50 protein-coding genes, 1 other RNA gene and 1 pseudogene (1 of these 52 only partly in view) are annotated in these 56,589 nt (G+C 63.5%); 6 read left to right on the top strand and 46 right to left on the bottom strand.

Translation table 11 applies throughout. The features are described from left to right. The 4 genes from ACCD03_RS15090 to rplM all read right to left on the bottom strand — a co-directional run. Window positions 1-190: the beginning of a bactofilin family protein gene (locus ACCD03_RS15090; protein ID WP_024976637.1), read on the bottom strand. Its footprint begins 215 nt before the window's first position; 190 of the gene's 405 nt are visible here — the first part of the coding sequence; it begins with the start codon at window positions 188-190; its stop codon lies off the left edge, out of view. A 43-nt stretch (window positions 191-233) separates the two neighbouring features. Further along, window positions 234-989 (bottom strand): DUF6776 family protein, encoded by a 756-nt coding sequence (locus ACCD03_RS15085; RefSeq protein ID WP_325654778.1) that lies wholly within the window; start codon window positions 987-989, stop codon window positions 234-236. A 231-nt stretch (window positions 990-1,220) separates the two neighbouring features. Beyond that, window positions 1,221-1,613, bottom strand: coding sequence for a 30S ribosomal protein S9 (rpsI, locus tag ACCD03_RS15080; RefSeq protein WP_004633190.1), 393 nt, complete (start codon window positions 1,611-1,613; stop codon window positions 1,221-1,223). Between the two features lie 12 nt (window positions 1,614-1,625). After that, window positions 1,626-2,054: a 50S ribosomal protein L13 gene (gene rplM / locus ACCD03_RS15075; protein ID WP_009239122.1), complete on the bottom strand. Its 429-nt coding sequence runs from the start codon at window positions 2,052-2,054 to the stop codon at window positions 1,626-1,628. 702 nt (window positions 2,055-2,756) lie between these two features. Here rplM and ACCD03_RS15070 point away from each other — a divergent pair. Then, window positions 2,757-3,203, top strand: a complete 447-nt coding sequence (locus ACCD03_RS15070) for an OsmC family protein (RefSeq protein WP_004633197.1) — start codon at window positions 2,757-2,759, stop codon at window positions 3,201-3,203. A 1-nt stretch (window position 3,204) separates the two neighbouring features. Here ACCD03_RS15070 and rnpB read toward each other — a convergent pair. The 4 genes from rnpB to ACCD03_RS15050 all read right to left on the bottom strand — a co-directional run bounded on the left by rnpB (window position 3,205) and on the right by ACCD03_RS15050 (window position 6,731). After that, window positions 3,205-3,546: RNase P RNA component class A (gene rnpB / locus ACCD03_RS15065), an RNA gene on the bottom strand. A gap of 13 nt (window positions 3,547-3,559) precedes the next feature. Then, window positions 3,560-4,357 carry a DUF3025 domain-containing protein gene (locus ACCD03_RS15060; protein WP_413412182.1) on the bottom strand — a complete coding sequence of 266 codons (798 nt, stop codon included), beginning with the start codon at window positions 4,355-4,357 and terminating at the stop codon, window positions 3,560-3,562. 7 nt (window positions 4,358-4,364) lie between these two features. Continuing rightward, window positions 4,365-5,399 carry a dihydroorotase gene (gene pyrC / locus ACCD03_RS15055; RefSeq protein WP_413412169.1) on the bottom strand — a complete coding sequence of 345 codons (1,035 nt, stop codon included), beginning with the start codon at window positions 5,397-5,399 and terminating at the stop codon, window positions 4,365-4,367. A 33-nt stretch (window positions 5,400-5,432) separates the two neighbouring features. After that, entirely contained in the window at window positions 5,433-6,731 is a 1,299-nt protein-coding gene (locus ACCD03_RS15050; RefSeq protein ID WP_413412168.1) for a glycerate kinase, read from the bottom strand. A 158-nt stretch (window positions 6,732-6,889) separates the two neighbouring features. Between ACCD03_RS15050 and ACCD03_RS15045 the strand changes: the two genes are divergently transcribed. Further along, complete coding sequence (locus tag ACCD03_RS15045) at window positions 6,890-7,720, top strand: class II glutamine amidotransferase (protein ID WP_024976643.1); 831 nt, start codon at window positions 6,890-6,892, stop codon at window positions 7,718-7,720. Window positions 7,721-7,785: 65 nt separating this feature from the next. Here ACCD03_RS15045 and ACCD03_RS15040 read toward each other — a convergent pair whose 3' ends face one another. From ACCD03_RS15040 to ACCD03_RS15010, 7 genes are all read right to left on the bottom strand, one after another. Beyond that, entirely contained in the window at window positions 7,786-8,520 is a 735-nt protein-coding gene (locus ACCD03_RS15040; protein WP_045203760.1) for an amino acid ABC transporter ATP-binding protein, read from the bottom strand. Further along, window positions 8,517-9,200, bottom strand: coding sequence for a glutamate/aspartate ABC transporter permease GltK (gene gltK, locus ACCD03_RS15035; protein ID WP_045203761.1), 684 nt, complete (start codon window positions 9,198-9,200; stop codon window positions 8,517-8,519). Before gltK ends, ACCD03_RS15040 begins: the two co-directional genes overlap by 4 nt. A 17-nt stretch (window positions 9,201-9,217) precedes the next feature. After that, window positions 9,218-9,946, bottom strand: coding sequence for an amino acid ABC transporter permease (locus ACCD03_RS15030; RefSeq protein ID WP_045203762.1), 729 nt, complete (start codon window positions 9,944-9,946; stop codon window positions 9,218-9,220). A gap of 98 nt (window positions 9,947-10,044) precedes the next feature. Next, the gene (locus ACCD03_RS15025) at window positions 10,045-10,953 is read right to left on the bottom strand and encodes a glutamate/aspartate ABC transporter substrate-binding protein (RefSeq protein WP_045203763.1); all 909 of its coding nucleotides are present in this window, start codon (window positions 10,951-10,953) and stop codon (window positions 10,045-10,047) included. A gap of 521 nt (window positions 10,954-11,474) precedes the next feature. Continuing rightward, on the bottom strand, window positions 11,475-12,776 hold the full coding sequence (locus tag ACCD03_RS15020; RefSeq protein ID WP_253536300.1) for a Glu/Leu/Phe/Val family dehydrogenase: 1,302 nt from the start codon (window positions 12,774-12,776) through the stop codon (window positions 11,475-11,477). 151 nt (window positions 12,777-12,927) lie between these two features. After that, window positions 12,928-13,872: a LysR substrate-binding domain-containing protein gene (locus tag ACCD03_RS15015; protein WP_004633215.1), complete on the bottom strand. Its 945-nt coding sequence runs from the start codon at window positions 13,870-13,872 to the stop codon at window positions 12,928-12,930. A gap of 15 nt (window positions 13,873-13,887) precedes the next feature. Further along, on the bottom strand, window positions 13,888-15,726 hold the full coding sequence (locus ACCD03_RS15010) for an ABCB family ABC transporter ATP-binding protein/permease (RefSeq protein ID WP_413412167.1): 1,839 nt from the start codon (window positions 15,724-15,726) through the stop codon (window positions 13,888-13,890). A 90-nt stretch (window positions 15,727-15,816) separates the two neighbouring features. On the opposite strand from ACCD03_RS15010, the gene ACCD03_RS15005 reads away from it, so the two are divergent. Further along, window positions 15,817-16,254: an acyl-CoA thioesterase gene (locus ACCD03_RS15005; RefSeq protein WP_413412166.1), complete on the top strand. Its 438-nt coding sequence runs from the start codon at window positions 15,817-15,819 to the stop codon at window positions 16,252-16,254. Window positions 16,255-16,319: 65 nt separating this feature from the next. Here the strand turns inward: ACCD03_RS15005 and ACCD03_RS15000 are convergent, their stop codons facing one another. From ACCD03_RS15000 to ACCD03_RS14870, 27 genes are all read right to left on the bottom strand, one after another. After that, window positions 16,320-17,084 carry an enoyl-CoA hydratase gene (locus ACCD03_RS15000; protein ID WP_413412165.1) on the bottom strand — a complete coding sequence of 255 codons (765 nt, stop codon included), beginning with the start codon at window positions 17,082-17,084 and terminating at the stop codon, window positions 16,320-16,322. Window positions 17,085-17,110: 26 nt separating this feature from the next. Then, the gene (locus ACCD03_RS14995; protein WP_413412164.1) at window positions 17,111-18,076 is read right to left on the bottom strand and encodes a DegV family protein; all 966 of its coding nucleotides are present in this window, start codon (window positions 18,074-18,076) and stop codon (window positions 17,111-17,113) included. Window positions 18,077-18,302: 226 nt separating this feature from the next. Beyond that, on the bottom strand, window positions 18,303-19,502 hold the full coding sequence (locus ACCD03_RS14990; RefSeq protein ID WP_092973292.1) for an acetyl-CoA C-acyltransferase: 1,200 nt from the start codon (window positions 19,500-19,502) through the stop codon (window positions 18,303-18,305). 42 nt (window positions 19,503-19,544) lie between these two features. Beyond that, window positions 19,545-22,025 carry a 3-hydroxyacyl-CoA dehydrogenase/enoyl-CoA hydratase family protein gene (locus ACCD03_RS14985; protein WP_325654790.1) on the bottom strand — a complete coding sequence of 827 codons (2,481 nt, stop codon included), beginning with the start codon at window positions 22,023-22,025 and terminating at the stop codon, window positions 19,545-19,547. Between the two features lie 75 nt (window positions 22,026-22,100). Further along, the gene (locus ACCD03_RS14980; RefSeq protein WP_045203771.1) at window positions 22,101-23,888 is read right to left on the bottom strand and encodes an acyl-CoA dehydrogenase C-terminal domain-containing protein; all 1,788 of its coding nucleotides are present in this window, start codon (window positions 23,886-23,888) and stop codon (window positions 22,101-22,103) included. Between the two features lie 51 nt (window positions 23,889-23,939). Then, entirely contained in the window at window positions 23,940-24,530 is a 591-nt protein-coding gene (locus tag ACCD03_RS14975; RefSeq protein ID WP_021196492.1) for a TetR/AcrR family transcriptional regulator, read from the bottom strand. A gap of 404 nt (window positions 24,531-24,934) precedes the next feature. Further along, window positions 24,935-26,599, bottom strand: a complete 1,665-nt coding sequence (locus ACCD03_RS14970; RefSeq protein ID WP_325649692.1) for an acyl CoA:acetate/3-ketoacid CoA transferase — start codon at window positions 26,597-26,599, stop codon at window positions 24,935-24,937. A 42-nt stretch (window positions 26,600-26,641) separates the two neighbouring features. Further along, window positions 26,642-27,910: a cardiolipin synthase ClsB gene (clsB, locus tag ACCD03_RS14965; protein ID WP_325649694.1), complete on the bottom strand. Its 1,269-nt coding sequence runs from the start codon at window positions 27,908-27,910 to the stop codon at window positions 26,642-26,644. Further along, complete coding sequence (locus tag ACCD03_RS14960) at window positions 27,907-28,653, bottom strand: endonuclease/exonuclease/phosphatase family protein (protein WP_045203774.1); 747 nt, start codon at window positions 28,651-28,653, stop codon at window positions 27,907-27,909. The genes clsB and ACCD03_RS14960 overlap by 4 nt, the downstream gene beginning before the upstream one ends. Before the next feature lies 1 nt (window position 28,654). Further along, a complete protein-coding gene (gene nudB / locus ACCD03_RS14955) occupies window positions 28,655-29,140 on the bottom strand; it encodes a dihydroneopterin triphosphate diphosphatase (protein WP_316676959.1) in 486 nt (161 codons plus the stop codon). A gap of 116 nt (window positions 29,141-29,256) precedes the next feature. Continuing rightward, a complete protein-coding gene (locus ACCD03_RS14950) occupies window positions 29,257-30,117 on the bottom strand; it encodes a hypothetical protein (RefSeq protein ID WP_413412163.1) in 861 nt (286 codons plus the stop codon). 162 nt (window positions 30,118-30,279) lie between these two features. Further along, window positions 30,280-32,151: an aspartate--tRNA ligase gene (aspS, locus tag ACCD03_RS14945; protein WP_325649700.1), complete on the bottom strand. Its 1,872-nt coding sequence runs from the start codon at window positions 32,149-32,151 to the stop codon at window positions 30,280-30,282. Between the two features lie 53 nt (window positions 32,152-32,204). After that, complete coding sequence (locus tag ACCD03_RS14940; protein WP_037027596.1) at window positions 32,205-32,942, bottom strand: DUF502 domain-containing protein; 738 nt, start codon at window positions 32,940-32,942, stop codon at window positions 32,205-32,207. A 31-nt stretch (window positions 32,943-32,973) separates the two neighbouring features. Further along, window positions 32,974-33,315 carry an FmdB family zinc ribbon protein gene (locus tag ACCD03_RS14935; protein ID WP_325649702.1) on the bottom strand — a complete coding sequence of 114 codons (342 nt, stop codon included), beginning with the start codon at window positions 33,313-33,315 and terminating at the stop codon, window positions 32,974-32,976. 248 nt (window positions 33,316-33,563) lie between these two features. After that, the gene (locus tag ACCD03_RS14930) at window positions 33,564-35,003 is read right to left on the bottom strand and encodes a sodium:solute symporter family protein (RefSeq protein WP_252691768.1); all 1,440 of its coding nucleotides are present in this window, start codon (window positions 35,001-35,003) and stop codon (window positions 33,564-33,566) included. 229 nt (window positions 35,004-35,232) lie between these two features. Continuing rightward, window positions 35,233-35,862 (bottom strand): methyltransferase domain-containing protein, encoded by a 630-nt coding sequence (locus ACCD03_RS14925; protein ID WP_045203780.1) that lies wholly within the window; start codon window positions 35,860-35,862, stop codon window positions 35,233-35,235. Between the two features lie 23 nt (window positions 35,863-35,885). Next, a complete protein-coding gene (ubiB, locus tag ACCD03_RS14920) occupies window positions 35,886-37,463 on the bottom strand; it encodes a ubiquinone biosynthesis regulatory protein kinase UbiB (protein WP_253536283.1) in 1,578 nt (525 codons plus the stop codon). Then, window positions 37,460-38,116, bottom strand: coding sequence for an SCP2 domain-containing protein (locus ACCD03_RS14915; protein WP_325649707.1), 657 nt, complete (start codon window positions 38,114-38,116; stop codon window positions 37,460-37,462). The genes ubiB and ACCD03_RS14915 overlap by 4 nt, the downstream gene beginning before the upstream one ends. Before the next feature lie 147 nt (window positions 38,117-38,263). After that, window positions 38,264-39,292, bottom strand: a complete 1,029-nt coding sequence (locus ACCD03_RS14910; protein ID WP_325649709.1) for a Tim44-like domain-containing protein — start codon at window positions 39,290-39,292, stop codon at window positions 38,264-38,266. Between the two features lie 127 nt (window positions 39,293-39,419). Beyond that, on the bottom strand, window positions 39,420-40,151 hold the full coding sequence (gene ubiE, locus ACCD03_RS14905; protein ID WP_004633265.1) for a bifunctional demethylmenaquinone methyltransferase/2-methoxy-6-polyprenyl-1,4-benzoquinol methylase UbiE: 732 nt from the start codon (window positions 40,149-40,151) through the stop codon (window positions 39,420-39,422). 52 nt (window positions 40,152-40,203) lie between these two features. After that, complete coding sequence (locus ACCD03_RS14900) at window positions 40,204-40,620, bottom strand: gamma-butyrobetaine hydroxylase-like domain-containing protein (protein WP_413412162.1); 417 nt, start codon at window positions 40,618-40,620, stop codon at window positions 40,204-40,206. A 35-nt stretch (window positions 40,621-40,655) separates the two neighbouring features. Beyond that, on the bottom strand, window positions 40,656-42,500 hold the full coding sequence (locus ACCD03_RS14895) for an ABC transporter ATP-binding protein/permease (RefSeq protein WP_413412161.1): 1,845 nt from the start codon (window positions 42,498-42,500) through the stop codon (window positions 40,656-40,658). Between the two features lie 115 nt (window positions 42,501-42,615). Next, window positions 42,616-43,059 (bottom strand): HIT family protein, encoded by a 444-nt coding sequence (locus ACCD03_RS14890; RefSeq protein ID WP_413412160.1) that lies wholly within the window; start codon window positions 43,057-43,059, stop codon window positions 42,616-42,618. Further along, window positions 43,056-47,090, bottom strand: coding sequence for a DUF3683 domain-containing protein (locus ACCD03_RS14885; RefSeq protein WP_413412159.1), 4,035 nt, complete (start codon window positions 47,088-47,090; stop codon window positions 43,056-43,058). Before ACCD03_RS14885 ends, ACCD03_RS14890 begins: the two co-directional genes overlap by 4 nt. A 201-nt stretch (window positions 47,091-47,291) precedes the next feature. Beyond that, a complete protein-coding gene (locus tag ACCD03_RS14880; RefSeq protein ID WP_316676988.1) occupies window positions 47,292-47,873 on the bottom strand; it encodes a YqaA family protein in 582 nt (193 codons plus the stop codon). A gap of 57 nt (window positions 47,874-47,930) precedes the next feature. Continuing rightward, entirely contained in the window at window positions 47,931-49,178 is a 1,248-nt protein-coding gene (locus tag ACCD03_RS14875; RefSeq protein WP_325649718.1) for a nucleoside recognition domain-containing protein, read from the bottom strand. 31 nt (window positions 49,179-49,209) lie between these two features. After that, the gene (locus ACCD03_RS14870; protein ID WP_325649720.1) at window positions 49,210-50,127 is read right to left on the bottom strand and encodes an ion channel; all 918 of its coding nucleotides are present in this window, start codon (window positions 50,125-50,127) and stop codon (window positions 49,210-49,212) included. A gap of 142 nt (window positions 50,128-50,269) precedes the next feature. Between ACCD03_RS14870 and ilvA the strand changes: the two genes are divergently transcribed. The 3 genes from ilvA to ACCD03_RS14855 all read left to right on the top strand — a co-directional run bounded on the left by ilvA (window position 50,270) and on the right by ACCD03_RS14855 (window position 54,173). After that, a complete protein-coding gene (ilvA, locus tag ACCD03_RS14865) occupies window positions 50,270-51,790 on the top strand; it encodes a threonine ammonia-lyase, biosynthetic (RefSeq protein ID WP_325649722.1) in 1,521 nt (506 codons plus the stop codon). Then, the gene (queF, locus tag ACCD03_RS14860; RefSeq protein ID WP_413412158.1) at window positions 51,790-52,626 is read left to right on the top strand and encodes an NADPH-dependent 7-cyano-7-deazaguanine reductase QueF; all 837 of its coding nucleotides are present in this window, start codon (window positions 51,790-51,792) and stop codon (window positions 52,624-52,626) included. Before ilvA ends, queF begins: the two co-directional genes overlap by 1 nt. Window positions 52,627-52,850: 224 nt before the next feature. Beyond that, window positions 52,851-54,173 carry a transporter gene (locus ACCD03_RS14855; protein WP_413412157.1) on the top strand — a complete coding sequence of 441 codons (1,323 nt, stop codon included), beginning with the start codon at window positions 52,851-52,853 and terminating at the stop codon, window positions 54,171-54,173. 1 nt (window position 54,174) lies between these two features. Here the strand turns inward: ACCD03_RS14855 and ACCD03_RS14850 are convergent, their stop codons facing one another. The 4 genes and pseudogenes from ACCD03_RS14850 to ACCD03_RS14835 form a co-directional block, all read right to left on the bottom strand. Continuing rightward, on the bottom strand, window positions 54,175-54,708 hold the full coding sequence (locus ACCD03_RS14850; protein WP_253536260.1) for a hypothetical protein: 534 nt from the start codon (window positions 54,706-54,708) through the stop codon (window positions 54,175-54,177). Window positions 54,709-54,751: 43 nt separating this feature from the next. Then, window positions 54,752-55,435 (bottom strand): C39 family peptidase, encoded by a 684-nt coding sequence (locus ACCD03_RS14845; RefSeq protein WP_325649728.1) that lies wholly within the window; start codon window positions 55,433-55,435, stop codon window positions 54,752-54,754. Window positions 55,436-55,451: 16 nt separating this feature from the next. Continuing rightward, the gene (locus ACCD03_RS14840; protein ID WP_045203795.1) at window positions 55,452-55,886 is read right to left on the bottom strand and encodes a hypothetical protein; all 435 of its coding nucleotides are present in this window, start codon (window positions 55,884-55,886) and stop codon (window positions 55,452-55,454) included. Between the two features lie 124 nt (window positions 55,887-56,010). Next, window positions 56,011-56,589: pseudogene (locus ACCD03_RS14835) on the bottom strand (hypothetical protein); the annotation flags it as partial.

Below are 56,589 nucleotides of genomic sequence, written 5' to 3'. Positions count from 1 at the left end.
GCACCTCGCCCTCGACGCGTGCGCTATCGGTAATCACCAGCATGCTGGGCTTGTCCGGATCGCCGTAGATGTTGCCGCTAATCTCGCCGTCGATCCGCAGACCGCCCGAGAAGCGCAGATTCCCTTCCAGTTTGGTGTGAGCCCCCAGCAGCGTTTCAATCGCCAGCCCTTTCTTTTTGCCAAACAGCATCGTCGACTCCTCTGTGTACGGATCCTCGACAGGACAATGCCCGTCAGATGGAAAAACTCTGGCTCGCTTTGATCTTGCCGTTCTGCAGCACTTTCACCATCACCGATTGCACCGTGGTGCCGGGAGGCACGTCTACCCAGCCCTCAAGGCGCTGGTAGTGCGTGAGCTTGACGCGGGCGCTGGTAACGGGTGATCCGCTGGCCGCCATTCCCGGGAAATCGATCGTAGCAGCTTTGCCACCCTGCACCACGTTCAGCGTGAGCGCCAGTTGCCCCTCGAATTCGGAGACCGGCGCGAACGCCTTTCCGCCGCCTTGCATCAGCAGAACGCGGAACCGCATGCGTGTCGGCTGCGCTTCGTCCGGCGCGATGCGGAAGCTGCGCACATAAATACCGGCGGAATTGGTAGGTGCGGGCAACAGGCTGTCAAAGAAGGCTAGGTCCTCTTTCAACTGCGCGTTTTCGGTTTCCAGCGCCTTGAGTTGCTCAGCCATCTGCGCTTGCGCGCCTTCGGCAATACCCAGCCGGGCATCCACGGTGCCGGCGGATGCAGACAACTTGTCTCGCTCGGCCTGCACGGCGGCCAACTTGGCGGTCAGCTCGCGGTTCATAGCGCGCAAATCGGCGTCGTGCGGCCCCGTCAGGCGGCGCCCTTCTTCGAAGGCCCACAGCGCCGCAGCCGCCGCAAGCCCAAATACCACGGCAATCAACAAAATCGTTACCGGCCAAGGCAGACGCGAACGCACCGTGACGTTCGGGGCGAGCACGGAAGCGCGACGCAACAAGCGACGCGCCTTCATGCGCGCGCCTCCCGACCCACCTTGCGGATCAGAATCGGATTAGGAGAAACAGCGGATTGCATCATACGGGCCGAACGCTAACGAAATGTGAATTGTAGTCTCGCGGACATGTCGGAGCTGTTGCAAAGGGTAAGCAAGGCGCCGGAAAGATCACACTGTTTGGTTCGAACCCTCAAAAACAAAAAACCACACCCGAGGGTGTGGTTCTTTGCTGAAGCAGCAGGAAGCGGATTAACGCTTCGAGAACTGCTTGGCGCGGCGGGCCTTGCGCAGACCGACCTTCTTACGCTCGACTTCACGTGCATCGCGCGTCACCAGACCGGCCTTCGACAGGGCGGGCTTGAGCGTTGCATCGTAATCGATCAGGGCGCGGGTGATGCCGTGACGCACGGCACCGGCTTGGCCGGTTTCACCGCCGCCGACCACGTTCACCTTGATGTCGAACGTAGCTGCGTGGTTGGTCAGTTCCAGCGGCTGACGCACGATCATCAGCGAGGTTTCACGAGCGAAGTACTCGTTGATGGCCTTGCCGTTGACGATGATGTCGCCCTTGCCGGACTTGATGAAGACACGTGCCACAGCGCTCTTGCGGCGGCCGGTGCCATAGTTCCAGTTTCCGATCATGGATTAGGCCCCTTAGATTTCCAGCGCTTTCGGCTGCTGAGCTTCGTGCGGATGCGAGCCTTCGGCGTAAACCTTCAGCTTCTTGATCATCGCGTAGCCCAGCGGACCCTTCGGCAACATGCCCTTCACAGCCTTCTCCAGGGCGCGGCCCGGGAAACGCTGCTGCATCTTGCCAAACGTCGTTTCGTAGATACCGCCCGGGTAACCCGAGTGGCGATAGTACTTCTTGTCGGTCGTCTTGGCGCCCGTCACACGCAGCTTGGCTGCGTTGATGACGATGATGAAATCGCCGGTATCGACGTGCGGAGTGAATTCGGGCTTGTGCTTGCCGCGCAGTCGGTGTGCCACTTCGCTGGCGACACGCCCGAGGACCTTGTCCGTCGCGTCAATCACGTACCAATCGCGCTTCACCTCATGGGGCTTTGCGGAAAAGGTCTTCATGATTTTTCCAAATATTGAGTCAGTGCCCGAGTGGACCCGTATCGCGCTGAGAACTTGCGTTCAAACTGCTCACGAACGGATCGTCTTGCGGACGCCTGCGCAACCCCATGCGAGGTCATCGCCGGCCCGCCTTCCCGCTTGTTGGTGCGGGCTCTCTAAATTTCTCTTTTCCGCGGGCAATCCGGAAAAGATTTCGATTGTACCCCGCACAGACTCCTTGACACAAGGAAAAAGGTGCGCATGGGTCCTGCAGACGAAAAAAAACCCAAGCCATCAAGCTTGGGTTTGAATCCACCAAAGGAGGAGGGTGGAGGAGACACCTGCTGATCGCTGACTTGGTGGGTTGCACCGCATCAGCCGATCCAATGGTGCAAATTATACCCATTTCTGGGGCACGCGCAAGGAAATTTGCACTACGAAATCGCATTTCGTAATGCGGAAAGAAAATCACGGGGCAATAAATGGCGATATCTATTTATAAATCAGAAACTTACACTCCTTCCGCACTCAGCCACCTGCTGTTCACTAGAGACATTCCTCGAATTTCGGCGCAATTTCGGTGCAAAAAGAATGGGTTGCACCTTTTCGCCCGGGTATCACTGTCAAGCCGCGTTCACCCTAGGGCGCCAACGCGCGCGAGGGCTGGTGGCTACAATGTGGCTTTTCGTCGGCGATGGTCGACCCTCTGCACAAGGATTGGACATGGATTGCACAGTGAGCTGGACTGGCCCGGATGGCATGGCCTTTTTGGCGGAAACCGGCAGCGGCCATCTCGTCACGATGGATGGCGCGCCCGACGGCGGCGGCCGCAACCTTGCACCGCGCCCAATGGAAATGGTCTTGCTGGGCACCGGTGGCTGCACCGCTTATGACGTGGTGCTGATCCTCAAGCGAGGCCGCCAGGACGTGCAAGGCTGCAGCGTCAAGCTGCATGCCGACCGCGCCGAGACCGACCCGAAGGTTTTCACGCGCATCCACTTCACCTTCACGGTGACGGGGCGCAACCTGAAGCGGGAAACGGTGGAACGGGCTGTGCAGCTTTCGCACGAGAAGTACTGCTCGGCGTCGATCATGCTGGCCAAGACGGCCGAGATCACGCACTCGCTGGAACTGGTGGATCTGGCCACGCAGCCGACGGCATCGGAATAAGACGCGAAGCGGACCGATAAGCCGGATTCTGTGCGCCGCATGGCCGAAGCCAGCGGCGTGACAACCATTCCTCTAGACCGGCTGTTGCCAGCCGGCTCAAGCTCCCTACCCGCAGACTCAGCGAGCCGCTTCATCGCCTGCTTACTTGGGATTGCTCCGGGTGGAGGTTACCGCGTTTCACCCTTCGCCCTGACCGAAGCCGGGGCGAAGACTCGTCTCTGTGGCCCTATTCCGCACGTCACCGTGGATGGTCATTAGCCATCACCCTGCTCTATGGAGTCCGGACTTTCCTCCCCTTCCACTCGCACGAGGCGGCGGAAGCAGCGGTTGTCTGATCCGCTTCGCGAGGCGCGAGTCTAGCACTGTTCGGGTATAAATCGCCGCCGACCCGGGCGAAAGACGGTCGTATCCAGATAGAAGCCGGCGTCCTCATTGGCATCGCACCAACCGGGGATGCCCATAACGGGCAACGGACGGAAATTGCTGGGCGCCAGATCGACGTGCAAAAGCATCTCTGCCAGCGCGGCATCGAGCGAGGGACGATCCGCTGGTAACGCAGCCACGTGCAGCGGCCAGGCATGCGCAGTGATCGACTTGTACGGTGCAACTAGCTTTTCCAGCAGCGCATGGCCGAACGGCAGAACGGCGCAGGTTGCGCCCCACGCTGCCCTGCCCTCGACGAACAAGCCGTGCCAATCGAACCCGGTCAGGCTTCGCTCCGGCGCCTCTTCGGTGTGCAGGAAGATCAGGGCGTTTTCGTCGAACAGCGTGGCGGCATCGCGGACGGTGCCGCGTGCCGCGCCAATTCCGTCCCGCGTAATCGCCCGCGCCTGGCGCGCATTGAGCGCCGCCTTGGCAAGCGGCCAATGCAGCCAGATCAGTGCGTTGAAGAAATCGTGGAGATTGTCCCGCGTCGGCACCCCGCCGGTGGCGGCGACGTGCGCTTCGTAAGCGGTACCGGCTGGCAGGGCATCTTGCGGGATGAAGCGCAAAACATGATCACCGGAGGTGCGGATTGCTTGCGCGGCCGGATGCGCGTTCAGTGCGTCTCGAAGATCGGCGCCGTCCTCAATCGCGCGCGCAATTGCGGCGCCGACCGCTGCCAGCGGTGCGAACGCCGGATGGCTCCAGTCGATCGCACGCAAACATTCAATCGCCAACTCAGACGGATTTCCAGCGCAGCATCTCGCCGCCGCGCAGTGGCACCAGCGTCTGCTCACCGAACGGGACTTCGGCGGGAAGCTGCCATTGCGAGCGCGTGAGCGTGAGCGTGCCGGCGTTGCGTGGCAGGCCATAGAAGTCCGGCCCGTGCAGGCTCGCAAAGCCTTCGAGCTTGTCGAGCGCGTTGGCGTCTTCAAAGGCCTCGGCATACAGCTCCATGGCGTGCAGCGCGGTGTAGCAGCCGGCGCAACCGCAGGCGTGTTCCTTCACACCCTTGGCGTGCGGCGCACTGTCAGTACCAAGGAAGAACCGCGGGTGGCCCGAGGTGGCGGCGGCCACCAGCGCCAGGCGGTGCGTTTCACGCTTGAGCACCGGCAGACAGTAGTAATGCGGGCGGATGCCGCCGACGAACAGCGCATTGCGGTTGTACAGCAAGTGATGCGCGGTGATGGTCGCGCCAACCGGGCCCTCCGCATCGCGCACGTATTCGGCAGCGTGCTTGGTCGTGATGTGCTCGAACACGACCTTCAGCGCCGGGAAGTCTCGGCGCAGCGGCAGCATCACCGTGTCGATGAAGACGGCCTCACGGTCGAAGATGTCGACGGTCGGGTCGGTCACTTCGCCGTGCACGAGCAGCGGCATGCCGACTTCCTGCATGGCTTCGAGCGTCTTGGCGCAGCGGCGCAGGTCGGTCACGCCAGCATCGCTGTTGGTGGTGGCGCCGGCCGGGTACAGCTTCACGCCGTGGATGAAACTGCTGGCGCGGGCCTCGCGAATGACGTCGGGCGAGGTGTTATCGGTCAGGTACAGCGTCATCAGCGGCTCGAACTGCGTGCCGGCTGGCAACGCGGCGAGAATACGCTCGCGGTAGGCGCGCGCCTGCGCAGTCGTGGTCACCGGTGGCTTGAGGTTGGGCATGATGATCGCCCGGCCGAACTGGCGTGCGGTATCGCCCACCACATCGGCGAGGGCATCGCCATCGCGCAGGTGCAGGTGCCAGTCATCGGGGCGGACGATCGTAAGAGTGTCGGTCATGGTGCGTGCAGAAACGGTCAGCAAAAACGTGAATCAGAGAATCAGGATGACGCGGTAGTCATTGACGTTGGTGCGCGTCGGGCCGGTAACGATCAGGTCATCGGCAGCGGCAAAGAAACCGTAGGCGTCGTGTGCGTCGAGCGCGGCGCGGGCGGCGATGCCCTTGGCGGCGGCGCGGGCGATGGAGTCGGGGTCAAGCAGCGCACCCGCATTGTCCTCCGATCCATCGATCCCGTCTGTATCGGCGGCGAGCGCATAGACATCATCCATGTCTTCGAGCGTGACGCCGAGCGAGAGCAGGAACTCCGCGCAGCGCCCGCCGCGGCCGCCGGTCAGGCCCGGTGGAATCGTCACCGTGCATTCGCCGCCGGAGATCAGTGCCACCGGCGCCACAAACGGCGTGCCGTGCTGTCGCACTTGGCGCGCCAGCGCCCCATATACCTGGGCGACCTCGCGCGCCTCGCCGGTCACCGTGTCGCCGAGGATGGCCGTGTGGATACCGCGCGCCGCAAAGACCTGCGCACCGGCCTGGAGGCTCTGTTGCGCGGTGGCAATGACGTGATTGGTCACGCGTGCAAAGCAGGCGTCGCCGGGCTTGGGCGTTTCGGCAATCTCGCCGCGTGCTCCACATTCCAGGTGTGCGCGCACGGTATCTGGCATCTGGGCGCCCCAGCGTTTCAGGATGCCAAGCGCATCGGCGTAGGTGCTTGTATCTGGCACGGTCGGGCCGCTCGCGATGGCGCTCGGGTCGTCGCCAGCCACGTCGGAAACAATCAGCGTTGTGGCCGGCGCGTGTGATGCGGCGGCAAGGCGCCCGCCTTGAATGCGCGACAGATGCTTGCGCACGATGTTCATGTCGGTAATGGGCGCACCGCAGCGCAGCAGCTCGCGCGTCACGGCTTTCAGATCGGACATCGGGATGCCCTCGGCAGGCAGCGACAGCAGGCTGGAGCCTCCGCCGGAGACGAGCACAATCAGGCGGTCGTTCTCGGTGAGCGCGCAGACGCGATCCAGGATTTCCTGCGCGGCTTGTTCGCCAGCCTCGTCCGGCACCGGGTGCCCTGCTTCAATGACGCGGATGTGCTCGGTCGGCAACCCATGCGCATAGCGCGTAACGACCAGTCCTTCGACCTGCGCGCGGCCGGCATAGGCTTGCTCGACAGCCAGCGCCATCGACGCAGCCGCCTTGCCGGCGCCAACCACCAGTGTTTTGCCGCCAGCATGCGGTGGCGGGAGGAAGTTTGCGACGATCTTGAGCGGATCGGCCGCGCCGACGGCGGCTGCGTAGCTCTCCAGCAAGAGGGCGCGGGCGGCGGTGCGGTCGAGCTTCATGGGAATGGCTTCCGGTTAAGGCAATCTGGAGGCGGTGGCGTGCGGCATGTGCGCAACGCCCGGCCCCCAGGCGCGGCGCCGTGAAGACGAAGGCGCTTGGCACCCCCGGCGGCCGGCAGGATAATGATCATTTTATTGCATCCGACTTTTCCCCCACCATGTGCCAGCTGCTGGGCATGAACTGCGCTGAACCGACCGATGTGACGTTCTCGTTCACGGGGTTCGCTGCGCGCGGTGGCGTGACCGACCACCATGCCGACGGCTTCGGCGTCGCCTTCTTCGAAGACAAGGCCTGCCGCCTGTTCATCGACAACCAGTCTGCCGGCACCTCGCCGGTAGCGGAGCTGGTCAAGCGCTACCCGATCAAGTCCAAGAACGTCATCTCGCACATCCGCAAGGCGACGCAGGGCACGGTGCGGCTGGAAAACTGCCACCCCTTCATGCGTGAGTTGTGGGGCAGGCACTGGATCTTTGCCCACAACGGCGACCTGAAGAACTTCTCGCCGTTCCTCTCGGGCGTCTATCAGCCCGTGGGCGATACCGACAGCGAGCTCGCCTTCTGTTTCATCATGCAGGCGCTGCGCAAGCGCTTTCCGGGTTCGCAGCCGCCGCTCAACGAGCTGTTCTACGCGCTTTCCGACATCACCAAGGAAATCACCCGCTACGGCGTGTTCAATTTCTTGCTGTGCAACGGGCAGGCCCAGTTCGCGCATTGCTCGACGCGGCTGTATTACATCGTGCGGCAGTGGCCGTTCTCGACGGCACATTTGATCGACGCCGACATGACAATCGACTTCGCCAAATACACGACGCCTGCCGACCGCGTGGCTGTCATCGCCACCGCGCCGCTCACCGACAACGAAGTCTGGACGCAATTCGTGCCGGGCGAGCTGCTGATGTTCGAATCGGGCCAGGCCACGATGGCCACCAAGGTGCCGATTCCGGAAGCCGTGCAGATCGCCAACGCAGCCAACACCGCCTGCACCTGACGCCGCATCGCCCATAAAAAAAGCCGCTCTCGAAAGAGCGGCTTTTTGCTGCCGGGAACCGTCGATCAATGCGACAGGATCTTCGACAGGAACTGCTTGGCACGGTCGGAACGAGCGTCGATGTTGCCGAAGAACTCTTCCTTCTCGCAGTCTTCAACGATGCAGCCCTGGTCCATGAAGATCACGCGGTTAGCAACCTTGCGAGCGAAGCCCATTTCGTGGGTCACGCACATCATGGTCATACCTTCCTTGGCCAGTTCCACCATCACGTCGAGCACTTCGTTGACCATTTCCGGGTCCAGCGCGGAGGTCGGCTCGTCGAACAGCATGCAGATCGGGTCCATCGACAGCGCGCGTGCGATTGCCACGCGCTGCTGCTGACCGCCCGACAGTTGGCCCGGGTACTTGGCAGCGTGCGCCTTCAGGCCCACGCGATCCAGATACTTCAGGCCCTTGGCCATGGCTTCCTCTTTCGAGCGGCCCAGCACCTTTTGCTGCGCGATCGTCAGATTCTCGGTAATCGACAAGTGCGGAAACAGCTCGAAGTTCTGGAACACCATGCCCACGCGCGAACGCAGCTTCGGCAGGTTCGTACCCTTGGCGCCCACCGAAGTGCCGTCAACGAAGATCTCGCCCTTCTGGAACGGTTCCAGCGCATTGACGGTCTTGATGAGCGTGGACTTGCCCGAACCCGACGGGCCGCACACCACCACCACTTCGCTCTTCTTCACGCTGGTGGTGCAGTCGGTCAGCACCTGGAAGCTGCCGTACCACTTGGAAACGTTCTTGATCTCGATCATTGGGTCACCTTCTTCTGAAGTCGCTTCACCAGCACGGAGGCGCCGAAGCAGATCACGAAATAGCACAAGCCGGCAAACAGCAGCAGCTCGACGATACGGCCGTCGCGCTCACCGATGTTGTATGCCTGCGTAAAGAAGTCCGACAGCGCGCTCACATACACCAGCGACGTATCCTGGAACAAGACGATGGCCTGGGTGAGCAACAGCGGAATCATGTTGCGGAATGCCTGCGGCAGGACTACCAAGCGCATGGCCTGGCCATACGTCATGCCCATCGCATAGGCCGCGAACATCTGCCCGCGCGACACGCTCTGGATACCGGCGCGGATGATCTCCGAGTAATACGCCGCTTCAAACAGCGCGAAAGCGACCAGCGCAGACATCATGCGCATGTCGGTCGCCGGCGACAGATCGAAGAGCTTCTGCAGCAACTGCGGCACGATCAGGAAAAACCACAACAGCACCATCACCAGCGGGATGGACCGGAAGAGGTTCACGTACGCCTGCCCGAACCACTGCAGCGGTTTGATGCCGGAGAGGCGCATCATCGCGAGCAGCGTGCCCCACACGATGCCGACCAGGATGGCCGTGCCCGTGATCTGGAGCGAGAGGACCATCCCCTCGCCGAGCACGCGCATGTTGTCGACGTTGATGGACGAGAAATCGAATTGATAAGCCATGAAGAGTCCTCGCCCGATTACTTGCCACCGATGAAGCCAGGCAGCCGGGAACGTGCTTCCACCCAGCGCATCAGGCCCATTACGGTCAGGTTGATCAGCATGTACATCAGCGTCACGGCGATGAACGATTCGTACGGCTGCGCGGTGTAGTCAACCAGCTGGCGACCCTGTGCGGCAAGCTCCAGCAAACCGATGGTCGACGCCACGGCCGAGTTCTTGAAGATATTCAGAAACTCCGACGTGAGCGGCGGCACGATGATGCGGAACGACATCGGCAGCATTACGTAGCGATACGTCTGCGCCAGCGTGAAGCCCATGGCCAGGCCGGCGTTGCGCTGCCCGCGCGGCAGCGAATTGATACCTGAGCGCACCTGCTCGCAGACACGCGCTGCGGTAAAGGTACCGAGACACAGCATCGCAGACAGGAACATCGCCGTGTTGGGGTTCATCTGCTTGATGTAGTCGCCACCCGGCACGAGTTCGGGCATGACGAAGTACCAGATGAAGAGCTGCACAATCAGCGGAATGTTGCGGAACAGCTCAACGTACGCTGCGGCCAGGCCCGACAGCCACTTGTTCGGCACCGTACGCAGCACGCCCAGCACGGAGCCGATGACGAGCGCAATGATCCAGGAAGACAAGCCAAGCACGACGGTGGTCTTCAACCCCGCCAGCAGCCAGTCCAGATAGGTCTGATTCTGGGCGGCCTCCGTAAAGAAGACGCCCCAGTTCCAGTGGTAATTCATGATGGTTCCCTCAAAAAGAAACGGAAGGGAGAAGACCTGTTAACCGGCCTTTGCCTTCCGTTTCGTGACGCTTGTATCAGGCCCGTTGAGGGAGCCGATCAGTCAAGAGCCTTGTCGTTCGGGTTCTTGATCAGCGCCTTCATGTCGTCCGACAGGGGGAACTCCATGTTCACGCCCTTGGGCGGAACCGGCTGTTCGAACCATTTCTTGTACTCGGCTGCGATCGAGCCGTCCTTCATCATGCCGGCGATGGTCTTGTCAGCCAGTGCCTTGAACGGCTTGTCGTCCTTGCGAACCATGCAGCCGTAGGCTTCGCGCGATTGCGGCTTGGCCACGACCACCCAGTCAGTCGGGCTCTTGGCCTTGGCGCGCTCGCCGTACAGGAGGGCGTCATCCATCATGAACGCAACAGCGCGACCCGATTCCAGCGTCAGGAACGACTGGCCGTGGTCCTTCGTGCTGATGATGTTCATGCCCATCTGCTTTTCATCGTTCATCTTGCGCAGCAGGCGTTCCGACGTCGTGCCGGCGGTGGTCACGACGTTCTTGCCCTTGAGCTGTGCCCAGTCGGTGATGCCCGAATCCTTCTTCACCATGATGCGCGTGCCGATGATGAAGATGGTGTTCGTGAACGATGCTTGCTTCTGGCGCTCGAGGTTGTTCGTGGTCGAGCCGCACTCCAGATCGATGGTGCCGTTCTGCAGCAGCGTGATGCGGTTTTGCGAAGTGACCGGGATCTCGTTGATCTTCAGATCCTTCAGGCCGAGCTGCTTCTTCACGTCCTCGGCAATCTTGGTGGCGACGTCGTACGAATAGCCGATCGTGCGGACACCGCCGACGTTGTAGCTGAACGGAATCGACGAATCACGCACGCCCAGCGTGATGGTGCCGGTGTCTTTGATCTTCTTGAGCGTACCAGTCAGCTCTTCTGCGTGGGCTGCGCTGCCGAATGTACCAACGGCGACACCAACGGCTGCAACCACGGTTGCCAGCTTGGCGAGGTTCATGAAAGTCTCCTTTTGACCATGAAAGAGAAAGACGGGACTGTACCAAAAAACGTTTGGCGACAGTATTGGTGTTGCCACTAAATCGTTGAATCCAACGGAGTTTTTCCTCTGGCGCGGACCCTGCCGCAACCGCGCTTTCCAGGCAACCGGATACCTTACGCTGTGCTTTTCCGAAAATCTGGAAAAGACGTGCAGCGCCAGACATGGCAACGCTCTGCAACATCGGCACGCATGCCAGATTGCTTGAGCGGATCACCGCCAATTGCTAAGGAAAACAAAGGGAAATAAAGCCCGCCCGATGTGCGCTCTCTGTCGCTTAACGAACCCGACTTGAGGATGGGAAGGACGACGATGATGCCATCGCCCTTCTCATGGTGCGGTACTCCGGAACGTTATGGTTCGTCCCATGAGCACCGGCTTTCTTCAACCGTCGCGCATGGCCGCCTGATCGGCAGCAACGCGATAGACCAGTGCAGCGCCCTGTTGGGGCACCGCGCCGGTATTGATCAGCGCGTTGCCGATCAGGGGTACAGACCGCGCTCTTGGCGGGCCTGCAGAATCCGCGTACAGGCGATGATGAACGCCGCCGTACGCAGAGTAACCTTGTTGTCCTGCGCCACTTGCCAGACGCCACGGAAGGCGTCTTGCATGATCCGTACCAGGCGCTGGTTGATCTCGTCTTCGGTCCAGAAGAAGCTCGAGAAATCCTGCACCCACTCGAAATAGCTGACCGTCACGCCGCCGGCGTTGGCAATCACGTCCGGGCAGACCAGGATGCCGCGATCGCGCAGGATGTCGTCGGCCTCGGGCGTCGTGGGGCCATTTGCACCTTCCACGACAATCTTTGCCTTGATATGGGGCGCGTTCTTCGCAGTGATCTGGCCTTCCAGTGCAGCCGGAATCAGGAATTCGCAGTCCAGCGCCCAGAAATCGTCTTGCGAGACGGTCTCTGCAACAAAGCCGGCCACGCTGCCATTGTGGTCAACGTGCTTGATGAGCGCGTCGACATCCAGGCCGTTGCCGTTGAACACGATGCCCTTGTGGTCTTGCACGGCAATGACCTTGGCACCAGCGTCATGGAACAGCTTGGCGGCCACGCTGCCCACATTGCCGAAGCCCTGCACCACCACACGCGCGCCCTTGACGTCGATGCCGAGGTTGCGTGCGGCTTCGCTGCCGACCACGAACACGCCGCGGCCAGTGGCTTCACGACGGCCCAGGCTGCCGCCCAGTGCGATCGGCTTGCCGGTCACCACGCCAGTGGCGGTGGAGCCTTCGTTCATGGAGTACGTGTCCATCATCCACGCCATGATCTGCGCGTTGGTGTTCACGTCCGGAGCCGGAATGTCCTTGTTCGGGCCGATGATGATGCCGATCTCGCTGGTGTAGCGGCGGGTCAGGCGTTCGAGTTCACCGGAAGACAGCTTGCGCGGGTCGACGCGGATGCCGCCCTTGGCACCACCGTACGGCACGTTCACGGCCGCGTTCTTCACCGACATCCACGCAGACAGCGCCATCACTTCCGACAGCGTCACGTCCTGGTGGAAACGCACGCCGCCCTTGCCCGGGCCGCGCGACGTGTTGTGTTGCACGCGGTAGCCTTCGAAGTGGGCGATTCGGCCATCGTCCATCTGGATCGGCACGTCGACGATCAGCGCGCGCTTGGGGCGCTTGAGCGTTTCAACCCAACGTGCGAGCGAGCCGAGATAGGGGGTGACCCGATCGACCTGCTGCAGATAGATGCCCCATGGGCCAAGATTGTCGGCCGGCAGATAGGACGGGATGGAGTGCTGGAGTGTCGACGGAGATGCGACATTGGACATGGCTGTCTTCCTTTTTTGGACCTTGGTAAGGCCCTTCAAGTCCCACAAAATGCCCGCCAGCTTAGGGACCGGCCAGAACGAAATCCAATGCCGTTTTTACATCGGGTTATGCATTGGGCGCATAACCCTACAATTGAACCCGACAGCCGGTTCAGCCCGCCAGCGCGCTCCATAACGTGTCGATCAGCTCGCGTTTGCGCTTGGACTGGGGGTGCCGGCGGTCGTGTGCGCCGCTTTGCGGGTGCTCGCGATAGAGCCGGATTTCCATCTCGATCGACAACGTACCGCCGCCCTTGCCTTCCGCACGCACCAGGCGTCCCGCTGCCACATCCTCCCGCACCGCACTCTCGGGCAGGAACGCCACGCCATGGCCAGCCAGCGCCATCACCTTGAGCGCTTCGGCCATGTCGGTTTCGTAGCACTTGTCGAGCAGCGGTGCCACGGGCGAGTTTTCCAGCAACACATCCACCATGCGGCCCAGAAAGGCATTGGGCGTATAGCTAAGGTAGGCGATCGGCTTGCGTGCCGTGGGAACGAGCCGATAAATCGGCCGCCCGCTTGCATCGGGCTTGGAAAACGGCGAAAGCCGCTCGGTGCCAAGCACCAGCATGTCGTAACGCGTAGGGTCGAGCTGGATCATCTGCCGTGCGTGGTGATAGACCATCACGAGATCGCAACCGCCCTCCACCAGCGTCATCACCGCATCGTGCACATTGAGCGCGCGCAGCCTGCATTGCAGCTTGCCGATCTTCTCTTCCACCTGCGCGAGCCAGCCGGGGAAGAACGTCAGCGATAGCGTATGCGGCACGGCAAAGTCGATCGTCGACGCACTCGCCGGACGCTGGCCGCGCATCAGCGCGCGCGTCTCACTCACCTGGGCGAGCATCGCCAACGCCTGTTCGTAGAAGACCTCTCCGGCGGGAGTCAGGCGCGTCGGGTAGCTTGATCGGTCGATCAGCTCATTGCCGAGCCACGCCTCGAGAGATTGAATGCGCCGCGAAAACGCCGGCTGCGTCACGTGCCGCAATTCGGCCGAGCGCGAAAAGCTGCGCGTCTCGGCCAGGCTGATGAAGTCCTCCAGCCATTTGAGTTCCATCGCGTTGTCTCTCCCTCAACCTGCTCGGGTGTCTTCTGTTTCTTCGGCCACGCGTTCGGGCTCGCGTGCCTGCATGCGCCACATCTGCGCGTAACGGCCTTCCGCACGCAACAACGATTCATGCGTTCCGCGCTCGATGATGCGGCCGTGTTCCATCACCAGAATCTGGTGCGCACGCACGATGGTCGACAACCGGTGTGCAACGACCAGCGTGGTGTGGTTCTGCGCCAGCCGCATCAACTCTTCTTGAATGGCGTGCTCGGTACGCGAGTCGAGTGCAGACGTTGCTTCATCAAACACGAGAATCGGCGGGCGCTTGAGCAACGTGCGCGCAATCGCCACACGCTGCTTCTCGCCTCCAGAGAGCTTCAGGCCGCGCTCGCCGACTTGCGTCTCGTAGCCATCAGGCAGCGATTCGACAAAGTGGTGGATCTGCGCCGCGCGGGCGGCTTCGATCACCTCGTCGCGCGTGGCTTCGGGGCGGCCGTAGGCGATGTTGTAGTAGATGCTGTCGTTGAAGAGCACCGTGTCTTGCGGAACGATGCCGATGGCCGCACGCACGCTGGATTGCGTGACGTCACGCAGGTCCTGACCGTCGATCTGGATGGCGCCGGACTTCACGTCGTAGAAGCGGAACAGCAAGCGTGCCAGCGTTGACTTGCCCGAGCCGCTTTGCCCCACGACCGCCGTGGTCGTGCCGGCGGGAATCGTGAAGTCCACATCGAACAGGATCTGGCGCTTGGCCTCGTAGCTGAAGTCGACATGCGCGAAGCGGACTTCCCCTGCGTGCACAGCCAGCGGTTTGGCATCGGGCTTATCGGCCACTTCGCGGTTGGTCTGCAACAGGTGGAACATGCGGTCCATGTCGGTCACGGCCTGCTTCAGCTCTCGATAGATCACGCCCAGGAAGTTGAGCGGAATGTAGATCTGCAGCATGAGCGTGTTGACGAGCACCAAGTCGCCCAGCGTCATGTGCCCCGCCGCTACCCCTTGCGTGGCGCGATACAGAATCAGGATGAGCGCGGTGGCCACGATGACCTGCTGACCGAAGTTCAGCACCGACAACGAGTTCTGTGAGCGGATCGCAGCCGCGCGGTAGTGCTTCAGGTTCTCGTCGTAGCGACGTGCTTCGTAATCTTCGTTGCCGAAGTATTTGACCGTCTCGAAGTTGAGCAGTGAATCGATCGCCTTCTGGTTAGCGCGCGAATCCAGCTCGTTCATCTTGCGGCGAAAGTGCGTGCGCCAATTCGTCACCATCACGGTAAAGACGATGTAGCTCACGAGCGCGCAGAACGTGATGAGCGCGAACCACACGTCGTACTTCACAAAGAAATATGTGATGACGAGGCCGACTTCCACCAGCGTCGGCAGGATGCTGTACAGCGAATACGAAATGAGCGACTGGATGCCACGCGTGCCGCGCTCGATATCGCGGCTCATACCGCCCGTCTGGCGCTCAAGGTGAAAGCGCAGTGACAGCGCATGCAAATGCCGGAACACCTGCAGCGCGAGCGTGCGCACCGAACTCTCCGTCACCTTCGCGAACAAGATTTCGCGCAGCTCCGAGAACAGCGACGTCGACAACCGCAGCAGCCCGTAGCCAATGATGACGCCCACCGGCACAACCAGCAGCGCGCGGGGGTCGGACGGCGACACGTTCATCGAATCGATCAGCCGCTTCATGACCACCGGTACACCAAGGTTTGCCACCTTGGCCGCGATCAAGAACGACAGCGCCAGCGCCACGCGCCATTTGTAGGCCAGCAGATATGGCAGGAGGCTCTTGATGGTGCGCCAGTCGCCGCGGGCAGCCCCCGGCGGAGGTGGTTCGGAAGAGGCGGGAAAGCGGCGCATGTGCGGTGCAATAAAATGGCGGATTGTGTATTCTCCCACCGATCACCTGCGCGCGCCCTGGGCCCGCTGGTGGGCCCTCCCTCCGCTTCAATGCTGCCCTGCATCATCATGCCCGATACCCAAGCCACCACTGAAACCGTCACGCTGCCCGCCGACAAGCAGCCCGCCGTGCGCGTGATGCCCATGCCCTCCGACGCCAACGTCCACGGCGATGTGTTTGGGGGCTGGATCATGTCGCAGGTGGACATCGCCGGGTCGATCCCTGCCGTGGTGCGCGCCAACGGCCGCGTGGCCACGATCGCGGTCAACTCGTTCGTCTTCAAGCAGCCCGTGTACGTGGGCGATCTGGTGAGCTTCTACGCCAACGTCGTCAAAACGGGGCGCACGTCGATTACCGTGGACGTGGAGGTCTACGCGCAGCGCATGCACGCCAGCGGCCGCCACGCCACCGTCAAGGTCACGGAAGCCACCCTCACCTACGTGGCCACCGACGAGACCCGCAAGCCGCGCGTGCTGCCGCCGCTCTGAACCGGCAGCGCTCAACAAAAAACCCGGCCTCGCGCCGGGTTTTCTTTTGCGTATGAACGCTTCGCTCAGTTGAACTTGGAGAAATCCGGGCGGCGCTTTTCGAAGAACGCCGTGAACGCCTCGTGCGCTTCCGGCGCGCGCAGCATCTCGCCAAACTGCTTGCCTTCCACCGACATGCGCTCCGCGATCTGCGGCGTGGCGCCTTCCTTCATCAGCCGCTTGGTCGCGCGCAGCGATGCGGGCGGCAGCAGCGTCAGCTTACGCGCCTGCGTATGCACGAAGGCATCCAGCTCGCCGGGCGGCAGCACGCGGTTGACCAAGCCCAGCTCGCGTGCTTCGTTCGCGTCAAACGGCTCGCCGAAGAGCAGCTTGTCCGCTGCGCGGTGATAGCCGGCCAGTTGCGGCAGCAGCAAGCTTGATGCGGCTTCCGGGCAAAGGCCCAACTGCGCGAACGGCATCGACAACTTGGCTGTCTCGGATGCGTAGACGAGGTCGCAATGCAGCAGCATCGTTGTGCCCACACCGACAGCCGCGCCGCTCACCGAGGCGATCAGCGGCTTGGTCGCCCTGCTGATTGCCTTCAGGAACTGGTGCACGGGGGCGCTCTCGTCCTTGGGCGGGTTCTTCATGAAGTCTTCGAGATCGTTGCCCGCCGTGAACACGCTCTCGTGGCCGGCCAGCACGATCACGCGGATGGCAGGATCGGTCTCGGCGGCCACCAGTGCATCGGCCAGCGTTTGATACATCGCGGCCGTGATGGCGTTCTTGCGGTCCAGGCGGTCAAAGGTGAGCGTCAGGACGCCGTCTGCGGTCTCGGTACGAATCGACATGAAAACTCCAGGTGAAACCTGCGCCGCTAAATCGGCACAGGAGATTCAGATAGATAACCGACGGAGAACGCGTTGGCCCCCACGTTCAACGCCACGGTGAGGCTCATCGGCGCGAGCAGCACTTCCACGCCGTGATCCTGTGCGGTTCGCATCAACGCTTGCACCGGCTCCATGCGGCGCACCGTGTCGAGCGAACCGGAATACGTGATCGCCACCACGGGCGTGGCCAGACGCTCCTCGGCGATCATGGTTTCGGTATGCGCCATCAGACGGCGGATGCCTTCATCGGAACCGCGCACCTTGGCGATGGCTTCTGTCTCGCCCCGGTGCATATGGATGAGCGGGCGCACGTTGAACGCCGTGCCCATCATGTAGCGGCCCCAGGTGATGCTCTTCTCGCCCTTCTGCTTGGCGCGCGTGTACATGTACAGCAGCTCATCGGGCACGAGATAGACGTGCGAGGCATCGCGCAGGCGGTTCTCGATCACGTGCACGACGTCACGCACCTCCGCGCCCTCACGCAGCATGCGCGCGGCTTCGTGCACCATCAGCGCCTGGCCGGGGCCAATGGCACCGGTATCCACCACCGTCAACTCGAACAGCCCCGAGCGACCGGCATCCTTGCGTGGCTTGAAGCTCTTGGCTGTGGTGCCCACCACCGCGCCAGTTGCATGGCTGTAGAAATGGCTGCGTGAACTGGCAATCGTCAGCAGCAAGGCACGGTCGTACTGCGTGACCACGTGCTTGAGCAGGTAGTCTTCGATCTCGCGTTCAAGCAGCGGAATTGATTCGGCGTAGTGATCCTGCTTGTCGACGAGGTACTTGCGATAAAGCTGCGGCAGCGCCGCCTCGTCGCGACGGTCTTCTACAAACAATTCGCCGGCACGAATGCGGAACGGCACCACGCCCAAACCCAGTTGATCGATCATCGAGCGCGGCATATCGCATGCCGCATCGGTCAATACGATTGTGTCGCCGACAGTGTTGCCCATCGCGCGCCCTCCTCTTGGCGCACCGCCGGTGACCCGGTGGTGTGTCTCCTCTGTTGCGGAGTCGTGGCTCCGCTTCTATTGCGATACCGGCTTGGTGCCGGCCGCATTCTTCGGCGCGCTTGTTCTGGACGACTGCGCGCCTGCGCAACTATGCGTGGTGAGACGGGCGATTAGCAAGCAGGGGAAGGCCCTAAAAAGCTACCTGAGCCTTCCCCCTTGCGTGGGGTCACATGCGTTCGAAAATGCCCGCGGCACCCATGCCGGTGCCGACGCACATCGTCACCATGCCGTACTTCTGGTTGCGACGGCGCAGGCCGTGCACAACCGTGGCCGCACGGATGGCACCGGTCGCGCCCAGCGGGTGGCCCAGCGCAATCGCGCCGCCCAGCGGGTTGATCTTGCTGGTGTCCAGGCCCAGGTCCTGAATCACGGCCAGCGATTGCGCGGCAAACGCTTCGTTCAGCTCGATCCAGTCAATCTGATCCTGCGTCAGGCCGCCAGCCTTCAGCGCGGCAGGAATCGCTTCCTTCGGGCCGATACCCATGATTTCCGGCGGGACGCCGCGCACCGCAAACGATACGAAGCGCGCCAGCGGCACCAGGTTGAATTGCTTCAGGATCTTTTCCGACACCAGGATCAGCGCGCCCGAGCCGTCCGACGTTTGCGAACTGTTGCCGGCGGTCACGCTGCCCTTGTTGGCGAACACGGCGCGCAGCTTACCCAGGCCTTCGACCGACGTATCGGCACGCGGGCCTTCATCCAGCGACATCGTGCGCGTCTTGATGTCGATGGCGCCCGTGCCCAGGTTGGGGAACTTCTCGATGATCTCGATCGGCGTGATCTCGTCCTTGAACTCGCCGGCTTGCTGCGCGGCCAGTGCCTTCTGGTGCGAAGCCAGCGAGAAGGCATCCTGCGCCTCGCGCGAAATCTTCCATTGCTGGGCGACCTTCTCGGCCGTCAGGCCCATGCCGTAGGCGATGCCGACGTTCTCGTCGCGCGTAAAGATCTCGGGCGACATCGACGGCGAGTTGCCCATCATCGGCACCATGCTCATCGATTCCACACCGGCGGCGATCATCACGTCGGATTCACCCACGCGGATGCGGTCGGCAGCCATTGCCACGGCGGTCAGGCCCGAGGCGCAGAAACGGTTGACGGTCACGCCGCCCACGGTGTTGGGCAGGCCGGCCAGCAGCGCGCCGATACGCGCCACATTCAGGCCCTGCTGCGCTTCGGGAATCGCGCAGCCGACGATGGCGTCTTCGATCAGCGCCGGGTCCAGGTTCGGCACCTGGGCAACGGCGCTCTTGAGGATGGTCGCCAGCAGATCGTCGGGGCGCAGATTCTTGAGCGTGCCCTTGGGTGCCTTGCCGATCGGGGAACGCGTCGCGGCGACGATGTAGGCGTCTTGCAGTTGCTTGGTCATGATGAAATTCCTGTTCTCGTTTTCGTCTACAGGTCGCGCGGGTCAGTTACGAACGGGCTTGCCGGTCTGCAGCATGCCCATGATGCGTTCCTGGGTCTTGGAGCTGCCGAGCAGATCCACGAAAGCCTTGCGCTCCAGCGCCAGCAGCCATTCTTCGTCCACCAGCGCGCCGGCTTCGACGTCACCGCCGCACACGGCTTCAGCGATGCGCGAGGCGATCGTGAAGTCGTGCTGCGAGATGAAGCCGCCATCACGCATGTTCACCAGCGACGCCTTGATCGTGGCGATGCCCGAACGACCCGCCACCGGAATGCCCACCGGACGCAGCGGCGCGCGGTAGCCCGAATCGGACAGCGCACGGACTTCGTTGCGCGCAACGTGCAGCAACTCGTGCACGTTGAAGACGATCGTGTCGGTCGGCTGCAGGTAGCCGATCTTCTGCGCGTCCAGCGCGGAAGACGACACCTTGGCCATGGCCGCCGCCTGGAAGCGGTTGGTCAGGAATTGCAGGATGTTGGTGCTGCCCGCAGCCTGTGCCGCCTTGGCAGCCGCCAGTGCAGCTTCCTTCAGGCCGCCGCCTGCCGGCACCAGGCCGACGCCCACTTCCACCAGACCGATATACGTTTCGAGCGCAGCCACACGCTTGGCCGAGTGCAGCAGCAGTTCGCAGCCACCGCCCAGCGCAATACCCGACGCGGCCGACACAACCGGCACGCCGGCGTACTTCACGCGCATCATGCCGTCCTGGAATTTCTTGACGAACGGCTCGATGCCCTTGGCGCCGCCCATCATGAAGGCCGGCATGGCTTCTTCCAGGTTGGCGCCGGCCGAGAACGGACCGCCCGGCGCACCCAGCTTGAGCGACGTCAGCTGCCACACCACCAGACCTTTGTAGCCGGCTTCCGCCAGATCAACCGCACGCGTCAGACCGTCGATGACGCTCGGCCCGATCGTGTTCATCTTGCTCTTGAACGAAACGATCAGCACGTCGTCCTGCCCTGCCGCGTCGTCCACCCAGATGCGCACGGCGTCGGTCTCTTCAATGGTCTTGCCATACGTGAGCGGGTTGACCGTCGTCGCACCCTTGATCGGCGCACGGAACACCTGACGGCCGTACACCAGCAGCGTGCTGCGCGACAGGAACGTGCCTTGGTTGGCGGACCACGACCCCTCTGCCGAATGCACACCGCCGTTGTCCGCCACTGGGCCGGAGAACACCCACTGCGGCAACGCCGCGTTCGACAGCGCCTTGCCAGCTTCGATGTCTTCCTTCACCCACTCGGCCACTTGCTTCCAGCCGGCCTCTTGCCAGTCTTCAAACGGGCCGCTGTTCCAGCCGAAGCCCCAGCGGATCGCCAGATCGACTTCCGCTGCCGAATCCGCAATCTGCTCCAGATACACAGCGATGTAATGGAACACGTCGCGGAATACCGCCCACAGGAACTGCGCCTGCGGGTTGGTCGATTCGCGCAGCAGCTTCAGACGTTCGGCGGGCTCCTTCTTCAGGATGCGCACGACGATGTCGTCCGCCTTCTTGCCGCTCGGGCCGTACTGGCCGCTTTGCGGGTCCAGCACCTTGATTTCCTTGCCTTCCTTCTTGTAGAAACCGGCGCCTGCCTTCTGGCCCAGGGCACCCGCTTCCACCAGCTTGGCCAGCACCGGCGGCGTGGCGTAGACCGGGGCGAACGGATCGTCCTTCAGGTTGTCCTGCATCGTCTTGATGACGTGCGCCATGGTGTCCAGACCCACCACGTCGGCCGTGCGGAACGTCGCCGACTTGGCGCGGCCCAGCTTCGAGCCCGTCAGGTCATCCACCACGTCGAACGGAATGCCGTACTTGGCCGATTCTGCAAACACCGCCAGGATCGAGAAGATGCCGACGCGGTTGGCGATGAAGTTGGGCGTGTCCTTCGCGCGCACCACGCCCTTGCCGAGCGCCGAGGTCAGGAACGTTTCCAGCTTGTCGAGGATGTCGCCGCGCGTATGTGCGGTCGGGATCAACTCGACCAGATGCATGTAGCGCGGCGGGTTGAAGAAGTGCACGCCGCAGAAGCGCGACTTCAACTCGGCATCAAAGCCGTCCGACAGTTCGGTAATCGACAGGCCCGACGTGTTCGACGCAAAGATCGCATGCGGAGCAATGTGCGGCGCGACCTTCTTGTACAGATCGTGCTTCCAGTCCATGCGCTCGGCGATTGCCTCGATGACGAGGTCGCAGTCGCGCAGCTTTTCGATGTCGTCTTCGTAGTTGGCGGCCTGGATCAGGTTGGCGTCGTCCTTGATGCCCAGCGGCGCCGGCGACAGCTTCTTCAGGTTTTCAATGGCTTTGAGCACGATGCCGTTCTTCGGGCCTTCCTTGGCCGGAAGATCGAAAAGCGTAACGGGAACCTTGGCGTTGACCAGGTGTGCGGCAATCTGCGCGCCCATCACGCCGGCGCCCAGCACAGCAACGCGCCGGACGAGGAAGTTGGAGCGCTGGCCGGCCTGCGGCTGCGCGCTGGTGGAGAGTTCAGTGCGGGTCATAGTGTCCTCGCGGGGAGAGAGGAAGAGACGAGGGGGGCGACGTTTGCACGCGTCGCCCCAAGAGAATGCGGCTGTTTAGAACAGATCTGCTTCGAGTGCCATCAGCGTTGCGCCGCCGGCACGTGCCATGCGGATCTGCGAAGCCGTTTCGGGCAGCAGCTTGGCGAAGTAGAAGCGCGCCGTTGCCAGTTTGACCTTGTAGAAGGTGTCGCCGCTGTTTTGCTTTTCCAGAGCGATCTTGGCCATGCGGGCCCAGAAGTACGAGAACACCAAGTGGCCGACCACGCGCAGGTACGGCACGGCGGCGGCGCCGACTTCGTCCGGGTTGGCCATGGCCTTCATGCCGATTTCCATGGTCAGCTTCTGGACCTTGTCACCAATGTCCGCCAGCGGGTTGATGAACTCCTGCATGGCTTCGTTGGTGCCTTCGGCTTCCACAAAGTCCTGGACCAGCTTGCCGAACTTCTTCATCTTGGCGCCCATGTCGCCCAGGATCTTGCGGCCCAGCAGGTCCAGCGACTGCACGGTGTTCGTGCCTTCGTAGATCATGTTGATGCGGGCATCGCGCACGTACTGCTCCATGCCCCATTCGGCGATGTAGCCGTGGCCGCCGAACACCTGCATGCCTTCGTTGGTGGAGATGAATGCGTTGTCGCTCAGGAAGGCTTTGGCGATCGGCGTCAGCAGCGCGACCAGATCAGCCGCGTCCTTGCGCGCGGACTCGTCTTCGTGCGACAGCTCGCGGTCAATCTGCAGTGCGATCCAGTAGCTGAATGCGCGGCCGCCTTCTGCAAAGGCACGCTGCGTCAGCAACATGCGGCGCACGTCCGGGTGCACGATGATCGGGTCGGCCGGCTTGTCCGGTGCCTTCGGGCCCGACAGGCTGCGCATCTGCAGGCGTTCCTTGGCGTAAGCGGCCGAGTTTTGATACGCAACTTCGGTCAGACCCAGGCTCTGCATGCCGACGCCCAGACGGGCGGCGTTCATCATCACGAACATGGCGTTCAAGCCCTTGTTCGGCTCGCCGACCATCCAACCGCGTGCGCCGTCCAGATTGATCACACAGGTGGCGTTGCCGTGGATGCCCATCTTGTGTTCGATGGAGCCGCACTTCACAGTGTTGCGCTCGCCGGGGTTGCCGTTGGCATCGGGGATGAACTTCGGCACCACGAACAGCGAGATGCCCTTCGTGCCGCCCGGCGCGTCCGGCAGGCGTGCCAGCACCAGGTGGATGATGTTTTCGGCCAGGTCGTGCTCGCCCGCCGAGATGAAAATCTTCGTGCCGGTGATGGCGTACGAGCCATCGGCCAGCGGCTCAGCCTTGGTACGCAGGATGCCGAGGTCGGTGCCGCAATGCGGCTCGGTCAGACACATCGTGCCGGTCCACACGCCCGACACCAGCTTCGGCAGGTAGCGCTGTTTGAGTTCGTCGGTGCCGTGCGCGTGCAGGGCTTCGTACGCGCCATGCGAGAGGCCGGGATACATCGTCCAGGCCTGGTTGGCCGAGTTCAGCATCTCGTACAGCGCATTGTTGATCAGGATGGGCAGACCCTGGCCGCCGTACTCGGGATCGCAGCCCAGCGAGGGCCAGCCAGCCTCAACGTACTGCTGATACGCTTCCTTGAAACCCTTGGGTGCCGTCACCACGCCGTCGCCGTGGTAGGTGCAGCCTTCGCGATCGCCGGACTGGTTGAGCGGGAAGATGACTTCGGAGCAGAACTTGCCCGCTTCCTCGATCACCTGATTGATGGTGTCTGCATCGATCTCCGCGTGCTGCGGCATTTGCTTCAGGTGGTCCTCCACGCCGAGAAGCTCGTGGAGAACAAACTGCATGTCACGCAGCGGTGCGGTGTATTGACCCATCTTGCAACTCCTTGGTGTGTACTGCGCGACCGCTAGGTGTGCGATGCCGCGTCAGGTTCGGTAAGACTGAATGAGTTTGTTAAGCGCCACCATGGCCAGCTCGGCACTGTTCGGCAACCGCAGGAAACGCGCATCGTGATGCAGACCCAGCTCCAGGCTGTACATCTCGAAGAGCATCAATTGCGGGTCCGCTTCTGCACGCAGGTGGCCTTCTTCCTTTGCCTGTGCGATCGCGCGAGCCAATGCTGCACGCCAGATCGTCACGCTCTTGACGAGTTCGTCGCGCACCGGGCTTTCGGCACGATCGTCGTACTCCACCGCGCCGCTGATGTAGATGCAGCCCGTGGTCACTTCCTGAATGCGACGCTCCATCCAGCGTCGCACCATGCTCCACAGGCGCGGCAGACCGCGCGGTTCCGTCAAGCTCGGGTAAAAGACTTCCTGCTCGAACCGTTTGTGATACTCGCGAACCACTTCCACCTGCAGATCCTCACGCGAGCCGAAGTGCGCGAACACCCCGCTCTTGCTCATCTGCATGCGCTCCGCGAGCACACCGATCGTCAATCCTTCCAGTCCGTCGCGCGAAGCCAATTCCAGCGCGGCATCGAGAATCGCTGCACGCGTCAGTTCGCCCTTGCGCATCGGGGTGGCTGCTGCGTGATTTGATTCGAGACGAGCGGTCGGGTGACGCATGATGATTTCTCTCCGTTCTTTTCTGGGGCGTGACACGCGAGAAAACTGGCTTCTTGCAGGGCGCCTTTCGCGTGCCGGGCAGGACTCTAAACCAGCCTGCGCGAACACTCTAGCCCAAAATCGAACGGTCGTTCAATTATTTACAGGGGCTCTTGGAGCGGCAAGTGTTTTATTAGAAAGCGGCATCTAAATGGCGACTCTGAATCGCCACCTTTCGCGGTGCAGCGAAAATCCCGCAAACCCTTTAGATGAAAAGCTTTGCAGGGTGTGCGCCGCACCCATAAAACGGGTGCGGCGCAGCATAATTGATGAATTTTCTAGTGCTACCCATCAGTAAATAAACCGGCGGAAATTCAAACCGGCGCGATGCCTGAGCACATGGCGCCACGGCGGAAGATGCGGGCGTCCATTTCACGCAGATCAGCTGCCACGGCAACCTCCGCAGCGCACTGATCTAACACGTCGCGCTGCAGGTCGATGCCGGGAGCGATTTCGGTCAGCGTGAGGCGCCGGCTGCCGTGGCCATCGTCACGCATTTCGAAGACAGCGCGCTCGGTCACGTAGCGCACGGGAATGTCCGAACGCGCGGCATATTCACCGTTGAAGGTCAGGTGCGACACGGCTGGCACGATCTTCTTGAGCCGTCCTTCGCGCACGATGCGCAGCTTGCCGTCCTCGGCTTCGACTTGAAGGCCGCCAGCGGTGAGCGTGCCCATGAACACGACCGAGCGTGCGCTCTGCGTGATGTTGATGAAACCGCCGACGCCCGCGACGACGGTGTCGCCGCCCTCGCCAAACAGGCTGACGTTGACGTTGCCGGCGCCATCCAGTTCTGCCAGGCCGAGGATGGCGAGATCGATGCCGCCACCTTCGTAGAAGTCGAACTGCGCTGGCTGATCCACCACGGCTTCAGGATAGGCCGAGGCGCCGAAGCTGAGGCCATCTGCCGGCGTGCCACCGATTGGGCCGGCCTCCACGGTGAGCGTAAAGCCACGCGCGCCTTCCTGTTCTGCCAGGGCTCCGACCGCTGCAGGCATGCCCACGCCCAGATTCACGACGCGCGGTTGCTGCGCCATCAGTTCCAACACGGCGCGGCGTTGCACCAGCGTACGGGCATCAAGCGCGCCGTGCTGGCTGGTCTCCAGCGCCTCGCTCGCTTCGATGGCGTCTTCCTTGAGTTGGATCGCCTCCCCTTGCCAGGGGCGGATATAGGTCGGGTTGAACGCCTCACCGAAGGTCATCTGGTGCTCGGTTTCATCGTCAGCAACGACCACGTAATCGACGAGGATGCCCGGCACGTGGATCGCCTGCAGGTTGTCGTGCCGATCGACGAGCCGACGCACCTGCGCGATGACGATGCCGCCCGAGTTGCGCGCGGCTTGCGCCATGGCCAGCAGTTCGTGATGAAAGGCTTCTTCGTGCGTGCTGATATTGCCGCGGGGGTCGGCGGCCGTGCCGCGCAAGAAGACGCAGTGCAGCGGAAAGCTGGGGTAGAAGAGATAGTCTTCGCCGCGAAAGCGTTCGTACTCGACCCACGAGGCCGTGCCTGCTGCGCGCGCCGCCTTGGCGCGGGCATTGATGGCGCCGCCGTGGTAACGGGCGTCAAGCTCCGTGCGTGGGTCGACGAAGGTGTGCAGACCCATCTTGGTCAGCACGCCGGGCTTGCCACCCGCGATGGCTCGGTACAGATGCGTGAGCACGCCCTGGGGCAGGTTGAATGCATCACATTGCTCGGCAAGCGCTAGGTCCGCCAGTCGCGTGGCGGAGCGCCAATGCCCGCCGACCACACAGCGCGTCATCCCGGGATTGCCGAAGTGGTTGACGCCGCGCGTGGCGCGATCGCCCTGCCCGGCGGAGTAGACCAGCGTGAGATCGCGCGGCTCGCCGGTGGCCAGAAAGCGGCGTTCGAGCGCATGCGTGACGGCCTCTGCATGGCCCGCGCCGACAAACCCTGCGCACGCAACCGTCCACTCCGGCTGTACCAACCGCGCCGCCTCATCGGCTGTGATGACTTGCATGTCTCCTCCGTCTTGTTATGTTTTTTGCAGATGTCTGCACCGCTAATACTGCGCTGCGCGCCCGCTGATGACGACGCCAAGGCGCACGAGCCGGTAGGCGCACCAGTCTGCCAGGCGCCACCACCAACGGCGCGCGGCGTGCTCATCAGCCAGGACGCGGCGTGCGTGATGAGTGATCGCGTCTTCAAGCGCGCCGCGCAGTTCGTTGGCCACGGTCGCATCCCACGCAACGACGTTGGCTTCGCGTGCCAGCAACAGGCTGAAAGGGTCGATGTTGCTGGAGCCGACGGTGGCCCAGCGGTCGTCCACCACGGCCACCTTGGCGTGCAGGAAGCTGGCCGTGTATTCGTGGATCTCGACGTTGTCCCGCAGCAGCATGTGATACAGCGAACGCGTCGCGTAGTGCTGCAACCGGTATTCGACCTGTCCTTGCAGCAACAGGCGAACGCGCACACCGCGCTGGCGGCATGCCGCCAGCGCGCGCATGAAACGCACGCCCGGCAAGAAGTACGCGTTGGCGATGATCACCTCGTGCCGCGCCACACCCAGCGCGCGCAGATATTCGCGTTCGATCGCGCGCCGGTTGCGGACGTTGTCACGCAGCACCAGCGAAGCCAACACGGTGCCCGGTGCGCGCGCACTTTCTCGCCCGGACGCGCCGCGATGCCGTGGTCGCGGCGTATCGGTCATCACCGGAAAATCGGCGGCGACGCCCGTGACGCCCACCTCCCGCATGCCTGCGCGCACGCCCATCTGCCACCAGAGCCGATCGACGGTCAGCGCAATCTGCGCGACCAGTGGCCCGCGCACCCGCACGGCAAAGTCGTAACGCGGCCCCAGCGCTGCGTCGTGAAATGGCGCGTGATTCAGGTCGTCGATGATATTGATGCCGCCCACGAACGCCACGTCGTCATCGATGACGACGATCTTCCGATGCAGCCGTCGCAAGTAGCGACGTTGCAAGCGAAAACCACGCACCGGACGGTAGATGCGCAAGCTTACGCCCGCCGCTTCGAGCACCGCGCCGATGCTGGCGGGGAGCAACCCGGTGCCGAAGCCGTCGATGGTCAGGTTGACATTCACGCCACGGCGTGCCGCGCGGGCGAGCGCTTCGGTCACACGGTGGGCGGCGGCGTCGTCGGTGTAGATGTAGGTTTCAAGCGCGACACGGCGTTGCGCGGCATCGATGGCCTCGATCAAGGCCGGGAAGAACTCGGCACCGCCGCACAGCAGGTCGACGTCGTTGCCCGGCAGGGGCTTACCCCGCCGCCACTCCGAGCGCAGCGGACCCGCATCGCGCACGACCCTCATGGATGCGCCAGTTCCGCCAGCAGGGGCACGTGATCGGAGCGCTGCGCCCATTCGCGGCCGGTCAGCGCATGCGCCCGTTCGATCTCGAACCCGCGCACGTAAATGCGGTCCAGCCGCAGCCAGGGCATGTGGCTCGGGAAAGTGCGCACCGGGCGCGTATCGGCGGCCTTGTCGGCCACTTCGGTCGCACCCAGCGCCTGGCAGATCATGCGATCGAGCCGGTTGTTCCAATCGTTGAAATCGCCCGCCACCACGAGCGGCGCATCTGGCGGCACAACCGAACGCACGCGATCAACGAGCGCTTCCGCCTGCCGCTGCCGGCTGCGTGCAAACAGGCCGAAGTGCGCGCACAGCAGATGCACTTCGCCAAAGCCAAGATCCGTCACGGCGTGCAGCAGGCCGCGCTGCTCAAAGCGGTGGTCGGAGATATCGAGGTTTTCCGACAGCAGGATCGGATACCGCGACAGGATGGCATTGCCGTGGTGCCCGTGCTCGTACACGGCGTTGCGGCCATATACCGTGTGCGGATAGACGTCCGTCGCAAGGTAGCGCAGTTGCGTGTAGTTCGGGTCGAACAACTCGGCGGCGACCAAGCGGTCGTTGCGGTCCTGCACTTCCTGCAGGAAGACGATGTCGGCGTCCATGGTATGCAGGCCCTGCCGCACGTCATGCACGCGCACGCGCCGCGCAATGCCCGTCACGCCCTTGTGGATGTTGTAGGTGGCGACGCGCAAACGCAGCATGTCAGGCTTGGTCCTTTGTCAGCGCGGCCTGACGCGCGTGATAGGCAGCAAGGCGTTCGGGCAACTGCAAAATGGCCTCGGCGTTGCTGCGTGAGAAGCACCGCGCGGCAGCCTCTTGGTAGGGCAGCCATTCGGCCTGCACATGCTCGCGCGGTGACATCCGTACCGACACCTTGCCGCTCACCAGCAGGCCAAACCAATGCTCGGTGTTGCGCGTAACGCCCGGCGCGTAGCGGTGCCGCCAGCGGGGGTAGATCTCGTATTCGATGTGGTGGCCCCAGTCGATCAGATGATGCTGGGCCGCGTCGATGCCGGTTTCCTCGAGCACCTCGCGGCGGGCGGTATCTGCCAGGGGTTCGTCGAGCGCATCGCAACTGCCCGTCACGGATTGCCAGAAGCCCGAGTGGTCTGCCCGCTCCATCACCAACACATGCAAATCGGGTGTGTGAATGACGACGAGAACGGAGACGGGAATCTTGTGCGACATGGATGCGGTTGCTGCGTGCTTCGATGGGCGGCGCGATCGCGCTGGAAGGCAATAGCTTACCGCAGCCAGAAGCGTGCCACCGTGACGCTCAGCGTGCTGCCATGCCGTGGCAACAATCAGGCAGCGCGCAGCGGCCCTTGACCGGTGCGTGTGCGGGCGAGCCACAGCGCCGTCTCATCCGTCGCCGTTTCGTGACCAAGCTCGCGGCGAGCCACAGCAAGCAGCGGATCGAGCATCGCTGCATAGTCATCGGCCGCGCGCTGCGATTGCGCCCACAACGCTTCTGTACGCTCGCCGATTTGTTGGCGCAGCGCAGCGAGCTGTGCGGTCAATTCGCGTTCGCGATTGCCTAGCGTGTTGAATTTCTGGATGAGGAAGCGCTGTACATCGGTCTGCTCCGATTGAGCGTTGGCCTGGTCGAAGCGTTCAACGATGGCTGAGGTCTCGCGCTCAATGCGATGCAGCTCGCTGGTGCCCTCACGCTCAGCGGTCTCCAGCGCTTGCAGGGCGCGGCGTTCGGCCTGCAAAACACGTGCGTGGTCGGCAAAGCGGAGTTCTGCCGCCAAATGCGCTTCGGCCAACGGGCGCGGTGTGTCATATACGAGCGGATGCACGGGCATGCCTAGTGCGGCCGGCGGCAACGCCGTCTCGGGCAAACGCAGGTTGGCGACCGCGTGCAGCCAACGCATCCGCTCTGCCGCAAGGTGACCCAGCGCGCGCATCGCCTCGACCAAACCCGGAGACGCCGCCGATGCGGGTACCGACAGATGTGCGCTCTGCGCCGCCGCCGCAATTTCGGGCACGCAAGCCGCAACCGTGGTGGCCACTGCTTCGGTCATGGCCATGGCGGCACGCCGCGTGGCACGGCGAATTTCGATCCACGCCAGCGTCATCACCACCAGCGCGGCGATCAACCAAGTCAACAAGAACTCGGCATGTGCGGCGATCCATGTGCGCGCAAAGTCGATGTAGTCCATCTAAACACTCCTCCTTCGTCGTCACCCAACGTGACAGAAACGAAAGATCCGGTTTAGCACGCAATGTTCCCGATTGCTGCGCGTTGCCCGGCAGGCGCCCAAAAACAAACCGCGCCGCCCTTGTCAGGCGGCGCGGTCTTTGTGAAGCGTCAGCGCGGGCGCTTAGGCAGTCGTTGCAGCCGTCGGTGCAGCCACCTTGGCCTCGGCGGCGCGCAGGCGGATGTGCAGTTCGCGCAATTGCTTTTCGTCGACCGGGCTTGGTGCCTGGGTGAGCAGATCCTGCGCACGCTGCGTCTTCGGGAAGGCGATCACGTCGCGGATCGAATCCGCACCGGCCATCATCGTGACAACGCGGTCCAGACCGAACGCGATACCGCCGTGCGGAGGCGCACCGTACTGCAGTGCGTCGAGCAGGAAGCCGAACTTGGCACGCGCTTCCTCATCGTTGATCTTCAGCGCGCGGAACACCTTGCTCTGCACTTCTTCGCGGTAGATCCGCACCGAGCCGCCGCCGATTTCCCAGCCGTTGAGCACCATGTCGTAAGCCTTGGCGATGCACTTGCCCGGATCGGTTTCCAGGTATTCCAGGTGTTCGTCCTTCGGGCTCGTGAACGGGTGGTGCATGGCCACCCAGCGCGCGTCTTCCTCGTCGTACTCGAACATCGGGAAGTCGATCACCCACAGCGGCTTCCAGGCATCTTCGAACAGCCCGTTGCTCTTGGCAAAGTCCGAATGGCCAACCTTCAGGCGCAGCGCACCCATCGCGTCGTTGACGACCTTCGCGCGGTCGGCACCGAAGAACAGGATGTCGCCATCTTGTGCGCCGCTACGCTTGAGGATCTCGGCGATGGCCGCGTCGTGCAGGTTCTTCACGATCGGCGATTGCAGGCCGTCACGGCCCTTGGCCACTTCGTTGACCTTGATCCAGGCCAGGCCCTTGGCGCCGTAGATTTCGACGAACTTGGTGTATGCGTCGATATCGCCACGCGACAGGGAAGCACCACCCGGCACGCGCAGCGCCACAACGCGGCCGCCTTCAGCGTTGGCCGGGCTCGAGAACACCTTGAAGTCCACGTCCTTCATGGCGTCGGTCAGCTCGGTAAATTCCAGCTTGACGCGCAGGTCCGGCTTGTCGGAACCGAAGCGGGCCATCGCTTCGCGGAACTCCATCACCGGGAACTTGGCATCCAGCTCCACCGACATGGTGTTCTTGAACACCGTGCGGATCATCTCTTCAAACAGGTCGCGGATTTCCTGCTCGCTCAGGAACGACGTTTCGCAGTCGATCTGGGTGAATTCGGGCTGGCGGTCAGCACGCAGGTCTTCGTCGCGGAAACACTTGGTGATCTGGTAGTAGCGGTCAAAGCCCGACACCATCAGCATCTGCTTGAAGAGCTGCGGCGATTGCGGCAGCGCGAAGAACTGGCCGGCGTTCACGCGCGACGGCACCAGGTAGTCGCGCGCGCCTTCCGGCGTGCTCTTGGTCAGCATCGGCGTTTCGATGTCGATGAAGCCCTTGTCGTCCAGATACTTGCGCACTTCCATCGCAACCTTGTAGCGCAGGCGCAGGTTGTACTGCATCTGCGGGCGGCGCAGGTCCAGCACGCGGTGCGTCAGGCGCGTGGTTTCCGAGAGGTTGTCGTCGTCCAGCTGGAACGGCGGCGTGACGGAGGCGTTGAGCACCGTCAGATCGTGGCACAGCACTTCGACCTTGCCGCTGGTCAGGTTGGCGTTGGTGGTGCCTTCCGGGCGGGCACGCACGACGCCCTTCACCTGCAGGCAGAACTCGTTGCGAACACCTTCGGCCACTTTGAACATCTCCGGGCGGTCCGGGTCGCACACGACCTGCACCAAGCCTTCACGGTCGCGCAGGTCGATGAAGATCACGCCACCGTGGTCACGACGACGATGGGCCCAGCCCGACAGCGTGACGCTCTGGCCGAGCAGTTGTTCGGTGACCTGACCGCAGTATTGAGTACGCATTTGCATGTTGTGGTTTTCCGCGAAGCGCGCCGCCAAGAAAACGTCGCGCATGAAAGTTGATTGGGGGGGGCCGGGGTCGATTCGACTTCGTTCGTATCGCCGGCTCAGGGTGCCGCGATGGCGCCGCCCTCTGCAGGCAGCGCGGTCGGATTCGAAGGGTCGCGCGGCCCTTGAGCCGGCGACCGGTCCTCCGTCTGTGGCGAGGCATCGGGCGGGTCCATGCGGCGCGGCAGCGCTTCGGGCGCCACGACCCCCATCGACACGATGTACTTGAGTGCCGCATCCACCGTCATGTCCAGCTCGATGGTGTCGGCCTTGGGCATCATCAGGAAGAAGCCCGACGTCGGGTTGGGCGTGGTCGGCACGTACACGCTGACGTACTCGCCCTGCAGATGGTTCTCGACATCACCGCCGGGGCGGCCGGTCAGGAAGGCGATCGTCCATGAGCCTTCGCGCGGGTATTGCACCAGCAGTGCCTTGCGGAATGCATTGCCGTTGGACGACAGCAGTGTGTCCGACACCTGCTTCACGCTCGAATAGATCGGGCCGACCACAGGAATGCGGCCCACGAGCGCCTCCCACCACAGCACCAGCTTCTGGCCGATGAAGTTGTGCGCCAGCACGCCCACGATCAGGATGAACGCCAGCGTGAGAATCGCACCCACGCCGGGAATGCGCCGGCCAAACAGCTGATCTGGCTGCCATGCCGACGGCAGCAGCGCCAGGCTCTGGTCCATCGTGCCGATGATGAGCGACAGCACCCACAGCGTGATCGCAAGCGGGACAAGCACCAGAAGACCGGTTAGGAACCATGTCTTGAGTGCGCTGGTTTTCTGTTTCATGGGGCGATGGACCGAAAGGTAAGCGATGCGATCAGTGGCAAGCGCACGACGTGCCGCAACCACCAGACGCAGCCGGCGTGCTGGCACTGGACGACGCGCTGTCCGACGAGGCGGCAGCTGCCGCAGGCGCAGCAGCGTCCGTCTTGGCCGCCGAACCGGTTGCCGGAGCCGCAGCCGATGCACCGCCCGAGCCACCGCGGAAGTCCGTCACGTACCAGCCCGAACCCTTGAGCTGGAAGCCGGCAGCGGTGAGCTGCTTCTTGAACGCCGGCGCGCCGCATGCGGGGCAATCCGTCAGCGGAGCGTCGCTCATCTTCTGCAGCACATCTTTGGCGTGGCCGCAGGCGTCGCATCGATAAGCATAGATCGGCATGGTGTCCTCACCCTGAAACAAACAAATGACAAGAAAGCGGTTGGATTGCCCGCGCTTCCCGCAAACACGGTGCGGGAAATAATGCACACGGGCTCACGCAAGATCGGGGCAGCTGCGCGCCATACAAGTGCTGGCGCGCAAAGCCTTGAATTATAAACCCTTTTGGGGGAATTCCCGACCGCAGATTCGGCACGGGCGATGGCGATGTGCGACAAAGTGGCACACCGCGCACGCCTGCAGCGAGACGCTCAGGCTTGCGTGGCCGCCTTGGTGGTCGGCGCGCGGTTCGCGATCCACTGCGGCCCAAGCGAGCCCAAGACCATCGCGCCGAAGCTGGCCAGGAGGCCAACCAATTGTGGCGGAAGCATCGCATCGGGCAGGAACACTTCGCACCAGATCCATGCCGCGAGGCCCAGGATGATGGCCAGCAGACCACCCTGCTTCGTTGCGCGCTTCCAGAACAGACCGAAGGCCAACGGCACGAACGCGGCCACCAGCGTTACCTTGTAGGCACTTTCGACCATGTGGAAGATCGACAGGTGCGAGTTCAGCGCGAACAGCGTCACCAGCACCGTGAACGTCAGCACCACCGCCTGCATCACGCGCAGGAAGCGCTTGTCGTCCATGTTCGGCAACAGCGGGCGCAGCACGTTTTCGGCAAACGTCACGGACGGCGCCAGCAGCGTCGCGCTCGCGCAGCTCTTGATGGCCGACAGCAGTGCGCCGAAGAACATCACTTGAGCGAAGATCGGCGCATGCTGGAGCACCAGGTTCGGCAAGATCATCTGCGAATCGGTATCGATGTACTTCGCGACCATCTCCGGGTCGATAAGCGTGGCGGAATACGCCAGGAACATCGGCACGAACGCAAACATGAAGTACAGCACGCCGCCCAGCACCGATGCCGTACCGGCGATGCGCTCGGTGCGCGATGACGTTACCCGCTGGAACACGTCCTGCTGCGGGATCGAGCCGAGCATCATGGTGATCCACGCTGTCACAAAGCCGATGACCTCGATCGGGTTGAACGCCGGCCAGAACGAGAACTTGCCCGAAGCCGCCGCGTGCGCCACCACCGTCCCCACGCCACCGGCCTGGCCCGACACCTCCCAGCCGATGTACAGCATGCCGATCACGATGATGATCATCTGGATGAAGTCCGTCACCGCCACCGACCACATGCCGCCGAACAGCGTGTAGACGAGCACGCTGCCCGCGCCGATCATCATCCCGAGGTCTTGCGAAACCGCGCCGTCAGACACGGTGTAGAACACCAGGCCCAGCGCCTTGATCTGCGCCGCCACCCAGCCCAGGTACGACACGACGATGCACAGGGTGGTCAGCGTTTCGGCTGCGCGGCCAAAACGGTTGCGATAGAAGTCACCAATGGTGAGCAGGTTCATCCGGTACAGCGGCTTGGCGAAGAACAGACCCACCAAGATCAGGCACAGCGACGAGCCGAACGGATCGGCCACCACACCGTGCAAGCCGTCCTTGAGAAATTCTGCGGGAATCCCGAGCACCGCCTCGGAGCCGAACCAGGTGGCGAACACCGTGGCGGTCACGACATAGAACGGCAGGCTGCGGCCAGCCACGGCGAAATCGGCGGTACTGCGCACCCGCAGTGCCGCCCACAGGCCGATCCCGACCGAAATCACCCAGTAAACAATGACAAACCAGATCAGCATGGCAGCGCAGAAAGAAGCTGAAAAACCCCATGGCGGCCAGGTTTTGGGCCCCTGGGCGCGGGCAAAGTGGCCGGATTATAGCGATGGGACCGGGCGCCGGGGCATCGGCGCGACCACGAACGTCGCCCCGTTTGCCAGATTTCCAGGCGCCCGCCCGCAACCGGCGTCGGCAGGCTTTTTGTGACCGCGGCCCATGTTGCTTCGCACCAACACTGGCCGGGGAAACGCATCAATCGGCGCGGCGGCGCCAGACTTGCCAGCGCTCGCGCCCGGCGAACACCGGAATGGAATCGGCTTCGGCAATGGGCATATCGCTGATGCGCTCGAACGCGGGCGATAGCAGCCCATCCAGCTCGGGTTGCGTGGTCTCGAACGGCGGCCCCTTGGGCGCTGCCTCCCGGCCTTCCACCACGGCAAAGAAGCCGGCCAGCAAGCCGCCTGGCGGCAGCAGTTTTGCCACCTGCGCAGCGTAATCGGGCCACAGACGACGCGGCATGGCGCACAGGAAAGCGCGTTCGTAGATCCATTGCACCGGACGCGGCGGCGAAAAGCGGAAGAAATCCGCCAACTCCACCACGCCGGCATGCGGGCCCAGCAGGGTCTTGGCCGATGCCACGGCACTTGGCGCAAAGTCGATGGCCGTAACCGGCCAACCGCGGTCCGCCAGCCAGCCGGCCTCATAGGCGTTGCCGCAACCGGGAATCAGCGTGGAAAGCGGCGCAGGCTGCGCTTCACAGAATTGCCGGAACGCCGCGGGCACACCGGCGGCATCCCAGGGCGTGTGCTCGCGGCTGAACCGCTCGTCCCAGAAGGCGGGATCGGCGGCATCACGGGATTGGAAGACGGGCGGTTGGGCCATGGCACTCAGAAGGTGAGGACAGATCAGTAGCGGGCCATCCAGGCCAGCACATGCGTGGCGACGATGCCGACCGCGAAACCACCGACGAACAACAGCGCGGCAGACAACAGCCGGTTCGTGCGCTTTTGCTCGGCAAGCAGTGCGGTCAGCGCCGCGGTCTGCGCATTGCCGTCCTCCCGGGAGCGGCGATCCAGAATCTGGTACACCAGGCGCGGGAAGTCGGGCAGCTTGTTGGCCCACTGCGGCGCCTCGACCTTCAGGCGCTCGACAAAACCGCGCCAGCCGATCTGCTCGTGCATCCAGCGTTCGAGGAATGGCTTGGCCGTCTTCCACAGGTCCAGATCCGGATCGAGCTGGCGGCCAAGGCCCTCGACGTTAAGCAGGGTCTTCTGCAGTAGGACGAGCTGCGGCTGCACTTCCACGTTGAAGCGGCGCGAAGTCTGGAACAGCCGCATCAGCACCAGACCCAGCGAAATTTCACCCAGCGGCCGATCGAAATACGGCTCGCAGCATGCGCGGATGGCGCCTTCCAGCTCTTCCACGCGCGTCGCTTCCGGCGCCCAGCCGGACTCGATGTGCAGCACCGCCACGCGGTGGTAGTCGCGCTGGAAGAACGCCAGGAAGTTCTGCGCGAGGTAGTTCTTGTCGAACTCCGACAGCGCCCCGACGATGCCGAAATCCAGCGCGATATAGCGGCCCAGCGTCTCGGGTGCCACGCTCACAAGGATGTTGCCGGGGTGCATGTCGGCATGGAAAAACCCGTCGCGGAAGACCTGTGTGAAGAAAATCTCCACGCCGTCGCGCGCGAGCTTGTGCATGTCGACGCCGGCGGCGCGCAGCTCTTCGGTGTGCGAGATCCGCATGCCGTGCATGCGCTCCATCACGAACACCTCAGACGTGCACCAATCCCAGAAAACCTCGGGCACCAGCAGCAGGTCGGACTTGGCAAAATTGCGGCGCAACTGGCTGGCGTTGGCCGCCTCGCGCATCAGATCAAGCTCGTCGTGCAGGTACTTGTCAAACTCGGCGACCACCTCGCGCGGCTTCAGGCGCTTAGCATCGGCCCACAGCTTTTCCATCCAGGTAGCGAGGTCCCGCATGAGCGCGAGGTCGCTGTCGATCACGGGCAGCATGCCCGGGCGCAGCACCTTGACCGCCACCTCGCGGCCGTCGTCCGGGCCGCCGCGCAACGTGGCGAAATGCACCTGCGCGATCGACGCGCTCGCCACCGGATGATGATCGAAACGATGGAACAGCGCAGACAGCGGCTTGCCGAGCGATTTCTCCACGATGGCCGCCGCCACCTTCGGGTCAAACGGCGGTACGCGATCCTGCAGCTTGGCCAGTTCGTCAGCCACGTCGGGGGGCAGCAGATCGCGCCGTGTTGATAGCACCTGCCCGAACTTCACGAAGATGGGGCCGAGCTGCTCCAGCGCCAGTCGCAGGCGCTCACCGCGCGGGAGCTTGGGTTTGCGGCCCAGCGTCAGCAGCCAGACCAGCGCGCGAATGCGGCGGCTCTTGAAGCCCGACAACGCGAGCTGATCCAGCCCGTAATACAGGATGACGAAAACGATCTTGCCCAGCCGGAATAAGCGCGTCATGCCGATTCACCCTGACGGATGGTCCGGATGGCCGGTCGTGGGGATTTTTCGAGCCGCTCCAGCCGCTTGGCCAGACGCGCTTCGGCATCACGCAGTGCCGCCACATCGGCGGCGAACTGCGCGAGGCGCGCATGGCGCACGAGCGTCGGTTGCTCATCGGTCAGGTACGACGCCACCGATTCCGCCAGCGAACGACTGACGCGCGTGGCCTCGGTGCGGGCGGCCTGCGCGCCGCTGACCATACGCTGCGCGATCACATCACCAAACACGCGCGACAGATCTTCCGCCGCATCCCAGCGCAGATTGCGCAGCAGCGTGGACAGCACGTTGGCGAATTCGGCCTCGCCTTCGATGCGCACATGCTTAAGCACGGCGGCCTGCCCGCCCGTGGCGTAGTCGCCTGCTGCAGCCGCGAGCGGCACGACAACAGTCACGGCTGGTTCAACGTCAGGCTGGGGGCCCGTCACCAAGCCGGCTGCGTCCACCTGCAACGACATCGACATGGGCGCCAGATCAAAGCGTGCGACGCGGCCCGCGAACGGCCGCAGTGTCTCCTGCGCCCAGGGCTCCTGGCGTAGCAGATGGTTGAGCGCGAGCAGCAGCGGCTGCATCAGCACAAGCGGAAACGGAGACGAAGTGGCTGTCGAGGACATGCGGTGATGGTGCGCAAAAACAGCAAGAAAACAGCAAGAAGCGGGCTGGCGGCGGGCGACAAAAAAGGGCCCGAACCAAACGGTCGGGCCCTATTTTACGGGGAATGTTGAAACGGCCGTTTTGCGGCGCTTCAAGTTGTTACAGCATCACTGCAGCTGTTGGATACCCGCCAACACCCAGCCACCCGCACCCTGCGTCGGCTTGGTCAAGTTCCATACCTCGGCAAACGGCTGTGCGGGCGCGTTGGCTTCTTCGCGGATCATGCCCGAGAAGCGCACGCTCGCGAGGTACTCGGCGGCTTGCGTTTCGATGCCCAGCATTTCGGCTTCGACCGAAACCACGTCGGTCTTGTTGGGCGACGTGCCGCGGTCAGCCAGATCCATTTTGATCTCGGCAAACATCTCCGGCGTGGTGAACTCGCGGATGTCGTTGAGATTGCCGGCATCCCAAGCAGCCTGCAGGCGGATGAAGTAGACCTTGGCGTTGCGCAGGAAAGCTTGCGTGTCGAAATCCGCTGGCACGCCCCACGGCTGCTGCGGTGCGGCCGCAGCAGGCTGCGCGTTGATGGCCTGCGCGCCGGAAGCCGCCGGACCACCCAGGTTCCACGACTGTGCAGCGGTTGCCGCGCCAGCGCCCAGGCCCGACGTGTTGCCGGTGTTCAGCGATGCGGCGGCCGGTGCGGCAGGTTGCGGCACGTACGGCTCACGGTCGCCGCCCAGCGACGGGCCACCCGTGGCATAGGCCGGACCTTGCGGACGGCTGCCGCGCACCTTACGGATGATCCACATCACCACGAAGGCGACGAGCGCGATCAGGATCAGGTTCGACAGCAGCGAGGCGAGGCCCGCGCCCAGACCGAACTTCGACAGCAGATAACCGATACCCAGACCGGCTGCCAGGCCACCCAGCATGCCGCCCCAGTTACGTCCAGGCTTTGCCGCCGGCGCGGCCGGAGTCGGCGCAGCTGGCGAGGGTTGCGCAGCCGGTGCGGCCTGCTGTGTCGGCGACGGCGTTGTGGCCGGCGGCGTCTGTTGGCGTTGCGTCACGGTAGACGATTGCTTGCCGATGCTGCGGCTGCCACCCATGCGCTTGGCGTTGGCGTCAATTGCCGTGCCCAGTGCGAGCGACGCGACCAGCGCGCCCGCCATCAATTTTCCACCCCAATGCAAACTCATCGCTGTCTTCTCTCCAATGGCAGTGACGCCATTAGATGAAGACGTCAATGCGGAAATTCAATGTGAAGGATCGTGGCATATCGCCGCAGCGCGCTACATCGCCCATCTGGTGGAACGATGGACACACTTAGAGGCGACGGCCAACGTGCAGAGCCACGACACCCGCTGTCAGATTGAAGTATTCGACCGAGTCCAACCCGGCCTGTTCCATCATCTGCTTGAGCGTTTCCTGATCCGGGTGCATGCGGATGGACTCGGCCAGGTAGCGGTAGCTCTCTGGGTCGCCCGCCACTTTGCTACCCAGCCACGGCAGCACCTTGAACGAGTACACGTCGTAGGCCTTCTCCAACGGCTGCCACACCTTGGAGAACTCCAGCACCATGACCTTGCCCCCTGGCTTCACTACGCGGCGCATTTCTGCGAGCGCGCGATCCTTGTGCGTCATGTTGCGCAAGCCGAATGCCACTGTCACCACATCGAAGTAAGCATTCGGAAAGGGAATGTGCTCGGCGTCGCACAGCGCGGTTGGGGTGAGCACACCGGCATCGAGCAGGCGGTCACGGCCGACGCGCAGCATCGACTCGTTGATGTCCGTCAGCCACACCTCCCCGGTGGGGCCGGCCTGGCGCGCAAAGGCCTTGGCAAGATCACCCGTGCCGCCGGCAATATCGAGCACCTTATAGCCCGGGCGCACCGCTGCCTGGGCGATAGTGAACATCTTCCACACGCGATGCAGGCCACCGGACATCAGGTCGTTCATCACGTCGTACTTGCTAGCGACGGAATGGAACACGCCGGCAACCTTGCCGGCCTTCTCCTGCTCATCGACCTGCTGGAATCCGAAGTGGGTTTGGCTCATGACAGAAAGGGATACGGATGCAGCGCGCAGGCGCTGCGATGTGAATCGGGAATCAGTGGCTGTGGCCGCAGGCGTGGCCAGCGTTCTCTGCCATCGGGGCGTCACGGTTGAGGCCGGCTGCGGCCAGGCGATCGAGATATGCCTGCCACAGCGCGTCATGCTCAATGCCGAGGCGGTACAGGTAGGCCCAATCGAAGATGCCGGAATTGTGGCCGTCGGAGAATAGCGGCCGGATCGCGTAATTGCCAACCGGCTCGACGCCGACGATGCCCACATCGCGCTTGCCCGTCTGCAGAACTTCCTGACCAGGGCCATGCCCCTGCACTTCGGCCGACGGCGACAGCACGCGCAAGTATTCGAACGGCAGGCTGAACTGCTTGCCATCGGCAAAGGCGATCTCCAGCACGCGTGATTGCGTATGCACGGTGATGCCGGTCGGGTGCGGGGTGTCGGCGGAAAGTCCGGCCATGGAAAGCGTCTCGTCGAGTCAAAAAAAACTGTGTTTCAGGAAGCTGCCAGCGCCATGTGCGCAGGCTCTTCCACCACCCGATAGCTTACCGCAGTCAACGGATCGCCCTCGGGGATGTAACGCAAGCGGCGATGGTGGAATCGTGCCACGGTGCTGCGGTGTGCCACGCTGACGATGGTCATATCAGGCATCGATTCGAGCATCAGGCTGTACATGAACGCCTCGGTATCTTCGTCGAGTGCGCTGGTGGCCTCGTCGAGGAAGAGGTAATCGGGGCGCTGCAGCAACGCCCGCGCAAAAGCCAGGCGCTGCTGCTCACCGGGGGACAGGCGCAGGCTCCAGTTGCTCACCTCATCCAACAGGTCGGTCAGTGCCGGCAACCGGCACGCGTTCAGCACCTGGGTCAGGCGCTCAGCGGTGTACTGGGTGGCCAGATCCGGATACGAAAGCGCATCGGCCAGGGTGCCAGACGGCAGATAGCTGCGCTGCGGCAGGAACAGCACGCGGGCATCGTCGGGCACCTCGATGCGGCCGCTGCCATACGGCCAGATGCCGGCCACGGCGCGCACCAGCGTGCTTTTGCCGCAGCCCGACGGGCCGTTGACGAGCACGCGCTCACCGCGTGCGAGCGTCATGTCGAATGGCTCGACCAGCAAATCTTCGGGCTTGCGGTTTGGGAGGTTCAGCGCAAGGGCGCGGGCTTCGATAGCAGGTACGGCTGCGATCTCGACCTCGACATCGCGCACGCCGGCGCGGTGCTCTTCTTCGCGCTCGGCGGCGCGGATGGCGCGCTGGAATTCGATCAACCGGTTGGTGGAAGCCTTCCAGGTGACCAGCGTGCGGTAGTTCGTGACAAACCACGACATCGCGTCCTGCACTTGTCCGAAGGCCGTAGCGACCTGCATCATCCCGCCCAGCGTGAGCGTTCCGCCAAAGTAGCGCGGCGCCGACACCAGAAACGGAAAGATGATGGCGAACTGCGCATAGCCGGAACTGGCGAAAGTCAGGCGCCGCGTGTAGTCCATCAACTGATTCCAATTGGTGCGGATGCGTTCGAAACGGCCGCGCAGGATGGCTTTCTCGGTCGGCTCGCCGCGGTACAGTGCGATGCTCTCGCTGTTTTCGCGCACGCGCATGAGCAGGAAACGGAAGTACGCCTCGTAACGTTCCTGCTGGAACGACAATCCGATCAGCGGCCGCCCCACAAAGTGGATGATGACCGAGCCCACGATCGAGTACAGCAGCGCAAACCACACCATGTAGCCGGGAATCACGAAGTCGTGGCCGCCCAGGCTGAACGCCAGCGGCCCAGACACCGCCCACAGGATGCCGAAGAACGACACCAGCGTCACAGCCGAATTCAGGAACCCCAGCGCCAAGGTGAGCGTTGCATCGGTGAAGGTGCGCAGGTCGTCGGCAATCCGCTGGTCGGGGTTGTCGGCGCTGCGCGTCTGTTCCAGGCGGTAGAACGCCTGCTTGCCGAGCCAGTCGTCGAGGAAGCTGCCGGTAATCCACGTCCGCCAGCGCATCTGCAACATCATCGAGTAGTACAGCCGCATGATCGAGCCAATGATCAGCAGCGCGGCAATCCATGAGAAACGCAGCAATTGCGCCCAGAACTCGCCGTAGTTCTTCTGCTCGAGCGCATTGTAGAAAAGCCGGTTCCAATCGGTGAACAGCACGTTCATGAACACGAGGAACAGGTTCAGGCCGATCACCAGGGCAAGAAGCCCCCAGGCCTTGTGGCGATCATCCGAAAACCAGTACGGACGAATCAGTTGCCAAGTCTCCGAGAGATTCAGCCGCCCATGGTGGACGGTCAATTCGGAGATGGAATCCTTGTGGGAATCGGGCGTGGCGGCGGTGCGCGGTGTCGTCATGGCGAGGGCGTTGGCGCAACAGAAAGAGAGTCAGACGTCCTGCGCGCCATAGGGGTTCCGCGCACGACGTGGCGATGCGTTACCAGGCGTCACCCGACGCTATCGCCCACGGGGCTCAAGCGTCGGCGAGCGCCGCTTGGAGCGCGTACGACAACGCCGGCAACTTAGCCGTGATCTCGGCCATGCGCGCGGTATCGGGCGGGCGCTGCTCGGGGCCCCACACGGCTTCTGGAAAATGTGTATCCCACCGATAGCGCGGGATGACGTGCCAATGCAGATGCGGCACGAAATTGCCGAAGCTGGCGAGGTTGATCTTGTCCGGGGCCAGTTCGGCGCGCAGCACACGCTCAACACGGGTGACAACTTCCATCAGCCAGTGGCGATCGGCGTCAGACAAGTCGGTCTGCTCGGCCACGTGGTCGTTCCAGATGACACGGCAGAAGCCCGGAAAACGCGCGTGCTCGACCAGCACCACGCGCGCCTTGGCATTACGCCAGACAGGCTCGCCGCCATCCGCCTCGCACAGCGCGCAGCCTGGCGTCCGCTCGATCGTTGTCACACCAGCACGCGCTCGATGCCGCCGGCGTTGGCCTGCGCAACGTAGTCCTGCAGCCAGGTCTCGCCGAGCACATGACGCGCCATCTCGACCACGATGTAGTCGGCCTGCACCGAGACATCTTCGGTGTAGCGCGACAGGCCCTGCAGACACGCCGGGCAGCTCGTGAGGATCTTCACGTCGCCGTTGAACGCCTCGCCCTGGCCGTTGGTCTGGCCAAGGCTGCGCAGCTTGTCGGCGCCCTTCTGCATCTCCTCTTCCTTGCGGAAACGGACCTGCGTGGAGATGTCCGGTCGCGAGATCGCCAGCGTGCCCGACTCACCGCAGCAGCGATCATTCTTCTCGATCGCGTGGGTCTGGCCGTCAGCGCCGATATTGCCGCCCATCAGCTGGTTGACCAGCTTGGTCGGGTCCATGGTCTTGATCGGGGTGTGGCAGGGATCGTGGTACATGTACCGCGTGCCCTGCACGCCGTCGATCTTCACGCCCTTCTCCAGCAGGTATTCGTGAATGTCGATGATCCGGCAGCCCGGGAAGATCTTGTCGAATTCATATCCGGCAAGCTGGTCGTAGCAGGTACCGCAGCTCACCACCACCGTCTTGATGTCGAGGTAGTTGAGCGTATTGGCCACGCGGTGGAACAGCACGCGGTTGTCGGTGACGATCTTCTCGGCCTTGTCGAACTGGCCGGTGCCGCGCTGCGGATAACCGCAGCACAGGTAGCCCGGCGGCAGCACCGTTTGCACGCCGGCGTGCCACAGCATTGCCTGCGTGGCCAGGCCCACCTGCGAGAACAGGCGCTCCGAACCGCAACCCGGGAAGTAGAAGACCGCCTCGCTGTCCGGCGTGGTCGCCTTCGGGTTGCGGATGATCGGGACGATCTCGTTGTCCTCGATGTCCAGCAACGCGCGCGCGGTCTTCTTGGGCAGGTTGCCCGGCATCTTCTTGTTGATGAAGTGAATCACCTGCTCGCGCACCGGCGGCTTGCCCACCGTGGCAGGCGGACGAGCGGTCTGCTTCTTGGCGAACTTCTTCAGGATATCGTTGCCCAGACGCTGCGCCTTGTAGCCCCAGTCGAACATCACCTTGCGCGTGAGGTTGATCGTCTCGGGGTTGGTCGCGTTCAGGTAGAACATCGCCGCTGCGGTGCCGGGGTTGAATTTCTTCTGCCCCATCTTGCGCAGCAGGTTGCGCATGTTCATCGACACATCGCCGAAGTCGATCTTGACCGGGCACGGCGTCACGCACTTGTGGCACACCGTGCAGTGGTCGCCCACGTCGGCAAACTCTTCCCAGTGCTTGACCGACACGCCGCGGCGCGTCTGCTCTTCGTACAGGAAAGCCTCGATGAGCAGCGAGGTGGCAAGAATCTTGTTGCGCGGGCTGTAGAGCAGGTTGGCGCGCGGCACGTGCGTGGCGCACACCGGCTTGCATTTGCCGCAGCGCAGGCAGTCCTTGATCGACTCCGAGATGGCGCCGATGTCGCTCTGCTGCATGATGATCGACTCGTGCCCCATCAGGCCGAACGACGGCGTATAGGCGTTGCGCAGATCAGCAGCCAGACCTTGCGGGTCGTTGATGTCGCGCAGCAGCTTGCCCTTGTTGAAGCGGCCGTTCGGGTCGACGCGGCGCTTGTAGGCAGCAAAGTCGGCGATCTCTTCGTCGGTCAGGAATTCCAACTTGGTGATGCCGATGCCGTGCTCGCCCGAAATCACACCGTCCAGCGAACGCGCAAGCGTCATGATGCGGGCCACCGCCTTGTGGGCGTCCTGCAGCATGTCGTAGTCATCCGAGTTGACGGGGATGTTGGTGTGCACGTTGCCGTCGCCGGCGTGCATGTGCAGCGCCACGAACACGCGGCCGCGCAGCACCTTCTTGTGGATCGCCTGGGCCTCGTCGAGGATCGGCTTGAACTCGCCGCCGTTGAAGATCTTGCGAAGCTCGGCGCGAATCTCCGCCTTCCACGACACGCGGATCGTACGATCCTGCAGCAGGTGGAACAGGTTCGCCTCGGGCTGATTCACCAGACGGTCGTCGATGGTCTGCGCCAGATAGCCCAGGCCGAGGCCAATGAGGCTGGCGCGCGCAGCCGTAACGGGCGTGTCGAGATGGTCCAGCAGGTATTGCCAACGTGCACGCGTGGCACGCAGCAGTTGCTGCGCCTGTTGCACGCGGTCTTCCAGCAGTTCGGCGCTGGGGATCTCGTTGGCGTCGTCGGTGCGGCCGAGCGGCAGGTTGCTGCCGGCGAAGAAATCGAGCAGCGCGTCGGTCAGCTTGAGCTTGCTCTTGATCGACAACTCGATGTTGATGCGCTCGATGCCGTCGGTGTACTCGCCCATGCGATTGAGCGGGATCACCACGTCTTCGTTGATCTTGAAGGCGTTGGTGTGCTTCGCAATCGCTGCCGTGCGCGAGCGGTCCAGCCAGAATTTCTTGCGTGCCTCGGGGCTCACGGCCACGAAACCTTCGCCGCTCTTGCCGTTGGCCAGGCGGATCACCTCCGACGTGGCGCGCGCCACGGCATCATCGTCGTCGCCAACGATGTCGCCGATCAGCACCATCTTCGGAAACGCGTTGCGCTTGCTCTTGGTGGCGTAGCCGACCGCGCGCAGATAGCGCTCGTCCAGGTGCTCCAGACCCGCGAGGATCGCGCCGCCGGGCTTCTTGGTCTCGGCGTCGAGGTAATCCTTGATCTCGACGATGCTCGGGATCGCGTCGCGCGCCTGGCCGAAGAACTCCAGGCACACGGTGCGGATCGACTTGGGCATGCGGTGCAGAATCCAGCGCGCGCTTGTGATGATGCCGTCGCAGCCTTCCTTCTGCACGCCGGGCAAGCCGGCCAGGAACTTGTCGGTGACGTCCTTGCCCAGCCCTTCCTTGCGGAACTTGCGGCCTTCGATGGTCAGCGTCTCGGTGCGCAGCAGCTTGGCTCCGACCGGCGCGTTGCCGTCGAACCACTTCAGCTCGAACGTGACGACCGGCGCGTCGTGAATCTTGCCGAGGTTGTGATTGAGGCGCTGGACTTCCAGCCAGTTGCCGTCCGGATCAACCATGCGCCACCAGGCGAGGTTATCCAGCGCGGTGCCCCACAGCACAGCCTTCTTGCCGCCGGCGTTCATGGCGACGTTGCCGCCAATGCACGACGCGTCGATCGAGGTCGGGTCCACGGCGAAGACGAGGCCGGCCTTCTCCGCCGCATCCGCCACGCGACGCGTCACCACGCCGGCGCCCGAGTAGATGGTCGCCACGGGATGGTCAACGCCAGGCAGGTCGGTCATCTCGACCGCGTCCAGACGCTCCAGCTTTTCCGTATTGATGACGGCCGAGAACGGCGTGAGCGGCACGGCGCCGCCGGTGTAGCCAGTGCCGCCTCCGCGCGGGATGATGGTCAGACCCAGTTCGAAGCAGCCCTTGACGATCCCGGCGATCTCTTCTTCCGTATCGGGCGTGAGCACAACGAACGGATATTCGACGCGCCAGTCGGTGGCGTCGGTCACGTGCGACACGCGCGACAGGCCGTCGAACTTGATGTTGTCCTTCGCGGTGACGCGGCCGAGCACCTTCTGGGCGCGACGGCGCAGGTCGTACACCTGGGCGAATTCTTCCTGGAACGCCTTAACGGCACGGCGGGCATGCACGACCAGTTGCTCGACCTTGCTGGCACGCTCGTCGCCCACCGGATCGTGGTGCGAATCGTGGTCGGCCACGCGGCGCTTCTCGATCTCCGCCAGGCGGTGATTGAGCGCGTCGATCAGCATCTGCCGGCGCTTCGGGTTATCGAGCAGGTCGTCCTGCAGATAGGGGTTGCGGCGCACCACCCAGACGTCGCCCAACACTTCGTACAGCATGCGTGCCGATCGGCCGGTGCGGCGTTCGGCGCGCAGTTCGTCCAGGATCTGCCACGCAGACTCTCCCAGCAAACGGATGACGATTTCCCGATCCGAGAACGAGGTGTAGTTGTAGGGAATCTCGCGCAGCCGGGGCGCAGCGTCCTGCGCCGTGAGTTTGGCGTCGATCAGAAGTGGGGCATTCATGGCGTGCCGCTGGGGAGGGAGGGCGCGGCAAAGAGGGCCCAAGCCGCGCGGTCTTTAAAGGGCGATTGTACTGCAACGCGCGTCGTTGATGCGTCGCAGCAACGGTATCCCTGCCAGTGATATGGGCGACAAAACCGTCGCGTTTTCAATGGCTTGCGAAAAGTTTACGGCCGCTAAAGTGCCGCATGCGCCACGCAAAGGTCACATCATCACAGCTTTGATCCAGCCGAGGATGCCGTGCCAGAAGCCGTCCGGCAGGGTCATCAGGGCCGCAGTCATGGCCAGATAGCGTAGAAATTTGCCGATGGCCATGTACATGGCGCTGGGCCAGAACTTCAGGCGCAGCCAGCCGGCCAGCGTGCAGAGCGGGTCGCCAATGCCGGGCAGCCAAGACACCAGCAGGGATGCCGGCCCGATGCGGCGCATCCAGCGGAAGTATTTTTTGTCGAGCGGGGGCTCGCGGTGGCGCTTGGGATGCGGCACATGCTGGGCGTGCTCGGTGTTGTGCTGACGGCGGCGGCGCGCAAGGTGGTAGCGCACCAGCGCCAGCTTGGCCGCATAGCCCATCCACCAATCGACCACGCCGCCCAGTGTGTTGCCGAGTGTGGCCACGACGATGGCCGGCCAGAACATGTCCGGGTTGAGCTTGATGTAAGCAAAAACCGCCGGCTCTGAGCCCAGCGGCAGGAGGGTCGCCGAGATGAAACTGACGACGAAGATGGCAGGCAGCCCGACCTTGGGCAGGGCGAGCGTGGCAAAAAGCGTGTCGATCCACTGTTCCATGCGGTCGATTGTAGAGGGCGGGCGGTCGCGGCGTCGCTTGGGGGCCGCCCTAGCCGCTCAGGCGAAGAACAGGTAGGCGACCAGCACGGCGCCGATCAGCCCGATCAGGTCGGCCCACAGCCCGCAGACCAGTGCGTAGCGCGTGTCCTTGATACCAACGCTGCCGAAGTACACAGCCAGCACGTAAAACGTGGTCTCGGTCGAGCCCTGGATGATGGCGGCCAGCTTGCCCTGGAAGGAATCCACGCCGTAAGTCGTCATCACGTCGACCATCAGGCCGCGCGCGCCGGCACCGGACAGCGTCTTCATCAGCCCCACGGGCAGCGCGGGCACAAAACGCGTGTCGACGCCCAGGTGCGCAAACAGCGCGGAAAGCCCCTGCATCAGGAAATCCATGCACCCCGCCGCGCGAAACACGGCGATGCCCACGAGCACCGCAACCAGATACGGGACGATGCCGATCGCCACCTGGAAGCCGTCCTTGGCGCCATCGACAAAGGTCTCGTACACGTTGATGCGGCGAATTGCCCCACACACCAGGAACGCCACGACGATGGTGAGGATGGCGCCCGCGCCGATCAGGCCGATCCAGGCGGCCATCTGCTGTGGCGGAAACTGGCGCAGCCACGCAAACAGCAGCCCCATCAGCGCGACGAAGCCCCCGAAATACGCCAGCAGCGTAGGCTTGAACAGATTGATGCGCTGATACCACGCCACCGCCGCAATGCCCGCGCAGAAGCCGATGAACGTGGACAGCAAGGTCGGCAGGAAGATGTCTGCCGCGTTGAAACCGACCAGGCCCTGCTTGACTGCCATAGCTTGGCGGATGGCGATGACGGACGTCGGCACCAGCGTCACGCCAGCCGTGTTGAGCACGACGAACATCAACTGCGCATCGCTGGCGCGCTGCGGCTGCGGGTTGATCTGCTGCAGCTCCCGCATGGCCTGCAGGCCGAGCGGCGTGGCGGCGTTGTCCAGGCCGAGCACGTTGGCCGAGACGTTCATCATCATCGCGCCGTTGGCGGGGTGGCCGGCGGGCACCGAAGGAAACAGGTGCCGCATCAGCGGGTTCACGAGCCGCGCGAACAGATCGACCACGCCGGCGCGCTCGCCCACGCGCATGATGCCCAGCCACAGCGCCATCATGCCGGTCAGGCCGATCGCGATTTCGAAGCCGGTGCGCGCGGCATCGAACATGCCGGTCAGCATGCGGGAAAAGACTTCCATGTCGCCCTGCACCACCTGCACGCATGCGGTAACGAAGGCAACGAGAAAGAAGGCGAGCCAGACGAGGTTCAGGGCCACGGGGGTTGCGCGTTGGAATCGGACAAGCCGGTCATTGTGCCTGCGGCGGCGTCTCGATCGGATGGATCAAGTGGAAGTTGTCGTAGTCGACCGACGTGACGCCGCCCTCGTCACGTATGAGGTCGGCATAGCGGTGGTTCCAGCGGATCTCGTCGTGCCGCCAGGAATAGCGCGCCTGCACGGTTTGCGCCGCGGTCTCGTCGGCGCCCTCGATCGTGAGCAGCAGCAAGGCGTCACCGGCGGCGAGCGATTCTGCGGTGGCGCCATGCAGCGGGCTGGTTTCGTCGATCACGTGCATCATCACCCAGCCCAGCAGGAAGATCGGATGCTCGCTGCGCTCAAGCTTCAGGTCGTGGATCTTGTAGATCGAGTAGCCCTCGGGCGAGACCTCGTCCTGCATCAGGCGCAGCCGGGCGGTGGCCTCTGCGATGACGTTCTGGCGCGCATTGGCCGCCCGCAGCATCAGCGTGGATCTGCCGTTGAGCGGCCGCACGACAACATTGCGCGCAAACATGATCTTGGCGCGCGGGCGCGAGAACCGCGCAAATACCAGCCCCGTCGCCATGGCAATGCCCGACATGCCGATGAAGATCTCCAGCGTGGCGATGACGTGGGCATAGAGCGTTTGCGGGTGCATGTCGCCGTAACCGACGGTGGCCAGGGTCTCGACGCTGAAAAAGAATGCCCCCACGAAGCCCGGCGGCGACTGGTTCGCGATCGCGCCGTCGCCCAACGAATACAGCCCCGCGAATACCGCATTGAGCGCCAGGAACAGCGTCGCCAGCAGCGCGAAGAAGGTCGGCCAGTTGACCTCAAGCGCGTGGTGATAAAGGTCACGCCAGCCCAGCGGCGGCATGCCGTAGGCAATGACGTGCTGCGTGCCGGACCAGACTTTTCGGCCCCGACGCGCGCGTCCGGCACGCTCGGAGGAAGACGACGGGGTGTTCATGGAGGCCTCTCGCCGATGATGCGCTGCGCCCGCCCGGGCACGGCCGGGGCAGTGTACCGACCGGCACGCGGGTCCGGCAAGGCGGCCCAGGCGCCGCGTGATAGGCTTACGGGCTCTGTTCACGTCCAACCCGGTCCGCACCATGGCCATCGATTACCTCAAGAAAATCCTGACTGCGAAGGTCTATGACGTCGCGGTGGAAACCGAGCTGAAGTTCGCGCCCAACCTGTCGGCGCGCACCGGCAACCGTGTCTACCTCAAGCGCGAGGATGACCAGCCGGTGTTCTCGTTCAAGCTGCGCGGCGCCTACAACAAGATGGCCTCGCTCACGGCGGCCGAGCGCAAGCGCGGGGTGATTACGGCATCGGCGGGCAACCACGCGCAGGGCGTGGCCTTCAGCGCGGCCCGGATGGAGTGCAAGGCCGTGATCTGCATGCCGGTGACGACGCCGCAGCTGAAGATCGACGGCGTGCGCTCCCGCGGCGGCGAATGGGTCGAAGTCGTGCTGCACGGCGAGAGCTATTCCGACGCGTACGACCACGCCGCCAAGCTGCAGGAAAAGCACGGCTACACCTTCGTGCACCCGTTCGATGACCCTGAGGTGATTGCCGGCCAGGGCACCATCGCCATGGAAATCCTGCGCCAGCATCCGCAGCCCCTGCATGCCATCTTCTGCTCGATCGGCGGCGGCGGGCTGATCTCGGGCGTTGCGGCCTACGTGAAGGCCGTGCGGCCGGACGTCAAGGTCATCGGCGTGCAGAGCGTGGATTCCGACGCGATGGCGCGTTCGGTAGCCGCTGGCAAGCGCGTCGAACTGAAGGAAGTGGGCCTGTTTGCCGACGGCACCGCGGTGAAGCTGGTGGGCAAGGAAACCTTCCGCATCACGCGCGAGCTGGTCGACGAAATCATCACCGTGGATACGGATGCCATCTGCGCGGCGCTGAAAGACGTGTTCCAGGACACCCGCAGCCTGCTGGAGCCGTCGGGCGCGCTGGCGCTGGCTGGCCTCAAGCAGTATGCCGAGACGCACAAGCTGAAGAACGAATCGCTGGTGGCCGTGGCCAGCGGCGCGAACATGAACTTCGACCGCCTGCGCTTCGTGGCCGAGCGCGCCGAAGTGGGCGAGGCGCGTGAAGCCGTGTTTGCCGTGACGATTCCGGAAGAGCGCGGCAGCTTCAAGCGCTTCTGCGAGCTAGTCGGCTGGTCGCGCAACGTGACGGAGTTCAACTACCGCATTGCCAGCAAGGACGCGGCGCATATCTTCGTGGGTGTGCAAATTGCATCGCGCGCCGAGGGCGACAAGATTGCCGAGAACTTCCGCAAGCACGGTTTCCCGACGCTGGACCTGTCCAACGACGAACTCGCCAAGCAGCACATCCGCTACATGGTGGGCGGGCGTTCGCCGCTGGCGGAGAACGAGCATCTCTATCGTTTCGAGTTTCCCGAGCGGCCCGGCGCGCTGATGAAGTTCCTCTCGAGCATGAGCCCAAACTGGAACATCAGCCTGTTCCACTACCGCAATCAGGGCGCAGATTCGAGCAACATCCTCGTCGGCATCCAGGTACCGAAGAACGAGAAGCGCGAGTTCAAGGCGTTCCTCGCCACGCTGGGCTATACCTATTGGGACGAAAGCGAGAACCCCGTCTACAGCCTGTTTTTGTGATGAGCAACCAACCCGAACATTCACCGCTGGGTAAGACCTCCGCGTACAAGACGGAGTACGACCCGAGCCTGCTGTTTCCGATTCCGCGCCAGGGCAAGCGCGACGAGATCGGCCTCGCCGCCGGCACGCCCCTGCCCTTCTTCGGCGTCGACCTCTGGAACCTGTACGAACTGTCGTGGCTGAACCTGCGCGGCAAGCCGCAGGTGGCGCTCGGCACCGTGATCGTGCCGGCGGATTCGCCCAACATCGTTGAATCGAAGTCGTTCAAGCTGTATCTGAATTCGTTCAACCAGACGAAGGTGGCGTCGCACGAAGCGCTGCAGCAGTTGATCCACCACGATCTGTCGGAAGCCTGCGGCGCGCCAGTGCAGGTGCGTATCGTCCCCCCGGAGGAATTTTCCCGGCAGAAAATGGGCGAACTCGATGGCCTGCTGCTCGATCGCCTGGACATCGAAACCGACGCCTACCAGCCCACGCCCGAGCTGCTGCATGCCGATGAGGAAGAAAGCCCGGTGGAAGAAACGCTGGTGTCGCACCTGCTGAAGTCCAATTGCCTTGTAACGGGCCAGCCGGACTGGGGCAGCGTGCAAATCCGCTACGTGGGTGCGCCGATCAATCAGGAAGGGCTGCTGAAGTATCTGATCTCGTTCCGCGAGCACAACGAGTTTCACGAGCAATGCGTGGAGCGAATCTTTACCGACATCCTGCGCCAGTGCCGGCCCGTCAAGCTGGCCGTGTATGCGCGCTACACGCGGCGCGGCGGGCTGGACATCAACCCGTTTCGCACAAACTACAACACGCCCTGGCCGGATAACCTGAGAAACGCGCGTCAGTAAGCGCTGACACTGCACAAGCCACGCACGGCGCCTTCGGGCGCCTTTTTTCTTGCCTGAGCGATCCACCAAACGGGCATTTCGGCCTCGTCCATTTTGTGGACGGCTCCGCCCTGTCGTTTCACGCGCGCTCGCCTATAGTGGTATCCGCAGTACGCCACCCGGGGGAATCGTGAAGCGTCCGTCCGCAGCCAGCGGTAAGGACACTCTCGACGGGGGACATTGCCATGATAAAAACGCCATGGAAGCCGCAACGTGGGTCAACCCAAGCGGTTACGTGCGCATGCCTGCTGCTCTGCGGCGGGCCGGTTCTCGCGCAGACCAACGAGCCGGTGGACGACAAGCCACCCAGCCTGGAAGCGCTGCAGCGCGAGCTTGCCGATACGCAGGCGCGCCTGCAGGAACTCAAGCGCTCGATCCAGCAACAGGAAACGCACCTGCGACGCATGCGGCGCGCGCTCGGCATGAGCGAGGGCAAACTCGACACCGTGCGCGGTGCCGGTGCTCCTGGCGCGGCAGGCGACGTATCGGAAATTGCGCAGAACGACCAGCCCGGCACCACGCCCGTCGGCAAACCGCCGGAGCCACCAGACCGGCCACCCCGCATCGCGCAGATCTTCGATGAGCCCAGCGCGCTCACACCGCCGGGCAAGGTCGTTGTCGAGCCGTCATTGCAGATGGCGTATTCGTCGTCCGACCGCGTGGCGCTGGTGGGCTACACCATCATCCCCGCGCTGCTGATCGGGCTGATCGACGTACGGCAGGTCAAGACGACCACGCTCACCGGCACGGTTGCGTTGCGTTACGGCCTGGCGCGGCGCTGGGAACTGGAAGCGCGCGTGCCCTATGTCTACAGCGCCAGCGACACCGTCAGCCGCGAACTGTTCACCGGCACGGCGACAGACAACGCCTTCAGCTCGCACGGGCGCGGCATCGGCGATGTGGAACTGACCGCGCGCTACCAGATCAATGCGGGCGGCGTCGACAAGCCGTTCTATATCGGCTGGCTGCGCTTCAAGACGCGCACCGGCAAGGATCCGTTTGACGTCACCACCGATTGCGTGACGCGCTGCGTGAGCAATACCACGGGCACCGGCCTGCCTCTGCAGCAGCCCACGGGCTCGGGCTTCTTCGCCGTTCAGCCGGGGCTGACGTGGCTGTTCCCAACGGACCCGGCCGTGTTCTTCGGCAGCATCAGCTACCTGCACAACTTCGAGCGCAAGGATGTGAGCCTGAACCTGGTGGACGGTTCGAAACAGTTCCTGGGCAACGTGAAAGCCGGCGACATCATCGGCCTGAACTTCGGCATGGGGCTGGCGCTGAACGAGAAGGCATCGTTCTCCATCGGCTACGACCAAAGCATCATCGCGCCGACCACACAGAACGGCCAGCGCGTGCCGGGCTCGGTGCGGACAATTCTGGGGACGTTGCTGGTCGGCTATTCGTACCGCCTCTCGCCCAAGATGTCGCTGAACCTGTCGGTGGGGGCAGGCTTGACGCGCGACACGCCGGACCTGACCGTCACGCTTCGCCTGCCGATCCAGTTCTAGCTCAGTGCAGCATGGTGACGACGTTGGCCAACGCGCCTTGTAGCACGTTGGCCAGATTCATCTGACGGAATTGCGGCAGGCTGTTGACCGCCGCATTGATGGTCGTCACCGCCTGCAGCGTCTGGTTGTTCAGGCTGTTCTGGATGACCGTGGCCGCCGTTGCCGCGCCCGCGGTCACATCGGGCGGTGCGACATTGTTGGGGCCGTTCTGCACGAGGTTGACCGTGTTGACCACCGAGGCCAATTGCTGCGCCTGGGTGGCCGTCATGCGTGCCACATCCGGAATGTTGACCGATGCGCTCGCCACCAGATCGCCGTTGACGTAGACCGCCCGGTCGATGCCGAACGAGATGTGCAGCCCCGCAAGTGAGGGCACATCAAACCCGCCGCGCATGTCGTCGAGCTTGTCTTCGGACACGGCGCGCCACGCATGGACGGGATTGTTATCCATGCCATCCATGCCGGCAGCAAACGCATGCCCGGCCGCAGCCAGCGCGAGCCAGCCGGCCCACGCCATCTTGCCAAACCGCTTCATGATGCCCTCCTGCCGGACTACCGGACTGCCATGCAGACGATGCTCAGAAATCGGACGGACCGTGCTTGGGAACAACGATGTTTCCCAGGCCACTGCGGTCCATGCCCTCCTCCAGCGGCGCACGCGGTGCCACGCGCCAATCCGATGCGGCGTTGAACGTCGCCCCCGCCTCGCGGTTGTGGACGACGAACAGCAAATGGTTGTCCCACATGCTCTCGAAACTCGCACGCGGGATCGCACGCGTGCCCATGGCCGGATCGCCCACCAGCACACGCCCCTCCTGCACGCCCTTGACCACCACGAAGTGGTGATAGCCGTTTTCGGTCAACAGCACGATGGCCGGCAAGTGGGCGTCCTTCAATGCATCCAGCGGCTGCTCGAAACCATCGGCCTCAAAGCCTACAGACGCCAGATAGCGTTTGATGTCGAGCAGCGAAAACCCTTCTCGCCGGATCTTCTCCTGGTTGCCATGCTCGTACATGGCCTGAAACACGGTCTGCTCGCTTACCGGATAGCCGTACTGATACGTAAGCAGCGTCGCCACCGCGGCCGACCCGCAACTGAAGTCGAAACGCTGATGCACGGTACGCAGATAGCGCGCGGCCTTCATGCTCGTCACGGGCACGGCATACGTGCCACCACCCGTGCCGAGCATGTCGATCGCGCCCGCCAACGCGGGCCCGCACATCAGTGCCATCAGCACCGCACCGCACGTCTTGCGCATCATTCCGTCCTTCACAAGCTCAAGGCCGGAACTGCACGTTGACGATGGTGGCGTTTTGGATCAGCACGTTCGCTCCGCTGTTCTGGATGACCGTGGGGATCCCGCTGGCGTTGGCAAACGAGCCGTCGCGCACGATGTTCGACCCCGTCGCCACATTCACGGCGGCGTTGTCGCTCACGGTGCCCGACAGGCGCGCGTCATTGACGGTCTGGTAGAGATCCTGCGTGCCGCCGCGATAGCTGTCGAGCCGATCTGCTCCCACCGCATGACCGAACCCAGGCACCGACACGGCAGCGGCGACCGGGGGACGCACCGCTTCCGTATTGGCTGTCTGAGCACCGTCTGCGATTGACGCATCGTCCGCCGCCATCGCCGCTGCCGCTGGCCACACTGCCAGGCCGCATGCCAACCACCATGCCGCCCATCCTGCTGTGGTTCTTCTGTCGGATCGCATCGAATGTCTCCTATACGCTCCAACTGCGGGCCGGACCACGGATGCGGTCCGGCCCAGTCCACCGCCATGCGCGCAACGTCACCGCACGCGCAGCGGCACTTCCCCGCTCACGCCCGATGTCGGCTCAATGGCCGACATTCAGGTTGGCCTGCACGTTGACGCTTTGCTGGACGAGAGATGCGAAGCCGCTGTTCTGGTTCGCAATCATCACCCCGGCAGCGGACTGGCCGACACTGGTCATGGCGTTGGACATGTTGAACGTGCCTGCGTCCACCATGACCGTACCGCCTGCACCGCCGGTGCCACCCACCGCACCGTTGCCGACACCGCCATTGCCCACGCCGCCTGCACCGCCGGCCGCACCGACTGCACCCACAGCGCCATTGCCCGCCGTGGACGATGCTGCGCCATTGGTCGCGCTGCCGTTGGTCGCGCTGCCGCCTGCGCCGCCATTGCCTGCCACGTTGGTAGCTGCACCGCCAGCGCCTGCCCCGCCACCCGTGCTGGTGCCGGTGGCACTGCTCGAGCCCGTGCCCGCACCAGCGGACGCCGTTGACGAGCCGCTGGTGGTGGAGCCGCCAGCGCCGCCTGCACCGCCTGCCGAGGCACTGCCGCTACCCGTGGCTGCGCCGCTGCCGTGATGGCGGTTCGCATCGCCACCGCTGGCGCTGGACGTGCCGCCTGCCCCGCCGCCACCGCCGCC

The organism is Ralstonia sp. Ralssp135 (assembly GCF_047304345.1).
In the GTDB taxonomy this organism is placed as follows: domain Bacteria; phylum Pseudomonadota; class Gammaproteobacteria; order Burkholderiales; family Burkholderiaceae; genus Ralstonia; species Ralstonia chuxiongensis.
Note: the sequence above shows the minus strand (reverse complement) of the source record. Positions and strands in the feature narration are given on the sequence as shown.

What these genes read in the sequence shown, in the direction of transcription:
- ACCD03_RS15085 (WP_325654778.1), bottom strand. Translation starts at nt 989, where the DNA reads ATGAAGGCGCGTCGCTTGTTGCGTCGCGCTTCCGTGCTCGCCCCGAAC.
- rpsI (WP_004633190.1), bottom strand. Translation starts at nt 1,613, where the DNA reads ATGATCGGAAACTGGAACTATGGCACCGGCCGCCGCAAGAGCGCTGTG.
- rplM (WP_009239122.1), bottom strand. Translation starts at nt 2,054, where the DNA reads ATGAAGACCTTTTCCGCAAAGCCCCATGAGGTGAAGCGCGATTGGTAC.
- ACCD03_RS15070 (WP_004633197.1), top strand. Translation starts at nt 2,757, where the DNA reads ATGGATTGCACAGTGAGCTGGACTGGCCCGGATGGCATGGCCTTTTTG.
- pyrC (WP_413412169.1), bottom strand. Translation starts at nt 5,399, where the DNA reads ATGACCGACACTCTTACGATCGTCCGCCCCGATGACTGGCACCTGCAC.
- ACCD03_RS15050 (WP_413412168.1), bottom strand. Translation starts at nt 6,731, where the DNA reads ATGAAGCTCGACCGCACCGCCGCCCGCGCCCTCTTGCTGGAGAGCTAC.
- ACCD03_RS15045 (WP_024976643.1), top strand. Translation starts at nt 6,890, where the DNA reads ATGTGCCAGCTGCTGGGCATGAACTGCGCTGAACCGACCGATGTGACG.
- ACCD03_RS15040 (WP_045203760.1), bottom strand. Translation starts at nt 8,520, where the DNA reads ATGATCGAGATCAAGAACGTTTCCAAGTGGTACGGCAGCTTCCAGGTG.
- gltK (WP_045203761.1), bottom strand. Translation starts at nt 9,200, where the DNA reads ATGGCTTATCAATTCGATTTCTCGTCCATCAACGTCGACAACATGCGC.
- ACCD03_RS15030 (WP_045203762.1), bottom strand. Translation starts at nt 9,946, where the DNA reads ATGAATTACCACTGGAACTGGGGCGTCTTCTTTACGGAGGCCGCCCAG.
- ACCD03_RS15025 (WP_045203763.1), bottom strand. Translation starts at nt 10,953, where the DNA reads ATGAACCTCGCCAAGCTGGCAACCGTGGTTGCAGCCGTTGGTGTCGCC.
- ACCD03_RS15020 (WP_253536300.1), bottom strand. Translation starts at nt 12,776, where the DNA reads ATGTCCAATGTCGCATCTCCGTCGACACTCCAGCACTCCATCCCGTCC.
- ACCD03_RS15015 (WP_004633215.1), bottom strand. Translation starts at nt 13,872, where the DNA reads ATGGAACTCAAATGGCTGGAGGACTTCATCAGCCTGGCCGAGACGCGC.
- ACCD03_RS15010 (WP_413412167.1), bottom strand. Translation starts at nt 15,726, where the DNA reads ATGCGCCGCTTTCCCGCCTCTTCCGAACCACCTCCGCCGGGGGCTGCC.
- ACCD03_RS15005 (WP_413412166.1), top strand. Translation starts at nt 15,817, where the DNA reads ATGCTGCCCTGCATCATCATGCCCGATACCCAAGCCACCACTGAAACC.
- ACCD03_RS15000 (WP_413412165.1), bottom strand. Translation starts at nt 17,084, where the DNA reads ATGTCGATTCGTACCGAGACCGCAGACGGCGTCCTGACGCTCACCTTT.
- ACCD03_RS14995 (WP_413412164.1), bottom strand. Translation starts at nt 18,076, where the DNA reads ATGGGCAACACTGTCGGCGACACAATCGTATTGACCGATGCGGCATGC.
- ACCD03_RS14990 (WP_092973292.1), bottom strand. Translation starts at nt 19,502, where the DNA reads ATGACCAAGCAACTGCAAGACGCCTACATCGTCGCCGCGACGCGTTCC.
- ACCD03_RS14985 (WP_325654790.1), bottom strand. Translation starts at nt 22,025, where the DNA reads ATGACCCGCACTGAACTCTCCACCAGCGCGCAGCCGCAGGCCGGCCAG.
- ACCD03_RS14980 (WP_045203771.1), bottom strand. Translation starts at nt 23,888, where the DNA reads ATGGGTCAATACACCGCACCGCTGCGTGACATGCAGTTTGTTCTCCAC.
- ACCD03_RS14975 (WP_021196492.1), bottom strand. Translation starts at nt 24,530, where the DNA reads ATGCGCAAGGGCGAACTGACGCGTGCAGCGATTCTCGATGCCGCGCTG.
- ACCD03_RS14970 (WP_325649692.1), bottom strand. Translation starts at nt 26,599, where the DNA reads ATGCAAGTCATCACAGCCGATGAGGCGGCGCGGTTGGTACAGCCGGAG.
- clsB (WP_325649694.1), bottom strand. Translation starts at nt 27,910, where the DNA reads ATGAGGGTCGTGCGCGATGCGGGTCCGCTGCGCTCGGAGTGGCGGCGG.
- ACCD03_RS14960 (WP_045203774.1), bottom strand. Translation starts at nt 28,653, where the DNA reads ATGCTGCGTTTGCGCGTCGCCACCTACAACATCCACAAGGGCGTGACG.
- nudB (WP_316676959.1), bottom strand. Translation starts at nt 29,140, where the DNA reads ATGTCGCACAAGATTCCCGTCTCCGTTCTCGTCGTCATTCACACACCC.
- ACCD03_RS14950 (WP_413412163.1), bottom strand. Translation starts at nt 30,117, where the DNA reads ATGGACTACATCGACTTTGCGCGCACATGGATCGCCGCACATGCCGAG.
- aspS (WP_325649700.1), bottom strand. Translation starts at nt 32,151, where the DNA reads ATGCGCGACGTTTTCTTGGCGGCGCGCTTCGCGGAAAACCACAACATG.
- ACCD03_RS14940 (WP_037027596.1), bottom strand. Translation starts at nt 32,942, where the DNA reads ATGAAACAGAAAACCAGCGCACTCAAGACATGGTTCCTAACCGGTCTT.
- ACCD03_RS14935 (WP_325649702.1), bottom strand. Translation starts at nt 33,315, where the DNA reads ATGCCGATCTATGCTTATCGATGCGACGCCTGCGGCCACGCCAAAGAT.
- ACCD03_RS14930 (WP_252691768.1), bottom strand. Translation starts at nt 35,003, where the DNA reads ATGCTGATCTGGTTTGTCATTGTTTACTGGGTGATTTCGGTCGGGATC.
- ACCD03_RS14925 (WP_045203780.1), bottom strand. Translation starts at nt 35,862, where the DNA reads ATGGCCCAACCGCCCGTCTTCCAATCCCGTGATGCCGCCGATCCCGCC.
- ubiB (WP_253536283.1), bottom strand. Translation starts at nt 37,463, where the DNA reads ATGACGCGCTTATTCCGGCTGGGCAAGATCGTTTTCGTCATCCTGTAT.
- ACCD03_RS14915 (WP_325649707.1), bottom strand. Translation starts at nt 38,116, where the DNA reads ATGTCCTCGACAGCCACTTCGTCTCCGTTTCCGCTTGTGCTGATGCAG.
- ACCD03_RS14910 (WP_325649709.1), bottom strand. Translation starts at nt 39,292, where the DNA reads ATGAGTTTGCATTGGGGTGGAAAATTGATGGCGGGCGCGCTGGTCGCG.
- ubiE (WP_004633265.1), bottom strand. Translation starts at nt 40,151, where the DNA reads ATGAGCCAAACCCACTTCGGATTCCAGCAGGTCGATGAGCAGGAGAAG.
- ACCD03_RS14900 (WP_413412162.1), bottom strand. Translation starts at nt 40,620, where the DNA reads ATGGCCGGACTTTCCGCCGACACCCCGCACCCGACCGGCATCACCGTG.
- ACCD03_RS14895 (WP_413412161.1), bottom strand. Translation starts at nt 42,500, where the DNA reads ATGACGACACCGCGCACCGCCGCCACGCCCGATTCCCACAAGGATTCC.
- ACCD03_RS14885 (WP_413412159.1), bottom strand. Translation starts at nt 47,090, where the DNA reads ATGAATGCCCCACTTCTGATCGACGCCAAACTCACGGCGCAGGACGCT.
- ACCD03_RS14880 (WP_316676988.1), bottom strand. Translation starts at nt 47,873, where the DNA reads ATGGAACAGTGGATCGACACGCTTTTTGCCACGCTCGCCCTGCCCAAG.
- ACCD03_RS14870 (WP_325649720.1), bottom strand. Translation starts at nt 50,127, where the DNA reads ATGAACACCCCGTCGTCTTCCTCCGAGCGTGCCGGACGCGCGCGTCGG.
- ilvA (WP_325649722.1), top strand. Translation starts at nt 50,270, where the DNA reads ATGGCCATCGATTACCTCAAGAAAATCCTGACTGCGAAGGTCTATGAC.
- queF (WP_413412158.1), top strand. Translation starts at nt 51,790, where the DNA reads ATGAGCAACCAACCCGAACATTCACCGCTGGGTAAGACCTCCGCGTAC.
- ACCD03_RS14855 (WP_413412157.1), top strand. Translation starts at nt 52,851, where the DNA reads ATGATAAAAACGCCATGGAAGCCGCAACGTGGGTCAACCCAAGCGGTT.
- ACCD03_RS14850 (WP_253536260.1), bottom strand. Translation starts at nt 54,708, where the DNA reads ATGAAGCGGTTTGGCAAGATGGCGTGGGCCGGCTGGCTCGCGCTGGCT.
- ACCD03_RS14845 (WP_325649728.1), bottom strand. Translation starts at nt 55,435, where the DNA reads ATGATGCGCAAGACGTGCGGTGCGGTGCTGATGGCACTGATGTGCGGG.
- ACCD03_RS14840 (WP_045203795.1), bottom strand. Translation starts at nt 55,886, where the DNA reads ATGCGATCCGACAGAAGAACCACAGCAGGATGGGCGGCATGGTGGTTG.